Origin of the sequence: Nonomuraea diastatica (genome assembly GCF_004349015.1) — a bacterium.
Taxonomy (GTDB): domain Bacteria; phylum Actinomycetota; class Actinomycetes; order Streptosporangiales; family Streptosporangiaceae; genus Nonomuraea; species Nonomuraea diastatica.
Window position 1 is genome coordinate 1 of record NZ_SMKP01000057.1, and the last position, 53,234, is coordinate 53,234.

Here is a 53,234-nt window from a genome sequence, read left to right on the forward strand (position 1 = left end):
GGCCGGGCGATCAACCGAAGATCCGGCCCAATAAGGGAAAAGTCATCAAAGGTCAGGCGGTGGATCTCGCCGATCGTGCCCACCCCCGCCGCACCGAGCGCGGCACTTCCCGAGCCGAGCAGCGCGGGCGCCACGTAGGCCAGCACCCGGTCGGCCAGGCCCTGCCTGACGAACGAGCCGGCCAGCGTGGGGCCGCCTTCCAGGAACACCCCGACCACCTCGCGCGCGGCCAGCTCCCGCAGAAGGGCACGCAGGTCGAGGCCGTCCTCGTGGCGGGGCAGGCGCAGCAGGTCGGCTTTGAGGCCGGTGCGGGCGTCGTCGGCCACCGCGACGAGCGTGGGCGCCCGGTCGTCGAGCACCCTGGCGTGCTGAGGGGTGCGGCCCTCGGTGTCGATCACAACCCGCAACGGGGCACGGACGCCCCGGGCCGGACCGTCGCGACCGGCTCCGGGCGCCCGGGCGGTGAGGCTGGGATCGTCGGCCAGGACGGTGCCGATGCCGGCCACGATCGCGTCGGCGGCGGCGCGCATCCGGTGCACGTCGGCCCGCGCCTCGGGAGAGGTGATCCACTGGCTGGTGCCGTCTTCGGCGGCCGACCTGCCGTCGAGCGTCGCGGCGAACTTCCAGGTCACGTGGGAACGCCCGAGCCGCGCGTACGTGAGCCACTCCTCGTTGCCCCGCTCGGCCGCGCCGGCGAGCACCCCGGACATCACGGGCACCCCGTGCGCCCGCAGCCGCGCGGCCCCGCCCGCGGCCGTCGGGCTGGGGTCGGCCACCGCGATCACCACCCGCGCGATCCCCGCGTCGAGCAGCGCCCGGCTGCACGGGCCCGTCCTGCCGGTGTGGTCGCAGGGCTCGAGGGTCACGTAGGCGGTGCCGCCACGGGCCCGCTCTCCGGCCTGCGCCAGCGCGACGATCTCGGCGTGCGGCCCGCCGGCGTACGCGTGGAACCCCTCGCCCGCCACCTCGCCGGCCGCGTCGAGCACGACGCAGCCCACGACGGGATTGGGGCTGGTGGTGCCGCGCCCGTGCCCGGCCAGCTCGATGGCGCGCGCCATGTGCGCGGCGTCCTGCTCGGGAGTCTCCACCCGGGTCTCCTACTCGCCAGTAGCTCTTCGCCACGGCGGGCCCCGGGGGACGTGCGATGGTGCACCCGTGCACCAACGCAGGCGCCCGGCTGGGACACCGGACACCTCGCGCGCTTCCTCCCATCCGGACTTTAACCGTCGGTCCCGGAATTTCACCGGGTCAACCGGCCGATGGCATCGGCCGGGTCGCGGACTGTCACCGCCGGTTCGGAATTTCACCGACCCCGGAGCACGCTAGCTCTTCTCACCTACCAGTCTGCCATGCCCTGATCCGCGCGCGCGACCACCCTGGGCACAATGACCAACCGACCGCTTGGTCAACGCCTCAGGCTGCCATGATGCGATGCGCGCGTTTGGCCGCCAGGCTGTGGAGTGCGTGCCCGGGGACCAGCCCGATCCCGGTGTGCAGCGTCCGCAGCGTGGCGGTCGCCCACAGGTCGCCGACCGGCGTGGCGGGCAGCCCGTACAGCCGTCTCGCCCAGCGCGGCAGCGTGGCGAACGCCAGCAGCGTCAGCGCCGGCATCGCCGGCTTGAGCGGCGTGAGCAGCGCCGGGAGCGGAGCGTTGAGCGACAGGCGCAGCGGGTGGGCCGCCTCGGGGACGAAGCGCAGCCCCGGCCGCTCGGCGTCGATGTAGGCGCGCAGCTCCGCCACCGAGCCGGGCACCTCCTCCGCCGGCAACCCCACGACCTCGGCGGCCCGCCGCCACTCCGCGACGAACGTGTCGGCCTCGTCGTCCGTCAGCCGCACCCCCGCCCTGCGGGCGACCGACAGGTAGGAGTCGACCTCGCCGACGTGCACCCAGCGCAGCGCTTCGGGCTCGTCGAGGTGGAACGTGGTGCCGGTGTCGGGGTCGTGGGCGGTCAGCCTGGCATGGATCTTGCGTACGCGGCGGCCGGCACGCTCGACCTCCGCGCGGGTGCCGTACGTGCGCACGCGGACGAACTCGGTCGTGCGGACGAACCGCGACCAGGCTTCGTTCGGATCCATGAGCGCGGAGTTCTGCAGCACCCCGCGCATCGCCCGCGGATGCAGCCCCTGCATCAGCAGGGCGCGAATGCCGCCCACCAGTAGAATCGGCTCGCCCATCACCCGCCACGTCACCGAGCGGGGCCCGAAGATGCCATGGTCGCCCATAAGTGCATGGTTACCCAGACAACGGACACTTCATGTCACGAACCGGCGCGCTCGGCCGCCGCCCTGAGCGCGTCGACGGCGGCCATGGGGTCGGACGCGCCGAAGACGGCGCTGCCCGCCACGAACACGTCGGCGCCCGCCTCGGCGCAACGCTCGATGGTCTCGCCGGTCACCCCGCCGTCCACCTGCAGCCACACACGCCCGCCGTGCTTGTCGACGAGCTCGCGCGCCCGTCGCAGCTTCGGCAGCACCACGTCGAGGAACTTCTGCCCGCCGAACCCCGGCTCGACGGTCATCAGCAGCAGCATGTCGACCTCGCCCAGCAGGTCTTCGAACGGCTCGACCGCCGTGGCCGGGCTGAGCGCGAGGCCCGCCCTCGCCCCGAGCGCCCGGATCTCGCGCAGCGTGCGGACGGGGGCCCGCGCCGCCTCCGCGTGGATGGTGACGCTGCCGGCGCCCGCCTCCGCGTACGGCGGCGCCCAGCGGTCGGGCTCGGCGATCATGAGGTGGCAGTCGAGCGGCTTGTCGGTCGCCTTGCGCAGCGACTCGACCACCGGCAGGCCCAAGGTGAGGTTGGGCACGAAGTGGTAGTCCATCACGTCGACGTGCAGCCAGTCGGCGTTGGGCACGGCGGCGGCCTCGTCGGCGAGCCTGGCGAAGTCGGCGGCGAGGATGCTGGGCGAGATCTGTACGGCCATGATGCGCCAGTCTATTGAACGGCCCCCACCCGTCTCGCCGGGGACATCAGCCCGAGCCTGATGAACAACACCGGCGCTCCGAGCTGCACCCAGAGCGCCACCAGCGCGTACCCGGCATACAGGACGACGCCGGTCTGCGGCAGCAGCTCGCGCATCACGTAGAAGACGGCCGCGGCGACGAGCGTGCCGAGCAGCCAGCGGGCGACGCGCATGCCGGGCGGCCCGCCCGCGTCGAACCAGCCGATCCGGTGCATGATCGAGGCGCCCGCCAGCGTGCCCGCCAGCAGCCCGGCGAGGATGACGACCCGGTCGAGGTTCTCGGGGTCGATGGCGCCGGCCGGGCTCCACGCCGCGGGCGGCGACCAGCCGGCGTAGGGGGCGTTGATGAGCGCCCCCGCGCCGATCAGCGCCAACGACAGCGCCGCGGAGGCGGCCAGCTGCGCCCACAGCGCCTGCCGCCGCCACCACGCCGTAACGGGGCGTTCCAGCCTCATGACGAGCATCAGCACGACCACCCCGAGCAGCACCCCGGTCACGACGTCGGAGACGAAGTGCACGCCGAGGTAGACCCGGCTCAGGCACACCAGCCCGACGAGCCCGCCCGCCGCCCACCACGCCCGCGGCCCGCCCGACAGCGAGGCGAGCCGGCCCACGCCCGCCGTGCCGCTCTGGGCGTGCCCCGACGGCAGCCCGAACGCTCCCTCATGCGACAGCGGGCGGACGCGGGCGTCGATCCAGTATGGCCTCGGCTGGTGCCAGGCGAGCTTGGCGAGCGCGTTCGTGGCGCCCGCCAGCATCACCGTGAGCCCGAGGCGCAGGGCGAGCGCGGGGTTGACGCACCAGTAGAGCACGGGCAGGCACAGCAGGTAGAAGGTGTCGGTGCCGAGCGCCGACACCAGCTCCATCACCGGCAGGACCCACTCGGGCCACTGTTGCAGCCAGATGATCGGCCCGAGCTCCGCCAGGTGCAACTCGTCCAGGAGATCCATCCTGCCCATCGTGTCCCATCCGCGCGCCTTCCTGCCCTGCGCGCCGCTCCCGGCGGCGGGATTCGCGCCGTACCGGCTCGGTGAGCTGGGCGGACGGCGCGCGTAACGATCAGTGACGCTTACGCAGCAGGGCCAGGAACATGGCGTCGGTGCCGTGCCGGTGCGGCCAGAACTGGGCGTGCGGCCCCTCCCCCAGGCCTTCGACGCCCGGCAGGTAGGCTCGCGCGTCGAGTTGCTCGGCGTCCTTCCTGCGGGCCGTGACGTCGCCGACCACGACCCGGGTCTCGGCAAGATGGGGCGAGCAGGTCACGTACGCCACGACGCCCCCCGGACGCACGGCGTCGAGCGCCGTGCCGAGCAGCCGCCGCTGCAGCTTGCCCAGGTCGCCGATGCCGGCCGGATCGCGCCGCCAGCGCGCCTCAGGACGCCGCCGCAACGCGCCGAGCCCGGTGCAGGGCGCGTCGAGCATGACCCGGTCGAACGCGCCCTCCCGCCAGGCCGGCTCGGTGCCGTCGGCGGTGACCACGCAGGCGTCCCTGGTGGTCTGCCAGACCAGCCTCGCCCGGTGGTGCTGCAGGTCGGCGGCCAGCAGCCGGGCCCCACCCGGAAAGGCCACAGGCCCAGGACCGGCGACGGGCACTCCGGCGTCGAGCCCCGCCAGGTCTCCGTGGACGGCGATGGCGTCCAGCAGCCCGGCCTTGCCGCCGGGGCCCGCGCACAGGTCGAGCCAGCGCTCCTCGCCGTCGCCGTCGATCGGCACCCGGGTCAGGGCGAGCGCCACCAGCTGGCTGGCTTCGTCCTGCACGGCGGCGCGCGTCTCGCCGACCGCCGCGATCTGGCCGGGATCGCCCTCACGCAGGTAGGCGGCGTAGGGGGAGTAGCGGGCCGGCGCGGCGCCCGCCTTCTCCAGCTCCGCCATCGAGCTGCGCCCCGGCCGGGCGACCAGCGTCACCAGCGGGCGGGCGTTGTCGGCCTCGAGCAGCGCGGTCATCTCCTCAGGGCCGCCCAGCGCGTCGCGGAACGCGGAGACGATCCACCGGGGATGTCCGTGGGCGACGGCGAGGTGACCGACCGGGTCGGCGGCCGGATCGGGCGCGACAATGGGCAGCCACTCCTCGATCGTCCTGGACCCGATCTTGCGGAGCACCGCGTTGACGAACTTGGCCGCACCCGCGCCGATGCGCAGGCGTACGAGGTCGACCGTGGTGCCGACGGCCGCGTGCGGCGGCACGCGCATGCGCAGCAGCTGGTGCGCGCCGAGCCTGAGGGCATCGAGCACATCGGGGTCGGGCGCGCGGTCACTGCACGTCTCGATGATCGCTTCGTAGGTGCCGAGGCCGCGCAGGGTGCCGTAGGTGAGCTCGGTGGCCAGCGCCGCGTCACGCCCCCTGATCCCGCGCTCGCGCAGCAGGCGCGGCAGCAACAGGTTGGCGTACGCGTCGCGCTCGTCGACGGCGCGCACGACGTCGAAGGCCGCGTTGCGGGCCGGGTCGCGCGCCGGTTTCTGTTTCTGGGGCCTGCGCGTACGGTTGCCGCCGGCCCCCTGGTGCCCCCTGGTCGTCATGCCCTCAGACTTTCCGCGCGGCCTGGCCGGCACCCCACCGGGGCCGGTCGGGCAGGGTCACTTGAAGCTCTCTTCGCCTTCCGGGCGGACCCCTCGGGCCCACTCGACGGCCCCCATCAGCCGCTTGCCCTGCGGCTGCACGTCGCCGAGCTCCACCGCGTCGGTCGCGGTGCCCACCCGCACCGAGGTCTTCGACGCGGCGATCTCCCCCGGCCCGAGCGGCTCGCCGGCGAGCACCCGCACCGGGCCGAGCTTCACCCGCTGCCCCCTGAACTCGGTCCACGCGCCGGGGCCCGGGGTGCAGGCCCGGATCAGCCGGTCGATGTGCAGGGCGGGTCTGCCCCAGGCGACCTGGGCGTCGGCGACGGAGATCTTGGGCGCGACGCTCACGCCGTCGGCCGGCTGGGGCCGGGCCTCCAGGTCGCCGTCCTCGACACCGTCGAGGGTGGCGGCGAGCAGGCCCGCCCCCGAGACCGACAGGCGTTCCAGCAGGGCGCCGCTCGTGTCGGACGCCCGGATCTCCTCGGTGACCACGCCGTAGACGGGCCCGGCGTCGAGCTCCTTGACGATCTGGAACGTGCTCGCGCCGGTGATCTCGTCACCGTGCAGGATGGCGTGCTGGACGGGGGCGGCCCCGCGCCAGGCGGGCAGGATCGAGAAGTGCAGGTTGATCCAGCCGTGCCGGGGCACGTCGAGGGCGGACTGCGGAAGCAGCGCGCCGTAGGCGACCACCGGGCAGCAGTCGGGCTCGAGAGCGCGCAGCCGGTCGAGGAAGGCGGGATCGCCGGCCTTCTGCGGGCGCAGCACCTCGATGCCCGCCTCCTCGGCGAGCTCGGCCACCGGAGAGGGGTGGACCTTGCGGCCCCGGCCGGAATGGGCGTCGGGACGGGTGACGACCGCCACCACGTCGTGCCGGGGCGAGTCGATGAGGGTGCGCAGCGACGGCAGCGCCGTCGAAGGTGTGCCCGCGAAGACCAGTCGCATGCTCTCAGAGCGCCTTTCCGCCGGTGGGGTGCGGCGAGGCCTTGATCACGGGAGCGGACAACCCGCTCCACTCGGCCTCGCGCACGGCCTTCATGGCGAGCTTGCGCTGCTTGGGGTCCATGCGGTCGATGAACAGGATGCCGTCGAGGTGGTCGGTCTCGTGCTGGAAGCACCGGGCCATCAGGTCGGTGCCCTCAAGGACGACGGGCTCGCCGTGCATGGTGAAGCCTTTGGCCACGGCGCGGACGGCGCGCGGCGTCGGGAACGACAGGCCGGGGAAGGACAGGCAGCCCTCCTCGCCCTCCTCGTCGATCTCCGGGGACAGGTCGAGGTCGGGGTTGATCAGGTGGCCGAGCTGATCGTCGACGTAGTAGGTGAACACCCGCAGCCCGACGCCGATCTGCGGCGCCGCCAGGCCCGCGCCCGGAGCGTCCATCATCGTGTCGGTGAGGTCTTTGACCAGCTTGCGGAGCTCCTTGTCGAAGTCGACGACCGGGGCCGCCGGGGTGCGCAGCACCGGATCTCCGAACAGCCGGATCGACTGGATCGCCAAGGGGGTCACTCCGTTTCTCGAATGTGGATCAGCCCAGTTTAGTAGAGCATGTCACCTGCGAGAGGCCTCCCGCGCCGCCGCGGCCGGCGGCGGGCGGCTCACCTGCGCGGGGCCGTCGTGCGCGGGCCGTCGTGCGCCAGCGAGCGGGCCTTCATCGCGGCCTTGCGCGCCGCCTTGACCACGGCCTGGTCGTCGTGGGCGGTGGCGAGCATGTCGAGCACCGCGATCGTGTCGGGGTGACCGACCGCGGGCATCTCGCCGACCAGCTTGATCAGGTCTTCGCCGGGCTCGGGAGTGTCGAGCCGGCCGGCCGCGTGACCCGACAGGTGCATGAGCGCGGCCAGGGAGTCGACCGCGATCCAGGTGTGGTCGTCCGGGCTGAGCGCCGGCGCCTCGAGGTCGCGGATGTGCAACCACGAGGCGGCGTAGCGGCGCATCAGCGGATCGCCGAGCGCCTCCCTGACGGGCTGCTCGGCCTCCGGGCCGAGCTCTTCCAGGATCGCGCCCACCGCGCCGCGCTGGCCCGCCGTGCCGGAGGCGGCGATCTCGACCAGGGCGCGGGCGGCCGACTCGGGCGAGCGGCGCTCCAGCCACCCCGCGACGGCGCTCTGCGTGGCCACTCCCTTGACCAGCTCGGCGACCAGCTCGGCCGCGGACAGGTCGGCATACACCTCGACCTCGGCCGCGGTCGGCGCGTCGTGGCCCTCGCGCAGCAGGTCGCGGCGGATGGCCCAGACGCCGATCGGGGTGAGCGCGGTGCGGCCCGCGGCGGTCTGCTCGACGAGCCCGCAGTAGGTCAGCAGCGACAGCGCCTCCAGCAGCTCGGCGGGCAGCGCCGCGGCGAGCCTGCGCATCTCGACCGGGCCGGGCGCGCAGGCGACCTCGTGGGACTGGAGGATGCCGCGGGCGAGGTTGGCGGTGGCGACGCCCGAGCGCACGGAGTAGATCGTGGCGAGCATCTCGGCCAGGTGGCCGTCGACCACGGCCGAGCCCGTCAGGCCCTCGTCGGCGCGGTCGAGCACATCCATGACCACGCCGTCCCAGAACTCCAGCGTGGCCTCGACGGTGAGCTGCATCGACAGCGGCCCTCGCGAGGCCCGCCCGCCGAGGATCTGCAGCAGCCCGGTGTTGACGGCGACGATCCAGATCAGGCGCAGCCGGGAGGCCGGCACCCCGAGCTCCTCGGCCGCGGCCCGCGCGGCGGCCTCGTCGAGGTGCCCCTCCGCGGTCACCTGCCGGGTGCCCGTCCAGCTCGTGAGCCTGATGGCGTCGGCGACCAGCGGGACCGCGGGCACCGCCCTGGCCAGCTCGGCGTCGGGCGCCAGCAGGACCGGCGGGAACGTCAGCGCCTCATGCTCCACGGGAGTCTCCACAGGAGGCCGTGACGGCACGGCGGGCTGCTCATCGATCAGCTTGCGCAGCTCGGCGAGGTCGAAGACATTGTTGGCCACCCACGAAACTTACTGCACACGAGTCACATGAGCGTACTCAACGGATGGCCCGGGATCGCGCTTTGAACGCGGCCTTGCGGGCCGCCTTGGCGACCGTGCCGTCGGGTATGGAGCGTCCGAGCAGCTCGAGAACGTCGACGACGTCGGGGTGGTCGACCCGCCACATCTCCTCGATCATGTGGGCGGGCGGGCCGGAGGCGGCCATGTTCTCGGCGAACACCTCGAGGTCCTCCTCGGCCGCCGGCATCGCGAGCGCGAGCATGTCGACGCTGACCCAGAGCAGTTCCTCCTGGGTGAGCTGCGGCGCGGGCAGCCCCCTGGCGGCCAGCCAGTGGATGGCGTGCGGACGCAGCTCCTGGTCGTCGAGATAGTCGCGCACCTGCGGCTCCGCCTCGGGCCCGAGCCGGTCGACGATGGTGATCGCGATGCCGCGGGCCACGGCGGGCGCGCCGGAGGCTGCGCCCAGCAGCTCTGCCGCGGCCTCGCCGGCCTCCCTGCCGGTCAGCCAGCGGCTGATGTCGTCCTCGGCCAGCTCGGCGGGCACGCCTTCGAGCAGCCCTTCGATGAGGCCGCGGGCGTCGGCCTCGGCCAGGTCGGACGCCTGCGGGGCGTCGAGCCCCAGCGAGAGGTAGTGCTCGCGCAACCCCCACACCGCCAGCGGCGTGAGCTCCGCGGTGTCGCCGGTGACCTCGATCATGCCGTGCCAGGCCAGCCGGTCGAGCACGGCGCCGAGGTCGGCCCCGCCGTCGCCGGCGATCTCGTCGAGATAGTCGCCGATCACGGTGACGGGGACCCGCACCTGGAGCCGGTAGAGCATGTCGAACAGGTCGTAGAGGCCCCCGTCGAGCTCGGCCGAGCCGGTGACCGCCCCCCGCGTGCCCGGCTCCAGCATGCGGGCCACCGCCTGCGCCCACGCCTCCATCGGGTCGCCGCCGCTCTCCGGCAGCGGCTGCTCGGCCAGCATCGGCACCGCGGCGAGCCCGGCGCGCAGGTCGTCGGCGGAGGCCAGCCGGGCGGCCGGCAGCGGCGTGCAGCCAGGGCAGTCGCAGGGCGCCTCGCCCAGATCGGGCACTTCGCCGGACGGGATGGCGATCGACTGCTCGAGCGACTCGGGTCCGATGGAGCTGAAGAGGCTCTTGGCCATGCCGAAGTTGGCCGGGTCGGCGAGAGCCTCCGGCATGCGTGGCTCGATGTCGTCGAGCCTGCCGCGCATGAGCGCCGCCGTCTCCTCGCCGATCGCGCCGCGCTCGCTGAGGTAGGCCACCAGCGTGCGGGCCGCGGACACGGTCTCCCGCGCGCTCTCCGGCGGCGCGATGACCTTGCGCGGATAGATGGACAGCAGCAGCTCATCGAACGTCTCAGGGGTGAAGTCACCCAGCTCGTTGACGTTGAGGTAGTCGCTGGCGTAGTCGCAGAGCAGGCGGACCTCGTCCGCGTCCACTTCGACGTCCCGCGAGCGCCCCCAGGCACGCAGGTCGTCGATGGCCTGGTTCACCCATTCGATCGACACAGGGGCACGCTAACGGCTGGCCATGAGATGAGCGAATCGGGGAAACGGTTTAAATCAGGTCGAGCGGGTCGACACTCACCCTCACCACCTCCGGTGTCTTGCGCGCCGCGCGCACCCCGCTGGCGCCCTTGAGCGCGGCCGCCAGCGCGGCGCCGCCGGCCCGGCGTACCCGGATCATGGCGCGTTCCTGCCCCGGCTCGTCCACCGGCACGGGGCCGAGCACCTGGGCGTCGGGGGGCAGGCGTACCTCGTCGAGCATCTGCCTGACCGCGCTCGCCGCGCCCGTGAGCGTCGCCATCCGCACCGCAGGCGGGAAGCCGAGCTCGGCCCGCTCGCCGAGCTCACGCTCGGCGTGCGTGATGGGATCCCACCTGACCAGTGCCTGTACGGCGGACAGCGCGGCGTCCCCGAGCACGACCAGCTCGGAGGCGGGGCGGAGCAGGGCGGCGGCGTTCATCCAGCGGCGCACCGCCTCCTCGGCCGCCCTCAGGTCGGCCCTGCCGAGCAGCGCCCACCCGTCGAGCAGCACGGCCGCCGCGTACCCCCCTTCCGCCACGGGTTCGGCGCCGGGGGTGGCGACGACCAGCGCGCGAGTGGACGGCACGGTGGCCAGCACGCCGTCACGGCCCGACGTGCGCACCGGCACGGACGGGAAGACCCTGCCGAGCTCCTCCGCCGTACGCCTGGCCCCCGTGACGACGGCGCGCAGCCGGGGGCTTCCGCAGGACGGGCACCGCCAGCGCGCGTCCACCCGGCCGCACCAGCGGCAGTAGGGGGCGGCGTGACCGCCCCTGAGCGCCAGCGGACCATGACACAGCGGCCCACTCCCGCCCGCCCCGCGGGCTCCGGTCGCTCCAGCCCGGCCGGGCTCGCTCTCCTGACGGGCGGGGTGCTCACGGCGGGCGCCTGCGCCCGGCTGCGCGGCCTGGGGCGGGCCGCCGGGCCGGGACGGTGCGGTGAGCGGGCCGTCGGCGCCGAGCCACCCGGTCTGGGACGGCCCCCGATCCGAACCCGTCGCCTGTCCTGCCTGGGACCGCCCACCAGCCGGACCCGGACCACCAGGCTGGGACCGCCCGCTGACCGGGCCCGCGCCAGCAGGCGGCGCTCCCGGGGACGGCTCGGTGCGGGGGTCCGGGCCGCCGAGCCTGATCGCCCCCGCCATGGCCGAACCGGGGGACCTCTCACTCGACGACGGGAGCGCGGAGACGGCCGTCCTGGTGGGAGGCAGGACACACCGGGCAGGCGCACGGCAGTGCCGGCAGGCCAGGGCGGGCAGGTAGCCGCGTCTCGGCACCTGCACCAGCACCGGTCCCCTCTCCAATCCCTCCCGCAGGGCCCGCCAGGCGATGCTCGGCAGCCTGGCCTGCCGCGCCGCCTGGTCCCTGGCCAGCTCGGCGTCCTCACCCGCTGGGCGCACGCGGGGGGCCAGGCTCCTGATCGTCGTACGGGCGGCCACGATCGGCCTGGCCCAGCGGGAGGCGATAAGCTGCGTGGCCTCAGCGGTGCGCGCGTATCCGCCGATCAGCATCGCCGCGCCGGTCCTGTGCGCCCTGAGCCCGAGCACCTCCCGGGCATGCGGGTACGGGGCCAGGCGCTCGGCGTGCAGATCGTCGCCGTCGTCCCAGATGGCCACCAGGCCGAGATCGGCCACTGGGGCGAACATGGCGGCCCGGGTGCCGACAACGGCCCGCACCTGGCCTCTCAGCACCTTCAGCCACCGCCTGTACCGCTCCGCGGGACCCAGATCTGCCGTGAGCGCCACGTGCCTGCCAGGACCGAGCATCCGCTCGAATTCGGCGTCCGCCAGCGCCACGTCCTTGCCGTCGGGGACCACCAGGATCGCTCCCCTGCCACCGTCCAGCGTCGCCCGTACGGCCTCGGCCATCGGCCTCGCCCACCCGCGGGCGCCGGGCAGGGCCGACCACACGGCACGGGGCGCCCGCCCGCCGCGCAACGCGTCCAGGAAGGACGGTCCGGTGGGGTAGGTGTCCCAGGCGCTCTCCCCCTGCGACGCCTCCCCACCGTCGGCCCGCACCGCCTGCCGACCACATCCGTCCAGCTCTGCCTTCCCGCTGTCGGCCCGCACCGTCTGCTCGGCGCTTCCGGCCGTCCCGGCGCTCCTGGACTCCGCCGCCTGGCCGTCGCTCCCGCTCGGCGCCGCCTGTTCCGGCGACGGGTGCTCCGTCGCCGGGGACACCTGATCCGGCTGGGGCCGCTCCGCCGCACCAGCGGCCTCGACGGGCCGCTCCGCCGCACCGGCCGTCTCGCCGGGCTGCGGCGCCGCAGCGGTCGCTGCCCCAGGCTGAGGCCGCTCCCCCTCGCCGGGACAGGACGCGTTCGCCACGGTGACCGGATCATCGAGCCCGGGTCGAGTATCGGTAGTGGCGCGCGCGGCCGGGACAGGCGCATCGGGAGCCGGCCCCGGCAGGGCCGGCGTCTTGGGGATCTCCGACTCGACCTTGGCATGGCGCGGCGGGATGGCGAGGCGCAGCACGTCGGTCAAAGTGCCCGCGTACCGGTCGGCGACGGCACGGGCCAGCCCGGCGATCTCCGGCGTGAGCACACGCTCAGGAGAGACCACACGTTCGAGAGGCGTGAGCCGCCCTTCGTGCTCGCTCTCCTCGGCCCGTTCCAGCAGGAACCCGTCGACGAGCTTGCCCGCGAACCGCACCCTGACCCGCACGCCCGGCTCGGCCCTCTCGTGCATGGGAGCCGGGACCAGGTAGTCGAAAGAACGGTCGAGGTGCGGCAGCGGGCTGTCCACCACGATCCTCGCCACCGACCGCTCGGGAGCGGGCACGGGAGCGCCTTTGGCGTCCTTGGACGACGCTGGAGGCCGCACGGCGTCGAGCGGCAGGAGGGCGTCGTCGGAGTCGGTCACGCCCTACGTCTACCAGACCTCACCACCCGCGGCGTCCGCCGGCCGCACGCGGCACGAACGCCGGATGCCGCATCCCCGGACAGGGAATGCGGCATCCGATTCACAGATGACAGACCGTTCGCCCATAGGCCCGACCAGGCGTCACAACCCACCGCGTGACCGGAGCGCCGAGGGCCGGAGCCGTAGGCTCTCCCCCCGGCGCTCCCCCGAGCACCCCGGCCAGCTCTGCCCCGGGAACACGTGACGATCAGCACGCTCCAGGACCACCCGGCCGTACGCCGAACCGGCCCCTGGCCCTGCGGAGCCCGGGGTCGGCGCGTCACGTCATGGGGACCGGCGGCGTCCCGCGCCCCAAGACCGGCAGGCCGGGAGAGCGGGACGCCCGAAGCGGCGGGCTCACATGCCGGCGGCGGTGCGCAGGGCCTCGGCGCGGTCGGTGGACTCCCAGGAGAAGCCCTCACGGCCGAAGTGCCCGTAGGCGGCGGTCTCCGAGTAGATGGGCCGCAGCAGGTCGAGGTCGCGGATGAGGGCGGCCGGGCGCAGATCGAACACCTGGAGGACGGCCTCCTGGATCTTCTCCACGGCCACCTTCTCCGTGCCGAAGCACTCCACGAACAGCCCGACCGGCTTGGCCTTGCCGATCGCGTACGCCACCTGGACCTCGCACCGGTCGGCGAGCCCGGCGGCGACGACGTTCTTGGCGACCCAGCGCATCGCGTAGGCGGCCGAGCGGTCGACCTTGGACGGGTCCTTGCCGGAGAAGGCGCCGCCGCCGTGGCGGGCCATGCCGCCGTAGGTGTCAATGATGATCTTGCGCCCGGTGAGCCCGGCGTCGCCCATCGGGCCGCCGATCTCGAAGCGGCCGGTCGGGTTGACCAGCAGGCGGTAGCCCTCGGTGTCGAGGTCGAGCTCCGCGAGCACGGGGTCGACCACGTGCTCCTTGATGTCGGGCGTCAGCATCTCCTTGAGGTCGATCTCCGCGGCGTGCTGCGTCGAGACGACCACGGTGTCGAGCCGGATCGGGGTGTCGCCGTCGTATTCGATGGTGACCTGGGTCTTGCCGTCGGGCCGGAGGTAGGGGACCGTGCCGTTCTTGCGCACCTGGGACAGGCGCAGGGCGAGCCGGTGGGCCAGCGTGATCGGCAGGGGCATCAGCTCGGGGGTCTCACGGCAGGCATAGCCGAACATGAGGCCCTGGTCACCGGCGCCCTGGCGGTCGAGCTCGTCGCCGTCCTCGCCCTGGCGGTGCTCGTAGGCGGCGTCGACACCCTGGGCGATGTCGGGCGACTGCGCGCCGATGGACACCGACACACCGCACGAGGCGCCGTCGAAGCCCTTGTGGGAGGCGTCATAGCCGATCTCAAGGATCTTCTCCCGGATGACGCCAGGGATGTCGACGTAGGTCTCGGTGGTGACCTCGCCTGCGACATGGACCTGGCCGGTAGTGATCATCGTCTCGACGGCGACCCGGCTCTTCGGATCGTCTTTGAGCATGGTGTCGAGAATCGCGTCACTGATCTGGTCGGCGATCTTGTCCGGGTGGCCCTCGGTGACCGACTCGGAGGTGAACAGGCGACGTGACAACTCAGTGGCTCCTCATGCAGCGGCTGCTGACGTATGTGCGGCTCAGGGCCGAACGGGCGGACCTGGGCTTCGCCGAAGTCTAGCCCTACCCGGCGCCCGGCCGCGAAGCCGCACACCGCATGTCGGGCATCACAGGTCGGGCAGTGGATCCGGGGGAAGGGTCTCCGGCGCGAAGACTTCCGCGTCGGCGGCCTTGATCACCGCGGTGTACTCCTCATCGAACTCGAACGCCATCGAGCCCAGCTCGATTATCGGTCCAGGCTCGATGGGGCCCAGCCTGGTGTGCCTCGGAAAGGACGCGAACACCGCGACGGGCCGGTCGCTTCTGAGCGTCCTGGTGGCGAGCACCGAAATAGCCGCATCGGTGACCACGATGAGAAAATGTCCGCTCTCCGCCATTCCCACCGAGTGCGCGGGGAAGACGTAGTGGAGCTCCCCTTGGTCGCCGAGCAATGTCCTACAACGATCCCTGACAGCAGAACCCACCGGCATTCCATCCCCCCTTGCCCCAAGTATCCGCAGGCGTATGGGGGTGTCGCAACATGCCATTTGAAAATGGGTCTGGCACGTTTTGTATATTCTTCGCCGCTCACGTCCCCTATTGCAACCGTTAGTACGGTCCCCGTTCAGGTGAAACGGGCCGCGACGAGATCCCACACGACGTCGGCGAGATCCTCCTTGGGACCGAGCGGCACCTCGACCGGGTCGCCGCCCGCGACGAGCACGGTGGCCGCGTTGTCAGAGGTGCCGAACGCCCGGCCCTCGCCCACCTGATTGACGACCAGCAGGTCACAACCCTTGCGCGCGAGCTTGGCCTGCCCGTTGGCGAGCACGTCGTGCGTCTCGGCTGCGAAGCCCACGATCACCTCAGGGTGCGGCCTTCGCACCGCGCCACCCCCTGCGGCTTCCGGCCGGGCGGCACCGGACGCGACACCGGGGACCGTCTCACCATCGCACGCGACGCCACGCACCACTTCATCACCGGACGCGACACCATGGTCCGTCTCACCATCGGACGCGACCCCACCGGCCGGCTCGCCGGACGCGACAGCCGCCGGGTCAGTCGTACGAACCGGGCCCGGCACGCCCGCCGGACCAGCCACACCGACCGCGCCCGGCATGTCGGCCGGACTCGCACCAGCCGCCGAATCCTGAGCACCGTCCGGGCCTGAGACTCCAGCCGGGTGCGTGACGTTCTCCTTTGCCACGGCGCCCGCTGGATCGCCGACGCCCGCAGGGCCCGCTGGGTCGCCGACACCTGCAGGGCCTGCGGCTCCGGCCGCATCGGAGACGCGGGCCTGGCGACGGCGGCGGCCGAGCTCGGCGAGGATGTCGGGATTTTTCGTCAAGTGGATGGACTGCGGCTCGCCATCCGTCTTCTTGATCTTCTCGTCGTGCCGCGTCGCGGGCCGGAAGTCGGCCACGGCCGCCGCCATCACCACGACATCGGCGTCACCCGAGGCGGCCAGCACCGCATCGCGCAGCTCGGCCGTGGACTCCACCCGCACCACCGTGGCCCCGGCGGGATCGGGCAGCGTGACGTTGGCCGCGACGAGGGTCACCTCGGCCCCGCGGGCGACGGCCGTGCGGGCCAGGGCGTAGCCCTGCAGTCCCGACGAACGATTGCCGATGTAGCGAACGGGGTCGATCGCCTCGCGGGTGCCACCGGCGGACACGACGACCTTGCGCCCGGACAGGTCGCGCGGCCGGCCGCGCCGCACGCGCAGGCAGACCTGGAAGATCTCCGCCGGGTCGGGCAGCCGGCCGGGGCCGCTGTCGGCGCCGGTGAGCCGCCCGGCGGCCGGGTCGATCACGATCGAGCCTCGCTCGCGCAACGTCGTGACGTTGGCGCGGGTAGCGGGATGCTGCCACATCTCGGTGTGCATCGCGGGCGCGAACACGACCGGGCATCTCGCGGTCAGCAGAGTGTTGGTGAGCAGATCGCCCGCCAGCCCGTGCGCCGCCCTGGCGAGCACGTCGGCGGTCGCGGGCGCCACCACGATGAGGTCGGCCTGCTGGCCGATCCGCACGTGGGGCACCTCGTGAACGTCGTCCCACACCTCGGCGGTCACGGGGTTGCCGGACAGGGCGGCCCAGGTGGGCGCGCCCACGAACTTCAGGGCCTCGCGGGTCGGGACGACCCGCACCTCGTGCCCCGACTCGGTGAACAGGCGCAGCAGCTCACAAGCCTTGTACGCGGCGATGCCGCCGCTGACGCCCAGGACGACCTTCATCGAAGGGGTCAGACCGCGCCTTCGATGGGCTCGGCGTTGAGCAGGCCTTCGGAGACCTCGCGCAGCGCGATGGACAGCGGCTTCTCCTGAGCATGCGTCTCGACCAGCGGCCCGACGTATTCCAGCAGGCCCTCGCCGAGCTGGGAGTAGTAGGCGTTGATCTGGCGAGCGCGCTTGGCGCCCATGATCACCAGGGAGTATTTGCTGTCGACGATGTCGAGCAGCGCGTCGATCGGCGGGTTGGTGATGCCCTCCGCGGCCGGGATGGTGCCTGCCACGATTGTCAGACCTCTCGGTTGGTGGTTGTCGTGACCCCCTGAGGGTCAGTCATCAAGGCTATCAGCCGGCGGCACACGTCTTGGACACTCGTGTTCACCAGGGTGAGGTCGAACTCGGATTCGGCGGCCATCTCGATCCGTCCGGCCGCCAGACGGCGTGCGATGACGTCCTCGGGCTCGGTGCCGCGCCCGCGCAGCCGCTTCTCCAGCTCCTCCCAGCTGGGCGGGGCCAGAAAGACCAGCAGCGCCTCCGGCATGCTGCGCCGCACCTGCCTGGCGCCTTCGAGGTCGATCTCCAGCAGGGTCGGTACGCCCTCAGCCAGCTTCTTCAACATTGGCTCGCGCGGCGTGCCGTAGCGGTTGCCCGCGAACTCCGCCCATTCGAGCAGCTCACCGGCCGCCACGAGCCGGTCGAACTCGTCGCCGTCGACGAAGTAGTAGTGGACCCCATGCACCTCACCGGGCCGGGGCCTCCTGGTGGTCACCGAGACCGACAGCCACACTTCGGGGTGTGCCCGCCGGAGCTCGGCGACGACCGTGGACTTGCCGACGCCCGACGGCCCTGAAAGGACCGTCAGCCGTCTCTCGCTCAGGGGCAGGAAGCCGTCCTCCGCTCCCGATCCGACAGTCTCATGGGCACTGACGTCGCCGGACCAGGACCTGTCGGCCACTTCCTACCCCCCGTTGAACCTGCGCTTTCGTGTGGAACAGAGATTAGCTCTCGTTGCCACCGAACTCGCGCTCGAGGGAGGCCCTCTGGTTCGCGCCGAGGCCCCGCACGCGGCGGGACTCGGCGATGGCCAGCCGCTCCATGAGTTGCTTGGCGCGGACCTTGCCCACGCCTGGGAGCGATTCCAACAAAGCCGACACCTTCATCTTGCCGATGACGTCGTCGGTCTGCCCATCCTTGAGCACCTCAGCCAGAGAAACCGCGCCATGCTTAAGCCGGTTCTTGACCTCGGCACGCTCTTTACGGGCCTTGGCAGCCTTCTCCAGGGCTGCGGCGCGCTGCTCGGGGGTCAGGGGAGGAAGAGCCACGCCGGGTCACCTCGAATTTCTGTCGATGTACTCGGACGGGAAGGGAAACTAGCTGGTCATCGCCCCCTAAGCAACGTCAAGAGCACTTTCTCTCGCCACAAAATTCAGTTCATCACTGTCCGTGTTTGTAAAATCACATTGCGCTGATCAAATCGCCGCACTTCCCGCTCAGGGCGGCGGCGCGCGACGATGTCGCGAAACGCAATGAAGATCACATTTCAGCTGTCCAGCATTGTCCGAAATGCCGCCCGCACCTGGGCCGAAACCTTCCGGGCGATCAGTGTGCGACCGCTTCGGGAATGCCTTATGATCTTGGGAGCGGCACCGGACGGCAAGATCCATCTTGCCCGCTCAGCCATGATCCACCGACCCCATGGCGACGGGCGCACGGGCAGGCGCGGCGACCACCTCTGACTCGCGCCCGTCAACCCACACTCGTCGGCTCATGCCTGCGGCCCGGTCACCACCCCGCCGCACGGGACCGACGCGGTGTCCCGACGGCACGACGCCCAGCGCCCCGGCTCGACGGCTCGACGGCTCGACGGCTCGACGGCTCGACGGCTCGACGGCTCGACGGCACAGGATCCAGCGCCACGGATCCGACGCGGCGGCCATGACGGCACGGAATCCAGCACCACAGGCCCACCGCGACGGCACCGGCAGCTGCCCCCGGCTGGGGCCCCTGGTCACCAGGACGCGCGTGCCACCGCGCCGCACGCGCGGCCACGCCAGGGAGTAGCGGGCGTCAGGGAGTAGCGGACGTCAGCGCGCGGCGAATGCCAGGCCCCTGTCGCGCATTGGGCTTGGCGGGTGCGCGAACGTGCGGGGATGCGGGAACGCCGGGTGCGTGCCCTGCGGCGGCCACACCACGTGCTCCAGCCTGCCGGTACGCGGGCATCGGCATCGGTGCACCGTGACCGGCCACGGACGCGCACCCTCGGATACCGATTTACCACGGCCCAGGCCGGGCGCGTGTCCATGGGCGCCGGTTCGCCACGAGCCGGGGCAAGTGTGCGCTCGTCACGGCGAGTGCCACGTGAGCCTTCACGACCGGCCATGACGGACGGAGACCAGCGTCGGCGCGTGCGGGCAAGGCAGGCTTGCCGTAAAAGATGATGATCGTTACATGTCAGACGGAACGGCGGAGAGAGGCGGCGATGGCGGCGGCCGCGGCGCCCGGGTCCGGGGAGCCCGTGATGGGGCGGCCGATGACGAGCAGGTCGGCGCCGTCCGCGAGAGCCCGCTCGGGGGTGGCCACGCGCGCCTGGTCCTGCGTGGCGGCGCCCGTGGGGCGCACGCCCGGCGTGATCAGCCTGATCCTGTCCCCCACCTCCGCCCGCACCGCGGACACCTCGTGGGGCGAGCACACGAGCGCCGTCGCGCCCGCCTCGACCGACAGCGCTGCCAATCGGCGCACCGCGGCGTCGGCCGGGCCGGCGAGCCCGATGCGGTCGAGGTCGACCTCGGTCAAGGAGGTGAGAATCGTCACGGCGGCGATCTCGGTGTGCGGCGCCGCCTCCACGGCGGCCCTGATCATGGCGGGCCCGCCGGCGGCGTGCACGGTGAGGATCGCGGGACGCAGCCGGGCCACGGCGCTAGCGGCGCCGGCGACGGTGTTGGGGATGTCGTGCAGTTTGAGATCGAGGAACACCTGCACGCCGCTCGCCCCCTTGACGGAGGCGATCACGTCGGGGCCGTAACGCAGGTAGAGCTCCAGGCCCACCTTGACCGTGCTGACGTGCGGCGTCACGAGGGCCGCCCACCGGGCTGCGGTCTCCAGGTCGGGTGCGTCGAGGGCGACGGCGATCGGTGCGGGAGTCAAGACGTGCTCTCCTCAGGTGCTGGAGCGATTACGGGCGGGGGAAGGGGCGCTCTTCCGCGTCGGTCCCCAGAAGACGTCACGGCGCACTCTCTTCGGAGTCGACCAGCAGATGCCGGGGGGCGCTTCCCGGAGGGCGGTGCGCCAGGCCGACGGCGTCGGCGAGCCGCTGCAAGCCGCGCGCCCTCAGGAGGTCTTCGAGCTCGCGTTCGATGCGCAGGCAGGCGTACGGGTCGTGGAAGAGCGCCGTGCCGACCCCGACCACGCAGGCGCCCGCCAGGACGAGCTGGAAGGCGTCCCTGCCGCTCATCACGCCGCCCATACCGATCAGCGGGACTCCGGGCAGCGCGGCGTGGACCTGCCAGACGCAGCGTACGGCCAGCGGCAGGACGGCGGGCCCCGACAGCCCGCCGGTGACGGCGGCGAGCGAGGGCCGCAGCGCCTCGGTGTCGATGGCCATGCCGAGCGGGTTGTTGATCATGGACAGCGCGTCGGCCCCGGCGTCCACGCACGCGCGGGCGACGGAGACGATGTCGGCGACGTCGGGCGCGAGCTTGGCGACGACGGGAACGTCGTAGCGCATGATGGAGCGCACGGAGGCGATCACCTCGGCCGCCGCGCTGCCCTCGCGGGCGAAGACGCGGCCGCGGTCCTCCATGTTCGGGCAGGAGAGGTTGATCTCCAGCGCGGTGACCCCTGGCGCGTCGGCCAGCCTGCGGACCAGCTCGGAGTATTCGGCGACGGTGCCCCCGCCGATCGAGACGATGGTCCTGATGCCCCGCTGGGCCAGCCAGGGCAGCTCGCGCTCCAGGAACGCGTCGATGCCGGGGCCCTGCAGGCCGACGGAGTTGAGCATGCCCGAGGGTGTCTCGGCCATCCGTGGAGTCGGCCGGCCGGCGCGCGGCGCCATGGTGATCGAGCGGGTGGTCAGCGCGCCGAGCCGGTGCAGGTCGAAGAACTGGGCCAGCTCCCGCCCCGAGGACGCGCAGCCGGCCGCCGTGGTGATCGGGTTCGCCAGCTCCACATGCGCCAGAAAAGTCCGCATATCAACTGACATGTCGTGCTCCGCCTCCGGGGGCGCCCAGCGCGTCGAACGGGATGGTTCCCACATCCTCGAAACGCACCCGCTCCCCCCGGAACACCGGCCCTTCCGCGCACGCCCTGACCATTCTCGTCGCCCCGTCGTCGCCGATGACGGGGAGCACGCACGTCATGCACACCCCGATCCCGCAGGCCATCGACTCCTCGACCGCCACCTGCACCGGGATGTCGAACTCCATCGCCACCGCCGTCACCGCCCGCAGGGTTGCCATGGGCGCGCAGGCGTAGACGGCGTCGGCCCGTGTGTCGGCGATCACCGAGGGCAGCGCGTCGGTGACGGTGCCGCGCAGGCCGAGCGAGCCGTCCTGGGTGGTCAGCGTGGTCGTCTCGGCCATCCTGCGGGCCCGCATCGCCCCGAAGACCCGTTCGGCCTCTGCTCCCCCGATCACGAAGTCCACCCGGCAGCCCCGCGCCAGCAGCGCGTCGGCCAGGGGGAACAGCACGGCCGAGCCGTAGTCGGAACCCACCAGCACGCAGTGCGCGGGATCGCGCGGCAGCGGGAACGGCCGCCCGAGCGGCCCGACCAGGTCGAGCGTGTCACGGGCGCGCCGCTCGGCGAGCCAGGCGGTGCCGGGCCCGCCGGTGGTGAAGACCAGTTCGACCGTGCCGCCGTAGTCGGCCTTGACGTCGTGGATGAAGAACGCCCGGCGTGTCACCATCGAGGTGTAAGCCCCTCCGACCGCCACCGACACGAAGTGACCGGGGCGGTAGCGCTCGGCTATCCCCGGCGCCACCACCGTCAGCGCATGGTAGGCGTCGACGCGGCGCGTCGTCAGCACCGTGCCAGTCACCTGCACCGGAGTGCCGGCCAGTCGTCTTCACCTCCCGCCCCGGGGGTCGTACGGGGTCAGCCCGTGAGTGCCTGCGCGTGTTCCTGGAGTGACCGTACGCCCACATCGCCGCGCACGATCGCCTGGATGCCCGCCGCCGCCGCGGCGAGTCCCGCGACCGTGGTGATGCACGGGATGCCGCGCAGCACCGCGGCGGTGCGGATGTCGTAGCCGTCGAGCCGCGGGCCCGACTGCCCGGGGCTGCCGAAGGGCGTGTTGATGATCAGATCGACATCGCCGTCGAGAATGCACCGCACGCTCGTAGGCTCACCTCCGGGCCCCGTCCCCTCGCTGTGCTTTCGCACGATCTTGGCATGGACGCCGTTGCGCCGCAGCACCTCGGCGGTCCCTTCGGTGGCCAGGATCTCGAACCCGAGGTCCGCGAGCGCCTTCACAGGGAAGATCATCGCACGCTTGTCGCGGTTGGCCACGGACACGAACGCGCGTCCTTTGGTCGGCAGCTCACCGTAGGCGGCCGCCTGGGACTTCGCGAACGCCACGCCGAAGAACGCGTCGATGCCCATGACCTCGCCCGTGGAGCGCATCTCGGGCCCGAGCACGGTGTCGACGCCGCGGAAGCGGTTGAACGGCAGCACCGCCTCCTTGACCGCGATGGACGAGTCGAGCGGCAGCGTACCGCCGTCGCCGGTGGCGGGCAGCATGCCCTCCTCGCGCAGCGAGGCGATCGACGCGCCGAGCATCACCCGGGACGCCGCCTTGGCCAGCGGCGCCGCCGTGGCCTTGGACACGAACGGCACCGTGCGGCTGGCGCGCGGGTTGGCCTCCAGGACGTAGAGAACCCCGGCGGACATGGCGTACTGGACGTTCAGCAGCCCGCGCACCCCCACCCCGGAGGCGATGGCCTCGGTGGCGGCGCGGATGCGCTTGATGTCGTTGCTGCCGAGCGTGATGGGTGGCAGCGCGCACGCCGAGTCGCCGGAGTGGATTCCGGCCTCCTCGATGTGCTCCATGACGCCCCCGAGATAGAGCTCCTCGCCGTCGTAGAGGGCGTCGACGTCGATCTCGATGGATTCGTCGAGGAACTTGTCCACCAGCACCGGATGGCCGCCCTCCTGGGCCGCCATGTAGGTGGTCAGCGTCTCGTCGTCGTAGACGATGGCCATGCCGGCCCCGCCCAGCACGTAAGAGGGGCGCACCAGCACCGGATAGCCGATGTCCTCGGCGATCTCCAGCGCCTCCGAGACGGTCAGCGCCGTGCCGTGCTTGGGCGCGGGCAGGCGGGCCTCGGCCAGCACCCGCCCGAACGCGCCGCGCTCCTCGGCCAGGTGGATGGATTCCGGCGAGGTGCCGACCACGGGCACGCCCGCGTCCTTCAGCGCCTGCGCGAGCCCCAGCGGCGTCTGGCCGCCGAGCTGCACGATCACGCCCGCCACCGCCCCTGTCTGCTGCTCGGCGTGCACGACCTCCAGGACGTCCTCCAGGGTGAGCGGCTCGAAGTAGAGGCGGTCGGAGGTGTCGTAGTCGGTGGAGACGGTCTCGGGGTTGCAGTTGACCATGACGGTCTCGAACCCGGCCCGCGACAGCTCGAACGAGGCGTGCACGCACGCGTAGTCGAACTCGATGCCCTGCCCGATGCGGTTGGGCCCGGAGCCGAGGATGATGACCTTCTGCCGCTCGCCGGCGGGGACCTCGCTCTCCTCGTCGTAGGTGGAGTAGAGGTAGGGGGTCTTCGCGGCGAACTCGGCGGCGCACGTGTCGACGGTGTTGTAGACCGGCCGCAGCCCGAGGGCGTGCCGCAGGTCACGCACCCGCGCCTCGTCGATGCCGCGGATCTCGCCGATCTGCACGTCGCTGAACCCGTGGCGCTTGGCGCGTTCGAGCACCTCCACGGTCAGCTCGGTCGCCGCGGCGACCGCCGCGGCCTCCTCGTGCAGCAGGAAGAGCTGGTCGATGAACCACGGGTCGACGCGAGTGGCCTCGAACAGCTCGGCGGGCGTGGCGCCCGCCCTGATGGCCTCCTGCATGGTGCGCAACCGCCCATCGTGCGGCGTGCGGCACTCGGCCAGCAGCTCGTCCTTCGGCCGGAGATCGCCGCCCCAGGTGAAGGAGGAGTCTTTCTTCTCCAGCGACCGCAGCGCCTTCTGCAGCGCTTCGGGGAAGGAGCGGCCGATGGCCATGGCCTCGCCGACCGACTTCATGTGCGTGGTGAGCGTCTGGTCGGCGCCTCTGAACTTCTCGAACGCGAACCGCGGCACCTTCACCACGATGTAGTCGAGCGTCGGCTCGAAGGAGGCCGGGGTCTCCTTCGTGATGTCGTTGGGGATCTCGTCGAGGGTGTAGCCGATCGCCAGCTTGGCCGCGATCTTCGCGATCGGGAAGCCGGTGGCCTTGGAGGCCAGGGCGCTGGAGCGCGACACGCGCGGGTTCATCTCGATGACGATCATGCGGCCGGTGCGCGGGTCGACCGCGAATTGGATGTTGCAGCCGCCGGTGTCGACCCCGACCTCGCGGATGACGGCGATGGCGACGTCGCGCATGTTCTGGTATTCGCGGTCGGTCAGCGTCAGCGCGGGCGCGACCGTGACGCTGTCGCCGGTGTGGACGCCCATCGGGTCGATGTTCTCGATGGAGCAGACGATGACGACGTTGTCGGCCTTGTCGCGCATGACCTCGAGTTCGTACTCCTTCCAGCCGAGGATCGACTCCTCCAGGAGCACCTCGGTGGTCGGCGACGCGTCGAGCCCCGCGCCGGCGATGCGCCGCAGGTCTTCCTCGGTGTACGCGAACCCGGACCCGGCGCCGCCCATGGTGAACGACGGCCTGACCACCACCGGGTAACCGAGCTCACCTGCGGCGACCAGGCACTCGTCCATCGTGTGGCAGATGACCGACCCTGCCGACTCGGCGTTGAGACCGTGTTCGCGGGCGACCTTGGCGACGATCTCCTTGAACCGCTCGCGGTTCTCGCCCGCCTGGATCGCGTCGAAATCGGCGCCGATCAGCTCGATTTCATATTTGTCCAGGACGCCCGACTCGTGCAGCGCGACCGCCGTGTTGAGTGCCGTCTGCCCGCCCAGCGTCGGCAGCAGCGCGTCGGGGCGCTCCTTGACGATGATCTTCTCGACGAACTCGGGGGTGATGGGCTCGACGTACGTGGCGTCGGCGAACTCCGGGTCCGTCATGATCGTCGCGGGGTTGCTGTTGACCAGGACGACACGGAAACCCTCGTCCCGCAGCACCCGGCACGCCTGGGTGCCGGAGTAGTCGAACTCGCACGCCTGACCGATCACGATCGGGCCCGAGCCGATCACCAGGACCGACCTGATGTCCTCACGCTTGGGCATTCGCGGCCTCCCTCATCCGGCCGGGCATCAGGTCACGTGTCGGGCCGCGGAGCCCGCGGGGGGGTGAAACGTCTGTGGAGCTGGTGTAAGACCGCAAGGAGAGCATCCCTTTCTGGCGGGCGGTCGGCTGCGAAGCAGGAACCTCTATCCGCAAGGGTGAGAATCCTCCCCGTCTTTCACAGAGTCCTGCAGGGAGTCCTGCACGGCGTCCCGTGCAGAGGACGTGGCCAGGATCTCGCAGAACTCGTCGAAGAGGTAAGCCGCGTCATGGGGCCCCGCGGCGGCCTCGGGGTGATATTGCACGCTGAAGGCCGGCTGCTCCAGCAGGCGCAGGCCCTCCACACAGCGGTCGTTGAGGTTGACGTGGCTGACCTCGGCCCGCCCGTACGGCGTCTCGAACGGCCCGTCGAGCGGCGCCTCCACCGCGAACCCGTGGTTGTGCGCCGAGATCTCCACCTTCCCGGTGCGTACGTCCTGCACCGGCTGGTTGACGCCCCGGTGCCCGTAGCGCAGTTTGTACGTGGAAAGGCCCAGGGCCCGCCCGAAGAGCTGGTTGCCGAAGCAGATGCCGAAGAAGGGCACCCTGGCCTCCAGCACCTTCCGCAGCGCCGACACGTCGGCGGTGGCGGGGTCGCCGGGACCGTTGGAGAAGAACACGCCGTCCGGCTTCACCGCCATGATCTGCTCGTACGTGGCGGTCGCGGGCAGCACGTGCACCTCGCAGCCGCGCTCGGCCATCCGGTGCGGCGTCATGCCCTTGATGCCCAGGTCGACGGCCACCACCGTGAACTTCTTCGCCCCGGCCGCGGGCACGACGTAGGGCTCGGCCGTGGCCACCTGCGCGGCCAGGTCGGCGCCCTCCATGCCGGGCGAGCGGCGCACCCGCTCGACCAGCTCCTCGACGGGCTCGGACGGGCCGGTGAAGATGCCGGCGCGCATGGCGCCGCGCTCGCGCAGGTGGCGGGTGAGCGCGCGCGTGCCGGGAATGGCGATGCCGACGACGCCCTGCTCCTTGAGATAGGCGTCGAGCGATCGAGTGGCCCGCCAGCTGGAGACCACCCTGGACGGTTCGCGCACGACGTAGCCGGCCACCCAGACGCGGGACGACTCGGGATCGTCGTCGTTGACGCCGGTGTTGCCGATGTGGGGCGCCGTCATGGCGACGATCTGCCGGTGGTAGGACGGGTCCGTCAGCGTCTCCTGGTAGCCGGTCATGCCGGTGTTGAAGACCATCTCGCCGAACGTCTCGCCTTCGGCGCCGTACGGGGTTCCGTGGAAGACGCGGCCGTCTTCCAGAACGAGCACCGCCCCTCGGTGGGCTCCGCCCCCCGAGTGCCCCCCGAAGGGGGTGGAGCCGCTTCGCGGCACGTTGTTGTTCACGTCAGCAGGGCTGTCGTTCAAACCAGCTTCCCTTCGAGAACGGTCGGCCTGCCGCGCAGGAACGTGGCAACCACCCGGCCCGGCAGCGTCATGCCTTCGTAGGGCGTGTTCCTGCTCTTCGATGCGAAGGCGGAGGGATCCACCTTGGTGCGCGCAGACGGGTCGTACAGCATGATGTTGGCCGGCTCGCCCGCCTCGAGCGGACGGCCCTGACCGGACAGACGGCCGATGCGCGCCGGAAGCGCGGACATCCGCCGCGCGACGCCCGCCCAGTCGAGCAGCCCGGTCTCGACCATGGCCTCCTGGACGACGCTGAGCGCCGTCTCCAGGCCCACCATGCCCATGGCCGCCGCCGACCACTCGGTCTCCTTGTCCTCGACCGGGTGGGGCGCGTGGTCGGTGGCCACGATGTCGATCGTGCCGTCGGCCAGCGCGGCGCGCAGCGCCTCCACGTCGGCGCGGGTGCGCAGCGGCGGGTTGACCTTGTAGATCGGGTTGTAGGAGCCCACCGGCGACTCCTCGACCAGGTCGTCGGCGAGCAGGAGGTGGTGGGGGGTGACCTCGGCGGTGACGTTCCAGCCCTTGGACTTGGCCCAGCGGATGATCTCGACCGAGCCTGCCGTGGAGACGTGGCACACGTGCAGCCTGGAGCCCACGTGGGCGGCCAGCAGGCAGTCGCGGGCGATGATCGCCTCCTCGGCGACCGCCGGCCAGCCGGTCAGGCCGAGCCTGCCGGAGACGACGCCTTCGTTCATCTGGGCGCCGGAGGTGAGCCTGGGCTCCTGGGCGTGCTGGGCGACGACGCCGTCGAACGCCTTGACGTATTCGAGGGCGCGGCGCATGAGGACGGCGTCGTCGACGCACTTGCCATCGTCGGAGAAGACGCGCACGCGGGCGGCCGAGTCGGCCATCGCACCCAGCTCGGCCAGCTGCCTGCCCTCCAGGCCGACGGTGACCGCGCCGACGGGGTGCACGTCGCAGAGGGCGTGTTCGCGGCCCAGCCGCCACACCTGCTCGACCACGCCGGCGGTGTCGGCGACGGGCGAGGTGTTGGCCATGGCGTGCACGGCGGTGTAGCCGCCGCGGGCCGCCGACTGCGTGCCGGTCAGCACGGTCTCGGCGTCTTCCCGGCCCGGCTCGCGCAGGTGGGTGTGCAGGTCGACCAGCCCGGGGAGAGCGATCGTGCCTCCGCCGTCGATCGCCTCGGGCGCGTCCATTCCCGGCGCGACCTCCGCGATCACGCCGTCGGCGATCCGGATGGCGACGGGCTCACCGCCGAGGATCCTGACGTTCTTGATGATCATCATGCCTCCTTCGCCGGCACAAGGGGCAGGATGCCGTGCCCGTCGGTTCGTCCGCCGCGCTCACCGCTGTGCCCACAAGTTCGTTCGCTGTGCTCGCTCACGTGGTCTCTCCCCCGAGCAGCAGGTAAAGGACGGCCATGCGGATGGTCACGCCGTTGGCGACCTGCTCCACGATCGTCGAGCGCGCCGAGTCGGCCACCTCGGCGGCGATCTCCATGCCACGGTTCATCGGACCGGGGTGCATCACGATCGCGTCGTCCGGCATCTTGGCGAAGCGGTCGCGGTCGAGTCCGTAGCGGCGCGAGTATTCGCGCTCGCTCGGGAAGTAGGCGGCGTTCATCCGCTCCTTCTGCACCCGCAACATCATCACCACGTCGGACTTCGGCAACACCGCGTCGAGGTCGTAGGAGACCTCGCAGGGCCAGGTGCCGACGGAGACGGGCATCAGCGTGGGCGGCGCGACCAGCGTGACGTCGGCGCCGAGCGTGCCGAGCAGCAGCACGTTGGAGCGGGCGACCCGGCTGTGCAGCACGTCGCCGACGATCGTGATCTTGCGCCCTTCGAGCGCGCCCAGGCGTCGGCGCATGGAGAAGGCGTCGAGCAGCGCCTGCGTCGGGTGCTCGTGGGTGCCGTCGCCGGCGTTGACGACGCTGCCGTGCACCCAGTTGGCCAGGCGGTGGGGCGCCCCGGAGGCACTGTGGCGGATGACGACCGCGTCGGCCCCCATGGCCTCCAGGGTGAGCGCGGTGTCCTTGAGCGACTCGCCCTTGGACACGCTCGACCCCTTCGCCGAGAAGTTGATCACGTCGGCGGACAGCCGCTTGGCCGCCGCCTCGAACGAGATGCGCGTGCGGGTCGAGTCTTCGAAGAAGAGGTTGACCACCGTGCGCCCGCGCAGCGTGGGCAGCTTCTTGATGGAACGTTCCGAGACACTCGCCAGCTCCTCGGCGGTGTCGAGGATGAGCAGCGCGTCGTCCTTGGTGAGGTCTCCGGCGGAGATCAGATGCCGTTTCACCTGGCGCCCCCCTTGACCAGCACGACGGCGTCGCGGCCGTCGATCTCCTGCAGGTAGACCTTGACCTTCTCGCTCTTGGCGGTCGGCAGGTTCTTGCCGACGTAGTCGGCGCGGATGGGCAGCTCGCGGTGGCCGCGGTCGACCAGAGTGGCCAGCTGAACGGCGGTGGGCCGGCCGAGGTCGTTGAGCGCGTCGAGCGCGGCCCGCACGGTGCGGCCGGAGTAGAGCACGTCGTCGACGAGCACCACGACCTTGCCGTCGATGCCGTCGGGCGGCAGCTCGGTGTGGCCGAGGGGCCGGGCGGGCTTGAGCCGCAGATCGTCGCGGTACATCGTGATGTCGATCGAGCCGACGGGGATCTTGACGCCTTCGAACTGCTCGACACGGTCGCCGAGCCGGCGGGCCAGCGTCGCGCCGCGGGTCGGGATGCCGAGGAGGACGACGTCGTCGGCGCCCTTGGTCCGCTCGAGGATCTCGTGCGCGATCCTGGTCAGCGCCCGATGGATGTCGGGGGCCTCCAGCACGGCGCGGGAGTCGGACATGGCGAATCTCACCACCTTTCCCGCCTCACGGGACGGGTCTTAAAGGGTGTTGGTCGGGAGACAGAGTACCAGGGGCTACCAGCTACAACGCGAGCGCCCTGCCGGAACGCCGCGACGGCTCCCCTACAGGGGGTGACCGGCCAGGGCGGGCTCCGCCGTTCTCATCCGCGTCCCGCGATCGGGTAAAAGTCCCTCTTCTGCCGTGTCGGCCGGTTCCGCGCGGGCAGGTCACGGAGGGCTTGCCGGACGACCGTTCATGTCCGGCTTTTGGGGGGGATAGAGCGAAGATGACCTTTCATGTCGATTCGGAGGTCGGGCGGCTGCGCCAGGTCCTCCTCCACAAGCCCGACCTGGCGCTCAAGAGGCTGACCCCCACCACCAAGGACGCGTTCCTCTTCGACGACGTGCTGTGGGTCCAGCGCGCGATGGAGGAGCACGAAGAGTTCAGGCAGGTGCTGACCGGCCGCGGCATCAAGGTGTACGAGCTGGCCGACCTGCTGCGGGAGACCGTCGACATCCCCGAGGCGCGCAAGCACATCCTCGACGCGGTCATCGACGAGCGCTGGCTCGGCCCGGCCGCCATCGACGACATCCGCAACACCCTCGACGGCATGGACGCGGCCACGCTGCAGCTCTACCTGACAGGCGGCATCACCAAAGACGAGCTGGTCTCCATGGGCTGCGCCCCCAAGTCGGTCACCTTCCACACCACGACCGGCGACGACTACATCCTGCCGCCGCTGCCCAACCACCTCTTCACCCGCGACACGTCCTGCTGGATCTACGACGGCGTGTCGATCAACGCCATGCGCAAGAAGGCCCGGATGCGCGAGACGGTCAACATGGAGGCCGTCTACATGTTCCACCCGACGTTCGCCGGCGGCTTCGACCGGCCCGGCCAGGGCGGCTACCACTGCTGGATGCCCGGCCAGGCGGTGGCGCCCGCCACCCTCGAAGGCGGCGACGTACTGGTGATCGGCAACGGCGCGGTGCTGATCGGGATCAGCGAGCGCACCCGGGCGCAGGCGGTCGAGATGCTGGCGCAGCGACTGTTCAGAGCCGGCTCGGCGCGGAAGATCGTGGCGCTCGACATGCCGAAGGCGCGGGCGGTCATGCATCTCGACACCGTGATGACGATGCTGGACGTGGGGGTGTTCAGCAAGTACGCGGGCCTCGGGATGCTGCGCTCGTACACGATCGAGCCCGGCGAGACGCACAAGGAGCTCAAGGTCACCGACCACCCGCCCGAGGACATGCACAAGGCCATCGCCCGTGCCCTGGACCTGGACGACATCACGGTCCTCACGCCCACCCAGGACGTATACGCCGCGGAGCGGGAGCAGTGGGACGACGGCTGCAACGGGCTGGCGCTGGAGCCCGGCGTGGTGGTCGCCTACGAGCGCAACACCACCACGAACAACTTCCTGCGCGACAACGGCATCGAAGTGATCACCATCAGGGGCAGCGAGCTCGGCCGTGGCAGGGGCGGCCCCCGCTGCATGAGCTGCCCGCTCGAGCGGGACGCGGTCTAGGAGGCCTGATGCGGGTCATCGTCGCTCTGGGCGGCAATGCCGTGCTCAGACGCGGCCAGAAGGCGGACGCCGACGTCCAGCTGGCCAACGTGCGCACAGCCGTCAAGACGCTGGCCCGGCTGGCCGGCGAGCACGAGCTGGTCATCACCCACGGGAACGGCCCACAGATCGGCATGCTGGCTCTGGAGAGCGCCGCCGACCCCGACCTGACCCGGCCCTACCCGTTCGACACGCTGGTCGCGCAGACGCAGGGCATGATCGGCTACTGGATGCAGCAGACCCTGCAGAACGCGCTGCCGGGCCGGCAGGTCCTCGCCATGGTCACGCAGACGCTGGTGACGGCCGTCGACCCCGCCTTCGAGCAGCCGGCCAAGTTCGTCGGCCAGGTCTACGACCAGGAGGAGGCCGAGAAGCTGGCCGCGGAGAACGGCTGGACCGTCGCCCAGGACGGCCCCCACTGGCGGCGTGTCGTCCCCTCCCCCACGCCCCGGCGCATCGTCGAGACCCGGCTGATCCGCAAGATGATCCGCGAGGGCGTGGTCGTCGTCTGCGCGGGCGGCGGCGGCGTTCCCGTCGTCCGCGACGAGTCCGGCCGGCTGATCGGGGTCGAGGCGGTCGTGGACAAGGACCTCACAGCCGCGATGCTGGCCGAGTCGCTCGAATGCGACGCGTTCCTGATCCTCACCGACGTGCCTCGCGTGATGCGCGGCTTCGGCACGCCCCAGGAGTCGGAGATCGCCCACACCACGCCGCACGAGCTGCGGACCATGGAGTTCCCCGCCGGGTCGATGGGCCCGAAGGTGGACGCCGTGTGCCGATTCGTCGAGAACACCGGTGACATGGCCGCCATTGGGAAGCTTGACCAGGCCGAACGCATACTCGACGGCTCAGCGGGGACGATCGTCACGCCCAACGGCAGGTGGCCGCTGACGAGCACGCTGTAGGGGGTGTCGGATGACACTGGCCCAACGGCTCTTGCGTACCAAGCCGGCCGAACGCATCGTGGCCGAGGGTGGGCGGGGCGAGGGCGGTGAGCTGCGGCGCACGATGTCGCTGTGGCAGCTCACGCTGTTCAGCGTGGGCGCCACGCTGGGCACCGGCATCTTCGTGATCCTGGGGCAGGCGGTGCCCAAGGCGGGGCCCGCGGTGGTGCTGGCGTTCGTGCTGGCCGCTTTCACCGCGCTGCTCTCCGCCCTGTCGTACGCCGAGCTGGCCGGGACGATCCCGGTGTCCGGCTCGTCCTACTCCTACGCGTACGCGACGCTGGGCGAGCTGGTGGCCTGGGTCTGCGGCTGGTGCCTGATGCTGGAGTACGCCGTGTCCGTGGCGGCGGTGTCCGTGGGCTGGGGCGAATATCTGAACGCGTTCCTGCGGGCGATCGCCGGCTTCACCCTGCCCGACGCGATCACCCGCTCCCCCGGCCAGGACGGCGGCGTGGTCAACGTCACCGCGATCCTCATCGTGCTGCTGGCCACCTGGCTGCTGCTCCACGGAGCGTCCGAGAGCGCCAAGGCCAACGCGATCTTCGTACTGCTCAAGATCGCGGTGCTGCTGTTCTTCTGCGCGGTGGCGTTCACCGCGTTCAGGTCGGGCAACCTCTCCCCCCTCGCTCCGATGGGAGTGGCCGGCATCACCGCCGCCGCCTCCCAGGTCTTCTTCTCGTACATCGGCTTCGACGCCGCCTCGACCGCCGGCGAGGAGGCCAAGAACCCCAGGCGCGACCTGCCCCTGGCCATCGTCTTCTCCCTGGCCATCGTCACGATCGTCTACGTGCTCGTGGCCCTGGCCGCCGTCGGCGCGATGCCGTGGACGGAGTTCGATCCCGACAGCACCGAGGCCAGCCTGGCCTACATCGCCGACCTGGCCATGGGCGCCACCTGGCCCGGCCTGATCGTCTCCTTCGGCGCGGTCATCGCCATCGCGAGCGTCGTGCTCACCGTCATGTACGGCCAGACCCGCATCCTGTTCGCGATGTCCCGCGACGGGCTCATCCCCCGCATCTTCCAGAAGGTCAACCCGCGCCGCCAGGTGCCTGTCGCCAACACCCTCATCGTGGCCCTGTTCGTCTCGGTGCTGGCCGGGCTCGTGCCGCTGGGCCAGCTCGCGGAGGCGACCAGCATCGGCACGCTGTTCGCCTTCGCCATCGTGAACGTCGGCGTGCTCGTGCTCCGCTACCGCAGCCCCGGGTTGCCGCGCAGCTTCCGCGTACCGCTCTTCCCCGTCACGCCGATCCTCGGCGCGATCTTCTGTTTCCTCGTCATGGCGGGACTCGCCGGCGTCACCTGGCTGGCGTTCGCGCTGTGGATGCTAGTGGGTCTGACCTGCTACTTCCTCTACGGCTATGGCCACTCGCGGCTGAGTGCCGAGGTGGGCTGATTGTCTTCCCCGACAGGTCTTCGAGCCGGGCACCCGACTGACCGGCTCCACGAGGCTGACCTCCGGGGTCTCCAGCGAAGGAGGAGCCGATGAAGCTGGAGAAGGTGCTCGCCGGATATGTGCCGGGGCCGCGGGGCAGGGACGGGCTGGCGCTGGCCGTCCTGCTCAAGGAGCAGGCGCGCGGGCGCCTGACGGTGGCGAACGTGCAGCCGCCCGTCTGGACGCCGCCGGGGCCCGCCAGGGCCGAGGAGACCGCCTGGCGCACCTATCTCGCCGAGCAGGCGGCCTCGACGCTCGCGCAGGCCCGCGAGCTGGCCGGCGAGGACGCCGAGTATGTCAGGCACACCCACCGGAGCAGCGGGCGCGGCCTGGTGGAGCTGGCCCGCAAACGCGGCGCGGACGTCGTGGTGATCGGCTCGGCCCCGCGCGGCGGCAGGGGCCGCATCGCCCTGGGCAGCACGGCCGACCAGCTGCTGCACTCCTCCTCCGTCCCCGTCCTGCTCGCTCCCCGCGGCTACGGCGAACAGCCGCCCGCCGCCTTCGACCGCCTCACCGTCGCCTACCGGCGCGGCCCCGGCGCTGACGCGGCGGTCAAGGACGCGGCCAGGGCGGCCGCGCGGCTCGGCGTGTCCCTGCGGCTGGTCACGCTCGTGGTCAGCAGCGGCAGGCGGGCTGGGGTCGAGGAGGAGATGCTCGTACGCCTGCGGGACCAGGCCGCGGCCGACCTGCGCACGGCCGCGCGGGGACACCGGCGGAGGTTGTCGGTGGAGGCCGAGGTGCTGGAGGGCCGGAGCGTTCCCCAAGCGCTCGGCACGACCTCGTGGCTCGCCGGCGAGATGATCATATGCGCTTCGAGCGCCACCGGGCCACTCAGACGGGTCTTCCTCGGCGACACGTCCATAAAGATCGTCAAGGCCGCGACATGCCCGGTCATGGTGCTCACCCGCCAGACGTGAGTGGGCACGCTCCCTCGTCAAACTATGACGAAGTACTGGTACTAGTGGGACATCAGAGGCGTTTGTGGCGATTCCTAACGGACCGGATTCGGCATCTTTTTTCCAATCAGCTTGACCTGGGGCGTCCACCCCTTTACCGTCACTGTGCGTAACCGCACTGCGCGGCGTTACCGGGGTAAACCCAGGCCGTGGCTACCGATGGTGCCGAGCATGGCACCAGACCCCCCGGTGGCCGGGGCATACGCCGCAAGGGAGCACAATCTACTAAGAGCGATACATACGAGAGCCGGGGGGCCACACGATGCCGTCTGAGTACGCAAAGTCGCTGGGTGCACGACTCCGCGCCATCCGCACCCAGCAGGGCCTGTCCCTGCATGGAGTCGAAGAGAAGTCGCGTGGCAGGTGGAAGGCCGTGGTCGTGGGCTCTTATGAGCGCGGCGACCGAGCTGTGACCGTGCAGAAACTTGCCGAACTTGCCGACTTCTACGGGGTGCCCGTCTCCGAGTTGCTGCCGGGCGGCGCCGCCCCCAGCCCGCTCGGGCCGACACCCAAGCTTGTGATCGACCTGGAGCGCCTGGCCACCCTGCCGAAGGAGAAGGCGGGCGCGCTGGCCCGTTACGCCGCGACGATCCAGAGCCAGCGTGGCGACTACAACGGCAAGGTGCTGTCGATCCGCCAGGAGGATCTGCGCTCCCTCGCCGTGATCTACGACAAGTCGCCCAGCGAGCTGACCGAGGAGCTGATCAGCTGGGGCGTCCTCGACGCCGAGGCTCGCCGGGCCGTCGAGTCGTTCTGAGGTCGGCTCCTCAGGGATTGCTCGTTTTCGAGGTCACCCGCCTGAGGCCGAAGGGCTCGCCGTACGTCGGCGAGCCCTTCGGCCTTCCCACGGACCCCGCCCTCCCGCCGTTGACGTACCGCCTCTCACCAGCCGGAAATCCACCCAGCGGCGAGCCCCGCCGCGCCACGAGGCCACAGCCATCACACTCTCGTGTCCCACGCCGGCGCCGGACCTTGGACAAGCCCCACCGATCCTCGGCATCGTCCACCACGCGGAGTGGCCGCACGCCTTTCCGCGACCGTGAGGCGACCGGGGCCACGGGACGCCCTCGGCGGAGTCCGGGGTCGCGGGCATGCCGTAACGCTGCGACGGCCCCAGGTCCGATCCCCGGAAGGGCGCGGGCGATGCACCTGGAGGAGCCCGGCTGAGGCCATCGGGAAAGCCCCGGGAACGCGCGGAGGGCACGCGGAGGGCACGCGGAGGGATCGGCTGAGACCCCGGAAGGACCCGGTCGGCGCCGCCACCGGATGGGCCGGGGAAAGCCCTCTCGGAGCGTCAGCCCGCCAGCGGGACGTCCGCGGGGAGCTGGGGCTGGCTGGGGACGCCGAGCAGGTCTTCGATGGTGCAGACGAAGGTCTCCGCCTCGGCCAGGATCTCGTCGGCGTCGGCCGCGCTGATCCCGCGGACCATGCCCGCCTCCGCTGCGGCCCGCTTGGCGGCGCTCGCCGCGAAGTAGGCGGCCCACTCGGCCAGGTGCGGCTCCGCCTCGGGCAGCAGCTCCCACGCGCTGCGCAGGCGGCGCCTGCGGCCCTCCATGGGCCGCGGGCGGGCGGCCAGGATCGCCGCCGCCGCCCTGAGGGCGGCGAGGTGGGCGGCCACATATCGGGATGCCGGGGTGCGAGCGCCGTTCGCCTCCGCCAGGCAGGAACGTGAATCGGTCAGGTGCGCCCGAACCGCAGCCGACAGCCGGGGCCCGGGCGTTTCTCTAGGCCGTGGTGCCATCTTGCGCGCCTCCTTTGGAGTCGTGGGCGGGCGGCCGGCGTTCCGCCGGTGGAGTCAACACTCGCAGACGCCACTGACATTTCCGCCGGGCCGGCCGGACGAGGAGCTTCCCCTCTCCCCGTCCGGCCAGGACACGCCCGCTCGTCTCCGCCGACGACGAGGACGCGCCCTTCGCCCGTGGAGCCTGGCCGCGGGGATCGCTTGGGGAAGCGAACTGCCCGCGACCAGGCCCAGGTGACGCCGAGCCGCGAGCCTCACCGTCACTGGATCGAACATAATTTCGATCACGTTCGGTGTCAACCACATCCACGAACACAGGTTCGATGACCATGGACGAACCGGCTGGCTCGCCGCCGGACCGGCCAGGGAAACCGCGCGAGGAAAAACCGTACGACGAAGGCAGCCGCCGCCGCGCATGGGCACGCGGCGGCGGATTGGGGCCAGAGGGCGGCGAGGCGACGACCAGGAGGGCCAGGAGGCTGTCAGGAGGCCCTCAGGAGGCGGAAATCGCCCCTGAGGGACAGAGGGTCACGGCGCGCCGCACAGCCTCCTCCTGCCCGTCCGGCGGCGTCTGACGCAACAGCACCACCGTGCCTTCGTCCTCGCTCTGGTCGAACACCTCCGGCACCGTCAGCGCGCACATGCCGGCACCGATGCACACCGTGGTGTCTGCCTTGATCTCCATGATGACCTACCAAGTGACAGGGAGGCGGTGCACTCCATAGATGCTCATGTCCGAGCGCATCGGCACCTCCTCGGGCGTTACCGCCAAGCGTAGGGCAGGGAAGCGCCGCAGCAGCGCAGGGTAGGCGATGCGCATTTCCGCGCGGGCGAGCTGCTGGCCGAGGCACTGGTGGATGCCGTGTCCGAAGGTCATGTGACCGCCGGCGGGGCGGGTGACGTCGAGGTGCTCGCCGTCGGGGAAGCGGGAGGGATCGCGGTTGACGACGGGCAGGTGGACGCCGACCATCTCCCCCTCCTTGATGAGGTTGCCCGAGATCTCGACGTCCTCCGTCGCGAGCCTGAACGGGCCGAGGTGGATGATGGTCAGGTAACGCAGCAGCTCCTCGACGCCGTTGTCCACCACCGACGGGTCGTCGCGCATGGCGGCGAGCTGATCGGGGTTGGTGAGCAGCGCGTACGTCCCCAGCCCCAGCATGTTGGCGGTCGTCTCGTGCCCGGCCACCAGCAGCAGGAACGCCACCCCCGTGAGCTCCTCGTCGTCGAGCTCCCCGCTCTCGATGAGCCCGCTCAGCAGGTCGTCGGCCGGCTCCTTGCGCTTGCGCTGGATCAACCCGTGCAGGTAGGCCGAGACCCGCCCGAGCGCCGCCAGCACGTCGTCGGCCTTGGTCTCCAGGTTGACCAGGATCTTGGAGTCCTCCTGGAACTGCGCACGGTCGTCGTACGGCACCCCGAGCAGCTCACAGATCACCAGCGACGGGATGGGCAGCGCGAACGCCTGGACGAGGTCCACGGGGCCGCCGGCGGCCGCCATGTCGTCCAGGCAGGCGTTGGTGATCTCGGCGATCCTCGACTCGAGAGCCTTCATCCTGCGCACGGTGAACTGCCCGGTCAGCAGCTTGCGGTAGCGCGTGTGCTCGGGAGCGTCCATACGCAGGAACCACCCCCGCGGCACCCCGTACCCACGCTCCTTGACCAGTTCGAGCCTGGCGGGGATCGGCGAGTGCATCTTCTCCGGCCGGTTGCTGAAGCCCGGGTGGGCCAGCACCGCACGGGCCTCCGCGTAGCCGGTCACCAGCCAGCCGACGTGGCCGTCGGCGTACGTCATGCGGTGCATCGAAGCCTGCTGCCGCAGCTCCGCGACCTCCTCCGGCGGGTCGAACGGACGCTGCCTGGTCATGGGCAGGGTGAAGTCGGACATGTCTCTGCTCCTTTCCGAGCGACATCCCCATAAAACCTCATTCATTGCAAATTTTCAACCAGTGAAAACAATAAGAGCGTGCAGTATAGTTCCGGCATGGTGGGATTGCGGGAGCGCAAGAAGCAGCGCACGCGCCGGGCGCTGATCGAGTCGGCGCTCCAGCTGTTCGACGAGAAGGGTTTCGAGAAGACCACGCTGGCGGAGATCGCCGCTGGAGCCGAGGTGTCGACGCGCACGTTCTTCAGCTACTTCGCGAGCAAGGAGGACGTGGTCTTCTACGACACGCACGAGCGCATGGAGCTGGCGAAGTCCATGCTGGCCCGCGGAGAGCCAGGGAAGTCGCCGGCCGACCTGCTGGCAAGTCTCATCGACAACATTCTCGCCTGGATGAGCGCGCAGGAGGATCTCACTTTCGAGGACGCGGAGCTGCGGCTGCGGCTCGTCCTGACCGAACCGACGCTGCAGGCGCGGGCGCTGACGCTGTTGTTCGACACCCAGCTCGCGCTGGCACAGACGCTCCACGAGACGTACGCCGACGAGCTGAGCCTGATCGAGGCGGCGGCGGCGGTGGGCGCGCTGTTCGGGTCGGTGAAGCTGGCAGTGATCGCCAACCTGGAGAACAACCGGTCGCTGGAGGAGATCTGGGACACCGTCCGCCGGGCAGCCGACATCGCGCTGGCCGGGATGCGCTCGCTCGGCTAGCACCTCGCACGCGGCTTCTGAGAGGCTGTCCCCGCTGAGGCGGGAGAGGAGAGCGCATGGCGGAAAGCCGCCGACGGCGGCCCATCGATCTGGTCCTGCTGGCACTGGGGCCGGTCCTGGCGGCGGCGTACGCGGCCGCCAACCACGCGGCCATCCGGGTGGCGGTGCGGGCCCAGGTCACCGGCCCCGAGTGGGAGGGGGGCCCGGTCGGCGCCGGCGAGATGACGGCACTGGGCGCGGACACCTGGCGGCTGACCTGGTGGATCGCCCTGTTCGTGGGCGTCGTGGCGATCGCCTACGTCGTCATCGGCGTGCTGCTGCGGCGGCGTGGCCGGGGCCGCACGCTTCTCCTGGTGCTCTCGGGCGTCCTCATCGTCCCGTACGCGCTGGCGTTCCTCGTCGCGCTGATCAATCCCGTACACCTCCTGGCGGGCCTGTACGACTCGCCTGGCTTCGCCTCAGGGGTGCCGGGCTGGCAGGCGGGCACGGCGTTCATCGTGCTCGCGGCCGGGCTGGCGCAGACGGCCGGGCTGGCGATGGCGGCCTCAGCGGGCCGGCGCGTGGCCGGGGCCGGCGAGCGGAGCACCGCGTAGTCGCCCTGCCCACCCGGATCAGGCGCGCCTGAACTTGCCCCGCACATGCACCGGCACGCCCTTGCCGAGCATGCCGGGAAGCACCTCGGCCACGTTCATCGGCATGCGTACGCAGCCGTGCGAGGCCGGGTGGAGCGGCACGGACAGCGCCCCGTGGAAGGCGATGCCGCCGTTGAAGAAGATCGGGTTGTACAGCTCGCCCAGATAGGACTTGTGCCACCCGCTCGCGCGCCACGTCGTCCGGTAGTTGCCGGTCGGCGTCGTGGCCGAGCCGCAGAAACGCTGCTGCTTGCCCTGCCACATGGCCGTCTCGCAGTAGGCGATGCCGCTGCCGGACGACACGTGGGTGATGAGCTTGGCCTCGCCCTTGACGTACATGACCATGATCTGCCTGGTCAGGTCGACCTCGGCGCGGGTCGGCCTGCCGTTCCTGGCCAGGACCCTCGGGGGCCTCGGCGTCTCCAGCGCCTCCCAGGTGCGCCTGGCAACGGTGCTGGTCGGCTTGATGCCGTTGACCTTCTGGAACGCCCACACGGCCGCCAGCGTCGTGCCGCCGTACTTCCCGTCCACCTTGCCCGGGCGGTAACCCAGCTCGGTCAGGCGCTCCTGCATCCAGGTGACGGCCTCGCCCTTGGCGCCGAGCTTGAGCGTCTTGCGCGGCGCGGTGACCGTCGCGGCGGGGACGGCGGCGGCCGGCCCGCCCGCCGCCGCGGGTGTCGTGGTGGTCGTCGCCGGCGTCAGCACTGGTGACGACGCGTGCGCACGGTGCGGCGCCGGTGTGCCGCATCCCGAGACGATGACGGCGCCGGCCGTCAGGAGAGCAGCTACCCCGGGTAGCCGTCGAGCCCCCACCTGTACCACCTCTCACCATGGTAACGAACGGATCAGTGGACCTTACACCACTCACCATGAATCGGTAATCAAGCAGTCATCCTGTTTAGAGTGTGTCCATGTCTGAGAAGTTGCCGGCCAATGCCGTCATTGTGGAATCAGCGCTTCGCCGGCTCGGGGTGACCGGAGAGATCGTCGTTCTGCCGGAGAAGGCCCCCACCGCCGCGACCGCCGCCGCGCAGGTCGGGTGCGAGGTCGGGGCCATCGCCAACAGCCTGATCTTCGACGCTGACGGCGGCCCGCTGCTCGTGCTGACGAGCGGCGCGCACCGGGTCGACGTCGAACTGATCGCCCGCACGGCGGGTGTCCAGCGGGTACGCCGGGCGTCGCCGGAGTTCGTCAGGGCCGCCACCGGCCAGCCGATCGGCGGAGTCGCCCCGGTCGGGCATCCGGCGCCCGTACCGACTCTGGTGGACAACTGGCTGAGCAAGCACGAGGTGGTGTGGGCGGCCGGCGGGCATCCGCTGACCGTGTTCCCGACCACGTTCGACGAGTTGGTGCGGATCACCGGGGGCACCCCTGTGGACGTCGAGTAGGGTGCGACGGGTGATCGAGTTTCGCGGGGTGGGTCCCGCCGGGTTCGCCGAACGGCTGGAGACGGTGATCGGCATCTACACGGCCGCGATGAACCCGCCCGCGGACCAGATCACCGGCCGCAAGACCATCATGCGAAATCATGGGACATATCCCCATTTTCAGTGTTATTTCGCTGAATTGCGTGATTCATCCCCACAGCTACCCCCTTCGGAACCTCAAATCGTGGGTTTCGCGTACGGATTCCGGGGCGCGCCGGGGCAATGGTGGCATGACGTGGTTCTCCGGGCCCTGCGCGACGAGATGGGCCCGGAGGCCGCCAACGCGTGGCTGGGATTCGCGTTCGAGCTGGCCGAGATCCACGTCCACCCCGACTACCAAGGCAAGAGCATCGGCCGGGCCATGATCAGGACACTGTGCGCCGGCCGGCCGGAACGCTCGGCCGTCCTGTCCACGCACGACCAGCCGACGGCCGCCCGCCACCTCTACGCGAGCATGGGCTTCACCGATCTGCTGACGCGGTTCGTCTTTCCCGGCGGCCACGAGGAGTACGCGATCGCCGGCCGTCCCCTGCCCCTCCCCTGACCGTCACGCCGGACAACCGCGAACCTCTGCGAGCCGCCCCTCCCGCTTCCTGCACCGGCCTGCGGCACGCAGTCTCCGGCGAAAGGGAAAAACCTTGATGACGACGTGACCTGTGTGTTTACCGGGGATGGCCAAGGGCATCATCCATGACAGAAAGTAATCGACCCTTTACTTACCGGCTACCGTTTCCCGCCCGCCACCCGCCCGGTCCCCCTGCGGGCGGGTGGCGGGCCTTCCCCATGGTCCTCGCGACCGGCCCACGGCTCCGACCACGTGTCCGGCCCACCTCGCGCAGTGGCGGCTGCCCGCCTGGCGCCGTGCCAGCGGCCCCCCGCGCGGGTCGGCGGGCGTCTCCCCGGAAGCCGCCGGGCCCGGTCGGCGGCCCCGGTCGGCGGGTGGTGTGCCGCCGGCCGTGCCGTATCGGCGATGAAGGCCGCGCCGGGCGGAGAAGCCGCGTCAGATGGACAGCCGCACCCCGGACAACCTCTGGAACACCTCGCGCGTGGCACTGGAGCGGTTGAACGTGATGAAGTGGATCCCCGGCGCGCCCTCGTCGAGCAGCCGCTGGCACAGCTCGGCCCCGTGCTCGATGCCCAGCCGCCGCACCGCGGCGGGATCGTCCTTGACCGCCTCGAAGCGCGCCGCCAGCCGGGGCGGGAACGGCGCCCCGGACAACTGCTCCGAGCGCGCGATCGTGCTCATCTGCGTCACCGGCATGATGCACGGGATGATCGGCGTGTCGCACCCCTGGGCCGCCACCCGATCGCGCAGCCGCAGATAGTCGTCGGCCTCGAAGAACATCTGCGTGATCGCGTAGTCGGCACCCGCCCGGCACTTGCGGACGAAGTAATCGGTGTCGGACTCGATGGACGGCGAGCGCGGGTGCTTGTAGGGGAAGGCGGCCACGCCCACGCAGAAGTCGCCCGCCTGCCTGATCAGCCGCACCAGGTCTTCGGCGTAGAGCACGCCCTCGGGGTGCGGCACCCACTCGGCCGTCGGGTCGCCGGGGGGATCGCCCCGCACGGCCAGGATGTTGCGCACCCCGGCGTCGGCGAAGCGCCCCACGAGGTGGCGCAGCTCGCGGACGGAGTGGTTGACCGCCGTGAAGTGCGCCACGGGTGTGAGCGTGGTGTCGTGGGCGATGCGCTCCACGATGTCGACCGTGCGGTCGCGGGTGGAGCCGCCTGCGCCGTAGGTCACCGACACGAACGTCGGCCGCAACGACTCGAGCTCCCTGATCGCCCGCCACAACAACCGCTCGCCCTCGTCGGTCTTCGGCGGGAAGAACTCGAAGGAGAACGACCGCCCGCCGCCGGCGAGCATGTCGCGGACGGTGGGAACACGTTCGGGGAAGAGGGAAGGTCGACCAAGCGCCATGGGCACCAGGCTACAGTGACGCCGCGGGACCGGCAGCCCGAGAGGCACCTGGAGATCCGGACGCCCGCGCCCGGCCATTAGTCTCAGTGTCATGACCACTGACGCCGCCCGCATGGACGTCCTGCGCCCGCAGGTGGAGCGCTCCCTCGGAGAGTTCGTCGAACGGAGGCTGCCGGCCGGGGGCGATGCCGCCTTCGCCCCGTTGCGCGCGGCCGCCGACGCGTTGCTGTCCGGAGGCAAGCGGCTGCGCCCGGCGTTCTGCTACTGGGGCTGGCGCGGCGCGGGCGGCACCGACGTCCCCGAGATCTTCACCGCCGCCGCCTCGCTGGAGCTGCTGCAGGCCAGCGCGCTCGTCCACGACGACGTGATGGACAAGAGCGACCTGCGCAGGGGGATGCCGGCCGCGCACCGCCGCTTCGAGTCCATGCACGAGCAGTCCCGCTGGCAGGGGTCGGCGCAGCAGTTCGGCGAGGGGGCGGCGATCCTGCTCGGCAACCTGCTGCTCATATGGTCGGGAGAGATGTGGCGCACCAGCGGCCTCCCGCCCGCGTCCCTGGAGGCGGCCCAGCCGGTGCACGACCACATGCGCACCGAGCTGATGTGCGGCCAGTACCTCGACCTGCTGGAGCAGGCCAACGGGGAGAACACGTTCGAGTCGGCGCTGCGGGTGGCACTGTACAAGAGCGGCAAATACTCGGTGGAGCAGCCGCTCAGGCTCGGGCTGGTGCTCGCCGGCGAGAAGCGCGCGCCGTGGATGGACGACCTGTGCACCGGCTACGGCACCCGCGTGGGCATCGCCTTCCAGCTCAGGGACGACATCCTCGGCGTGTTCGGCGACCCGGCGCAGACGGGCAAGCCCGCGGGCGACGACCTGCGCGAGGGCAAGCGGACGATGCTCGTGGCCCGCACGCTGGCGGCCGCGTCCCCCGGGGACGCGCAGACCGTCCGGCGGCTGCTCGGCGACCCCGACCTGGACGAGTCCGGGGTGGCGACGCTGCGGGAGATCATCGCCGGCACCGGGGCGTTGCGGGAGTGCGAGGACCTGATCGGCGACTATTTGGGCGAGGCGCTGTCCGCCCTCGACAAGTCGCCGGTGACGGCCGAGGCCCGCTCCGCCCTGACCGAGCTCGCCATCGCCGCCACGTCCCGCAAGACCTGACGCGGCGCGCACCCAAGGGGTGCCGGGCGGGGCGCGGGCGGATCACGCCGGGATCTGCCGCGCGCAAACCCGCCGTACGAGGTCCGCGGCCGGTGGGAGGCGCCCGGACGGGGGCGCCTCCGCACGGCGTGACGGATCGGTCAGGGGGCCGACAGGCGTTTGGCGAACTCGGCCGCCGCCGCCCCCGGATCGTCCGCGTCGGTGATCGCGCGTACGACGACCACCCGGCCGGCACCGTACGACATGACCTCGTCGAGATTGGCGAGGTCGATGCCGCCTATCCCGAACCACGGCCGCGAGGCGCCGAGCGCTGCCGCGTGCCTGAGCAGCGGCGGTCCGGGCGCCGGGCGGCCGGGTTTGGTCGGGGTGGACCAGATGGGGCCGCAGCAGAAGTAGTCGACGCCCTGCTCCACGGCCGCGGCGGACGCCTCGGCAGCGGAGTGGGTGGACCGTCCGATGACGATGTCGTCGCCGAGTATCTCTCGCGCGACCGTCACAGGAAGGTCGTCCTGCCCCAGGTGGAGCACGTCGGGCCGGGCGGCGTAGGCGATGTCCGCCCGGTCGTTGACGGCCAGGAGTTTGCCGTGCCGGTCGCAGGCGTCGCGGAAGATCTCGAGGAGCGCGAGTTCTTCGCGGGCCTCCAAGCCCTTCTCCCGCAGCTGGATGATGTCCACGCCGCCGGCCAGCACGGAGTCGAGGAACTCTGCCAGGTCGCCGCGGTCGCGGCGGCCGTCGGTGCAGAGATAGAGGCGGGCCTCAGAAAGCGAGGGCTTGGGCACGCCGCTTGACCTCTGTGTGACGGCCGGCCCGGATCGCCTCGATGGGCGACCCCGGCAGGGACTCGTCCGGGGTGAAGAGCCAGCGCAGCGACTCGACGTCGTCGTAGCCGGCGTCCTGCAACACGGTCAGGGTGCCGGGCAGGCCCTTCATCACGTCTTTTCCGTCGAGGAACACCGCGGGCACCTGAGGCCCGCCGCTGCCCCTGCGTACGCCGAGCAGCTTGTGGTCCTTGAGGAGTTGCTTGGCCCGCCCCAGCGGAAGGTCGAGGCGTGAGGCCACTTCGGGGAGAGTGAGCCACTCGTCCACGAGCTGCTCGGTCTCCCGGTCGATCTGTGCAACAGAAAGTGTCACGAAACCACAACTACCACATGGCGCGCTTGCTCAAACAACACAATCTCGTAGGGACACTTCGGGATCTACCAGGCGTTTGGCATCGAGGTGTTGGCCTGAGGCGATGATTCTGCGGCCCTGTACGAGGTCTCGCGGCCGATCGACGGCGAGCACCGCGGCGAGGGCGTCCTCGGCGGTGAGCCAGACGGCCGACCATTTTCCCTCCTGACCCGCCTCGACGTCGCCGCGGTAGAGGAGGCGTTCGCCGGCGGGGTGGTGACCGGCGTACTGCACCATGTGCCCGAACTGCTCCGACCAGAAGTAGGGCACGGGATCGTAGACGGCGTCCTCGCCGAGCAGCGTCGCGGCGGCGACCTCGGGTGCGTTGAGCGCGGAGTCCCAGTGTTCGACGCGGAGCCGGGTCCGCCAGCGGCGCGACCACCAGGCGGCGCAGTCGCCGACGGCGACGACGCCGGGCAGCGAGGCGCGCAAATGCTCGTCGGTGACGACGCCGTTGTGCAGGTCGATGTCGGCGTCGGCGAGCCACTCGACGGCGGGGCGCACGCCGATGCCGGTGACGACCACGTGGGCGTCGACGAACGCGCCGCCCACCAGGCGCACGCCACCCTCGTCCACGGAGTCGACCATGGCGCCGAGCCGCAGGTCGATGCCGGTGTACCAGTGCTCGGTGCGCGCGCCGATCTCGGCGCCGACGGCGGTGGCGAGCGGCGCGGGGCCGGCCTCGATCACCGTCACCGCGCACCCCGCCCGGCGTGCGGCGGTGGCGACCTCGGCGCCGATCCAGCCGGCTCCTATGATCGCGACGCGGGCGCCGGGGACGAGCATGGCCCTGAGCTCGTGGGCGTCGTCGAGGGTGCGCAGCACGTGCTGGGGGCCGTCGCCGGGCAGCCTGATCGGGTCGGCTCCGGTGGCAATGACCAGGCCGTCGTAGCCCAGCTCGCCCTCGGTCGTCCCCACGACCCCCGCGCGCAGCGACTTGGCGCTGACGCCGGGCCAGAACTCGACGCCGAGCGCGGCCAGGTCGGCGCCGACGTAGCTGTCGTCGGCCTCTCCTGACAACACGGCCTTGGACAGGGGCGGGCGGTCGTAGGGGTGATGGCGTTCCCTGCCGACCATGGTGACGCGGCCGGTGAAGCCCCGTGCGCGCAGCGCCTCCACGGTGCGCAGACCGGCCAGTCCTGCTCCGACGACGACGACGTGGTTCACGCTGATGACCATAACGGGGGCCGTGTCCGGGCGTGACACCGAGGCCGTAGGCTGGTGAGGGAAAGACGCGCGGGAGTCCGGCCGTTACCGGGCTGAGAGGAAGGCTTGACCGGGCCTTCGACCGCAAGACACCTGATCCGGGTCATGCCGGCGAAGGGAGCGCATGTGGACGTGATCGTAGGCGGCGGGATCGTCGGGCTGTCGGTCGCCTGGCGGCTGGCCCGCTCCGGCCGGCCGGTCACCGTGGCCGACCCGGCTCCCGCCTCGGGTGCCTCCCACGCGGCCGCGGGGATGCTGGCGCCGGTCAGCGAGGTGACCTACACCGAGGCGCCGCTGCTGCGGCTGGGGATGGCCGCGCTGCGCCGCTGGCCGTCCTTCGCCGCCGAGCTGGCCGAGGACGCCGGGCTCCCCGGGGCGGTCGCACTCGATTTCCGTACGAACGGGACACTCGACGTCGCGTTCGGCGCCGACGACCTGGCGGCGCTGGACGAGCTTGCCGCGTTCATGGAGAAGCTGCAGCTGCCGGTCGAGCGGCTGACCGGGCGCGAGTGCCGGCGCCTCGAGCCCATGCTGGCCCCCGCCGTGCGCGGCGGCCTGCTGGCTCCCGGCGACGCCTGGGTCGATCCGCGCCGCGTGACGGCGGCGCTGCTCGCCGCCCTCGACCGGCTGCGCGTCCCGCTGGTGCGGGCGCGCGTGAGCGAGCTCCTGCGTGACGACGGCAAGGTCGCGGGGGTACGCCTCGCGCCACCCGACGTCCCGGCCCCCGCCTTGGCCGATGGCGGCGTGCCGCGGCGGCTGCGGGCCGAACGGGTGATCCTGGCGGCCGGGGCGTGGAGCGCCGGGCTCGCCGGGGTGCCGGTGCGGCCGGTCAAGGGGCAGATCATTCGGTTGAGCTCCGCCCAGCCCCTGCTCGGCCGGTGCGTACGCGGCACCGTGCACGGCTCGTCCGTCTACCTGGTCCCCAGGGGCGACGGTGAGCTGGTCGTCGGCGCCACCCAGGAGGAGATGGGGTTCGACACCAGGGTGACGGCCGGCGGGCTCTACGAGCTGCTGCGTGACGCCAGAGAGCTGGTGCCGGGCGTCACCGAGCTGGAGGTGGCCGACGTGGTGGCCGGGCTGCGGCCCGGGACGCCGGACAACCTGCCCGTCATCGGCCCGAGCGGCACGCCCGGGCTCACGCTGGCCACCGGGCACCATCGGGGCGGCGTGCTGCTGGCCCCGTTGACGACGGCCATCCTGCTGGGCGAAGAGGACGAGCTGGCGGCGTTGTGCTCGCCAGGAAGGTTTCAGGAAATTTCATGATTGTGATGATCAATGGGACCGCGCACGAGGTGATCGACGGCACGACCGTGGCGCAGGCCGTGAGCACGTTGACCGCGGCCACCACCGGAGTGGCCGTGGCCGTGAACGACGAGGTGGTCACGCGCAGCGCCTGGGAGACGACGGCGCTCAGCGACAGCGACCGCGTGGAGGTTCTGACGGCGGTGCAAGGTGGATGATCTGATCGTCGCCGGGGAGAAGTTCTCATCCCGGCTCATCATGGGCACCGGCGGTGCCCCCTCGCTCGAGGTGCTCGACCAGGCGCTGGCCGCGTCCCGCACCGAGATGACCACGGTCGCCATGCGGCGGCTCGACCCGGACGCCCGCGGCTCCGTCCTCGACGTGCTGCGCAGGCGGGACATCAAGGTGCTCCCCAACACCGCGGGCTGCTTCACCGCGGGCGAGGCCGTGCTGACGGCGCGGCTGGCCAGGGAGGCGCTCGGCACGCCCTGGGTCAAGCTGGAGGTCATCGCCGACGAGCGCACGCTGCTGCCCGACCCGATCGAGACGTTCGACGCGGCCGAGCGGCTGGTGGCCGACGGGTTCGTGGTGCTGCCGTACATCGGCGACGATCCGGCGCTGGCGCGGCGCCTGGAGCAGGCGGGCTGCGCGGCCGTCATGCCGCTGGGCGCGCCGATAGGCTCCGGGCTGGGCATCCGCAACCCGCACAACATCGAGCTGATCGTGGAGGCCGCGTCCGTGCCGGTCATCCTCGACGCGGGCATCGGCACGGCCAGCGACGCCGCGCTGGCGATGGAGCTGGGCTGCGACGCCGTCCTGCTGGCCACGGCGGTCACCCGGGCGCAGCGGCCCGACCTCATGGCCACGGCCATGAGGGAGGCCGTGACGGCCGGGCGCCTGGCCCGCCAGGCGGGGCGCATCCCCCGCCGCCGCTACGCCGAAGCCTCCTCCCCGACAACCCCGTAAGCCCTCACCCACGGCGACCGCGCGCGGACGGCGCCCGCGGTCGCCGGAGCACCATCGCCCGAGACCGCCGCACGTGAGCCACCGCCGGGGAGCCGGGCCGGCCGCGGGACGACACGCCCGGAGCGCTGCGGTGGAGGGATGGTTCGCCTCTGCGTCTCCTGGCTCACGTGGCTCGCGGCGCCGGAACCCGGGGGCGCGGGCGCGCGGCCGACCGGTAAGGGGGTGACGCCGTTGAGGCTATGTCCGCTTCTCCCGGACGAAGGACGGACGAACGAGAACGTCTCCGCATCGGTTTCGGGCGGCCGGGCCCTGTCAGTGGCAAAACGCCCGTAAACTCAGCGGGGTGGACACGACGACTGCGGACCCCCTGGTCGGGCGGCTCCTCGATGGGCGCTATCGCATCGAGAGCCGGATCGCCCGGGGCGGTATGGCGACCGTCTACCTCGCGCTGGACATCCGGCTCGACCGGACGGTCGCGCTGAAGGTCATGCACCGCTCACTCGCCGAGGACCCGGCGTTCGTACGGAGGTTCATCGGCGAGGCCAAGTCGGTGGCCAGTCTCTCCCACCCCAACATAGTGCACGTTTTCGACCAGGGCACCGACACCGACGTCGTCTACCTGTCGATGGAATACGTGCCCGGCCGGACGTTGCGCGACATCCTGCGCGACCGCGGCCGGCTGCCGGCCCGCGAGGCGCTCGAGATCATGATCCCGGTGCTGGCCGCGCTCGGCGCGGCCCACCAGGCGGGCCTGGTCCACCGCGACGTGAAGCCGGAAAACGTCCTCATGACCGACGACGGCCGGGTCAAGGTCGTCGACTTCGGCCTGGCCAGGGCCATCGAGGCGACCAACCAGACCCGCACCGGCGTGATGATCGGCACGATCGGCTACATGTCACCCGAGCAGGTCACCACGGGCGGCGCCGACGTGCGCAGCGACGTCTACGCCGCCGGCATCATGCTGTTCGAGCTGGTGACCGGGCAGCAACCGTATGACGGCGAGACGCCGATGTCGGTGGCCTACCGGCACGTCCACGACACCGTGCCGGCGCCGTCGTCGTTCGTCCACGACGTGCCGCCACTGATCGACACGCTGGTGGCGCACGCGACGGCCCGCGAGCCGGGCGACCGCCCCGCCGACGCCACCGCGATGCTGGTGGCGGCCGTCGACGCGCACCGTATGTTGCCGCGGGTGACCGGCCGGCCCGTGAGCGGCCCGGTGTCGCCGCACACCCACCGGCAGGGCACCGGCTCCGCCGCGCGGTCCCACCCGCAGGCCGCTCCTGGGCACACGCTGATCCAGCCGCGGGCGGAGGCGCCGCCACGGCGCGCGTTCCGGCCCAACTGGTTCCTGGTGACGCTGGCCGCCGTGATGGCGGTCGCGGTGGGGCTGACCGGCTGGTACTTCTCCCAGTCCGACCCCGTCATCGTCCCCGACCTGGTCGGGAAGGACATGGCGATCGCCGAGAAGAACGCCGCCGCGCTCGGCCTCGTGGTCCGCAAGGCCGACGGCAGGCACGACGAGAAGGTGGCCGCCGGCTTGGTCCTGCGTACCGAGCCGGCGGCCGAGACCGAGCTCGACAACGGTGACACGATCACGCTGGTGCCCTCGCTCGGGCCCAAGCGCGTCATCGTGCCCAACGTGGCCGGCATGACCGATAACGACGCCCGCGTGGCCCTCGCCGACGCGGGGCTGACCGTCGACTCGGTCAAGCGCCTGGCCAGCCAGGAAGTCGAGCGCGACAAGGTGATCCGCACCTCGCCGCAGGTCGGCGAGAAGGTGAAGGAGGGCACCAAGGTCGACATCTTCGTCAGCGCCGGGCTGGTCATGCCCGACGTGGGCGGCATGCCGAAGGACGAGGCCGCCGGCCATCTCAGCGGGCAGGGCTTCCAGGTGCAGGTCAACGAGGTCGACGACGACGCCGAGCCGTGCACGGTCATCGCCCAGGAGCCCAAGGCGAAGGCAGAGGTCGACAAGGGCGCCCAGGTCATGATCACGGTGGCGCGGTGCCAGACGGACTTCTGGGACTGGTTCGGCGGCCGCGACGGCGAGGCCCGCGACGACCGGCATTTCAGCGTGGTGCCGGGGGTGCTCGGCAAGGAGATCAGGGACGCCAAGAACGAGTTACAGGCGCTCGGCTTCCAGGTACGGGTGCAGCGGCTGGTCAACGCCGGCGTGGTGAAATACCAGCGGCCGCTGCCCAACAGCGAACGCCCGTCGGGGAGCACGGTCTACCTCTGGCAGTGAGTGCGCTGAGTCCGCCGCGTCCCACCGGCCCCGGCGCGCCGGGAGCGGTCAGGACAGGTGGCCGTGGAGGCGGACTCTCGCCAGACCGCCGTCCGGGTAGATGTCGACCCTGACGTGGGTGACCGGGCCGGGGTGGCGGAGCCTGAAGCGGTGCGGGGTGTCGGGCTGGAGTCTGCTCCTGGGCAACAACTCGACCTCGCGCTCCCCGTCGATCCCGGTGAGCGCGACCGCGCCGGGCGCGTTGAACAGCAGGTTCGTGGTGTCGATCTCGGCCAGCTTGACGACGCCACGGCCGGCCAGCCGGATCACCAGCCAGTCGTTGCCCTCGTCCCGGCGGCGCGCGGTCTCCCAGCCCTCCGCCTGGTGGCGGGCCAGGCCGGGAGCGATGACGTTGTTGGGGACGGAGTAGAAGTCGTTGGAGCAGGCGGTGACCAGGCCGCCGTTCGCCAGGGCGGCCAGGTCGAGGCCGAGGCCGTCGTAGACGGACAGGTCGGGGCGGGCTTCGCCGTGCACGCGCAGGCGCGCGACGCCCCCGTCGGGGTGGATGTTCAGGCGGACGTGCGTGTAGCGGGTCTCGTCGGCGACCTGGAAGTGGTGTTCGGCGTCGCCTTCCAGCCCGGCCTTCGGCACGATCTCGGTCCATGGGGCGGCCGGCAGGTCGTCCGGGGACGGATGGCCGTCGACGGCGGCGGCCTCGACGGAGGCGTACGGCGGGTAGTTGCCCTTGAACCAGGCCGTGTCGATCACCACGGCGCGGATGACGCCGGGGACCCCCAGACGGACGACGGCCCAGTCGTGGCCGGGCTCGCGCCTGCGCCGGGTCTCCCACCCGTCGTACACCTGCCCCTTGTTGCCGAAGGTCTCCGCCTGGAAGCCCGGCCGGCGCGGCCTGATCAGGCTCTCCTTCTCGGCGAACGATTCGTCGCTCGCCGCCACCACGGAGCCGCCGAGGGTGCGCAGGGCGAGGTCGGGCAGGTGCAGGCTGGTCGGGTTCAGGCCGGGCGGGGTGTCGGAGTGTGACATCTACCGCTCTCCCAGCAGGAGCCGTCCGCAGGGCTCTCCGTCCACCGGCCTGCCGCGCAGCCAGGTGGTCAGGACGGCCCCCTTGAGGGTGCGGCCGTGGTAGGGGGTGACGGGGTTCCTGTGGTGCAGGAGGGTGGCGTCGACCAGGCCGGTGGGCACCGGGTCGAAGGCGACCAGGTCGGCATCATTGCCCGGCTTGATGCCTCCCTTTCCGGATATTTCCGCCATTGAGGCGGGATTGGCCGACATCCAGCGGACCACGTCCGCCAGCCCGAACCCCCTGCGCGACGCCTCCGTCCAGACCGCGCGCAGCCCGAGCTGGAGCGAGGCGATGCCGCCCCAGGCGGCGGCGAAGTCGGGCGCCTTCAGCTCGGCGGGCGACGGCGAGTGGTCGGACACGACGCAGCTCAGCACGCCCCTCCTCAGGCCGTCCCACAGCAGGTCGCGGTTGGCCTCCGAGCGGATGGGCGGGCAGCATTTGTACGCGGTCTCCCCCTCGGGCACCTGCTCGGCGGCCAGCGTCAGGTAGTGCGGGCAGGTCTCCGCCGTGACGGCCGCGCCGCGGGCCCGGGCCTCCTCCAGGACGTCCAGGCAGGCGGCGCTGGAGACGTGCAGGATGTGCGCCCTGGCCCCGGTCTCCCCGGCCAGCCGGACGACCTGCTCGACGGCGCTGCGCTCCGCCTTGTCCGGCCGCGAGTCCAGGAACTCCCGGTACGTCGGGCCGGACGGCTCGCCGAGCAGCGCCGGATCCTCGGCGTGCACCACCATCACCCCGCCGAGCCCGGCGACCTCCTCCAGAGCCCGCCGCGCCTCGGAGCCGCTGAGCGGCGGGAACTCCTCCACGCCCGACGGCGACATGAAGCACTTGAAGCCGTGGACACCGCGCTCGCGCAGCGGCGCCAGCTCCTTGACGTTGCCCGGCACGGCCCCGCCCCAGAACCCGACGTCCACCTGGCACTGGCCGGCGGCGGCACGCAGCTTGGCCTCGAAGGCCCCGACGTTCACGGTGGGCGGGAGCGAGTTGAGCGGCATGTCCAGGATCGTGGTGACGCCTCCGGCGGCGGCCGCCCGGGTCGCCGAGGCGAACCCCTCCCAGTGCGCGCGTCCCGGCTCGTTGACGTGCACGTGCGTGTCGACCAGGCCGGGGAGCAGGGCCAGGTCGCGCAGGTCGATGTCCTCGGCCGCATCGAGCGGTGCCGCGTGGTCGTACAGGGCGACGATCTTCTCCCCGCGCACGGCCACCGCGGCGGCCCGCTCGCCCTCGGGGGTGACGGTCCTGCGGGATCGTACGACGAGGTCGAACGCGGTCATCCGGCGCCTCCCTGGAGATGGTCGGCGGCGAGCCGGGCGGCGAGGCGTTCGAGCAGCGGGCCCGCCTCGGCCATGCAGCGGTCCTGGTCGGGCTCCAGGTCGGTCAGGGCGTAGGCGGCCTCGATGCCCGCCGCCTTCAGCTCGGCGTCGGAGAGGGTACGGCGGCCGCAGACGGCGACAACGGGGACCCCCGCCCTGGCCGCGGCCTGGGCCACGCCGATCGGCGCCTTGCCGCGCAACGACTGCTCGTCCAGCGACCCCTCGCCCGTGATCACCAGCCGCGCGTTCCCGGCCAGCGCGCCGAACCCGAGCAGGCCGAGCAGGTAGTCGATGCCGGGCCGCAGCTCCGCGTGCAGGAACGCCAGCGCGGCTGGTGATCACGGGCGAGGGGTCGCTGGACGAGCAGTCGTTGCGCGGC

The 53,234-nt window shown here is 71.6% G+C and carries 49 protein-coding genes and 2 riboswitches; of the genes, 14 read left to right on the forward strand and 35 right to left on the reverse strand.

From position 1 onward, the window contains the following. From ribD to pyrR, 24 genes are all read right to left on the reverse strand, one after another. Positions 1–1,088, reverse strand: a 1,088-nt coding sequence (gene ribD / locus E1294_RS20775) for a bifunctional diaminohydroxyphosphoribosylaminopyrimidine deaminase/5-amino-6-(5-phosphoribosylamino)uracil reductase RibD (protein WP_132510539.1), incomplete at its 3' end; no start/stop codon positions are given. Positions 1,089–1,194: 106 nt separating this feature from the next. Beyond that, positions 1,195–1,325, reverse strand: a riboswitch (FMN riboswitch). 88 nt (positions 1,326–1,413) lie between these two features. Continuing rightward, on the reverse strand, positions 1,414–2,223 hold the full coding sequence (locus E1294_RS20780; RefSeq protein ID WP_132510541.1) for an oxygenase MpaB family protein: 810 nt from the start codon (positions 2,221–2,223) through the stop codon (positions 1,414–1,416). Between the two features lie 35 nt (positions 2,224–2,258). Beyond that, positions 2,259–2,921: a ribulose-phosphate 3-epimerase gene (gene rpe / locus E1294_RS20785; RefSeq protein WP_132510543.1), complete on the reverse strand. Its 663-nt coding sequence runs from the start codon at positions 2,919–2,921 to the stop codon at positions 2,259–2,261. An 11-nt stretch (positions 2,922–2,932) separates the two neighbouring features. Beyond that, positions 2,933–3,910 carry a phosphatase PAP2 family protein gene (locus E1294_RS20790; RefSeq protein ID WP_165977396.1) on the reverse strand — a complete coding sequence of 326 codons (978 nt, stop codon included), beginning with the start codon at positions 3,908–3,910 and terminating at the stop codon, positions 2,933–2,935. A 109-nt stretch (positions 3,911–4,019) separates the two neighbouring features. Further along, positions 4,020–5,474, reverse strand: a complete 1,455-nt coding sequence (locus E1294_RS20795) for an RsmB/NOP family class I SAM-dependent RNA methyltransferase (protein WP_132510547.1) — start codon at positions 5,472–5,474, stop codon at positions 4,020–4,022. A gap of 57 nt (positions 5,475–5,531) precedes the next feature. Next, positions 5,532–6,458, reverse strand: a complete 927-nt coding sequence (gene fmt, locus E1294_RS20800; RefSeq protein ID WP_132510549.1) for a methionyl-tRNA formyltransferase — start codon at positions 6,456–6,458, stop codon at positions 5,532–5,534. Between the two features lie 4 nt (positions 6,459–6,462). Continuing rightward, positions 6,463–7,011, reverse strand: coding sequence for a peptide deformylase (gene def / locus E1294_RS20805; protein WP_132510551.1), 549 nt, complete (start codon positions 7,009–7,011; stop codon positions 6,463–6,465). A gap of 98 nt (positions 7,012–7,109) precedes the next feature. After that, positions 7,110–8,462 (reverse strand): hypothetical protein, encoded by a 1,353-nt coding sequence (locus tag E1294_RS20810; protein WP_132510553.1) that lies wholly within the window; start codon positions 8,460–8,462, stop codon positions 7,110–7,112. 37 nt (positions 8,463–8,499) lie between these two features. Continuing rightward, positions 8,500–9,972 (reverse strand): hypothetical protein, encoded by a 1,473-nt coding sequence (locus E1294_RS20815; protein WP_132510555.1) that lies wholly within the window; start codon positions 9,970–9,972, stop codon positions 8,500–8,502. 49 nt (positions 9,973–10,021) lie between these two features. Further along, complete coding sequence (locus E1294_RS20820; RefSeq protein WP_132510557.1) at positions 10,022–12,853, reverse strand: primosomal protein N'; 2,832 nt, start codon at positions 12,851–12,853, stop codon at positions 10,022–10,024. Between the two features lie 396 nt (positions 12,854–13,249). Continuing rightward, complete coding sequence (gene metK, locus E1294_RS20825) at positions 13,250–14,437, reverse strand: methionine adenosyltransferase (protein ID WP_132510559.1); 1,188 nt, start codon at positions 14,435–14,437, stop codon at positions 13,250–13,252. Between the two features lie 129 nt (positions 14,438–14,566). Then, positions 14,567–14,890: a hypothetical protein gene (locus E1294_RS20830; RefSeq protein WP_132510561.1), complete on the reverse strand. Its 324-nt coding sequence runs from the start codon at positions 14,888–14,890 to the stop codon at positions 14,567–14,569. A gap of 173 nt (positions 14,891–15,063) precedes the next feature. Beyond that, positions 15,064–16,671: a bifunctional phosphopantothenoylcysteine decarboxylase/phosphopantothenate--cysteine ligase CoaBC gene (gene coaBC, locus E1294_RS55925; RefSeq protein ID WP_246083153.1), complete on the reverse strand. Its 1,608-nt coding sequence runs from the start codon at positions 16,669–16,671 to the stop codon at positions 15,064–15,066. A gap of 8 nt (positions 16,672–16,679) precedes the next feature. Further along, complete coding sequence (rpoZ, locus tag E1294_RS20845; protein ID WP_132510563.1) at positions 16,680–16,949, reverse strand: DNA-directed RNA polymerase subunit omega; 270 nt, start codon at positions 16,947–16,949, stop codon at positions 16,680–16,682. A 5-nt stretch (positions 16,950–16,954) separates the two neighbouring features. Beyond that, positions 16,955–17,548 carry a guanylate kinase gene (gmk, locus tag E1294_RS20850; protein ID WP_220447842.1) on the reverse strand — a complete coding sequence of 198 codons (594 nt, stop codon included), beginning with the start codon at positions 17,546–17,548 and terminating at the stop codon, positions 16,955–16,957. Between the two features lie 115 nt (positions 17,549–17,663). Beyond that, on the reverse strand, positions 17,664–17,987 hold the full coding sequence (mihF, locus tag E1294_RS20855; protein ID WP_020541698.1) for an integration host factor, actinobacterial type: 324 nt from the start codon (positions 17,985–17,987) through the stop codon (positions 17,664–17,666). 1,129 nt (positions 17,988–19,116) lie between these two features. Further along, the gene (gene pyrF, locus E1294_RS20865; RefSeq protein ID WP_132510569.1) at positions 19,117–19,809 is read right to left on the reverse strand and encodes an orotidine-5'-phosphate decarboxylase; all 693 of its coding nucleotides are present in this window, start codon (positions 19,807–19,809) and stop codon (positions 19,117–19,119) included. A 76-nt stretch (positions 19,810–19,885) separates the two neighbouring features. Next, entirely contained in the window at positions 19,886–20,863 is a 978-nt protein-coding gene (locus E1294_RS20870; RefSeq protein WP_132510571.1) for a dihydroorotate dehydrogenase, read from the reverse strand. Next, positions 20,853–21,704, reverse strand: a complete 852-nt coding sequence (locus E1294_RS20875) for a dihydroorotate dehydrogenase electron transfer subunit (RefSeq protein WP_246083154.1) — start codon at positions 21,702–21,704, stop codon at positions 20,853–20,855. The genes E1294_RS20870 and E1294_RS20875 overlap by 11 nt, the downstream gene beginning before the upstream one ends. A gap of 50 nt (positions 21,705–21,754) precedes the next feature. After that, on the reverse strand, positions 21,755–25,042 hold the full coding sequence (gene carB, locus E1294_RS20880) for a carbamoyl-phosphate synthase large subunit (RefSeq protein ID WP_132510575.1): 3,288 nt from the start codon (positions 25,040–25,042) through the stop codon (positions 21,755–21,757). 144 nt (positions 25,043–25,186) lie between these two features. Then, positions 25,187–26,347, reverse strand: coding sequence for a glutamine-hydrolyzing carbamoyl-phosphate synthase small subunit (carA, locus tag E1294_RS20885; RefSeq protein ID WP_220447841.1), 1,161 nt, complete (start codon positions 26,345–26,347; stop codon positions 25,187–25,189). 92 nt (positions 26,348–26,439) lie between these two features. Continuing rightward, entirely contained in the window at positions 26,440–27,729 is a 1,290-nt protein-coding gene (locus E1294_RS20890; RefSeq protein ID WP_132510577.1) for a dihydroorotase, read from the reverse strand. 94 nt (positions 27,730–27,823) lie between these two features. After that, positions 27,824–28,741, reverse strand: a complete 918-nt coding sequence (locus E1294_RS20895) for an aspartate carbamoyltransferase catalytic subunit (RefSeq protein WP_132510579.1) — start codon at positions 28,739–28,741, stop codon at positions 27,824–27,826. After that, a complete protein-coding gene (pyrR, locus tag E1294_RS20900) occupies positions 28,738–29,283 on the reverse strand; it encodes a bifunctional pyr operon transcriptional regulator/uracil phosphoribosyltransferase PyrR (protein ID WP_132510581.1) in 546 nt (181 codons plus the stop codon). The genes E1294_RS20895 and pyrR overlap by 4 nt, the downstream gene beginning before the upstream one ends. Positions 29,284–29,570: 287 nt before the next feature. Here pyrR and E1294_RS20905 point away from each other — a divergent pair, with 287 nt between their 5' ends. From E1294_RS20905 to bldD, 5 genes are all read left to right on the forward strand, one after another. Next, complete coding sequence (locus tag E1294_RS20905; RefSeq protein WP_132510583.1) at positions 29,571–30,815, forward strand: arginine deiminase; 1,245 nt, start codon at positions 29,571–29,573, stop codon at positions 30,813–30,815. 8 nt (positions 30,816–30,823) lie between these two features. Continuing rightward, positions 30,824–31,759, forward strand: a complete 936-nt coding sequence (gene arcC, locus E1294_RS20910) for a carbamate kinase (protein ID WP_132510585.1) — start codon at positions 30,824–30,826, stop codon at positions 31,757–31,759. Positions 31,760–31,769: 10 nt separating this feature from the next. Continuing rightward, entirely contained in the window at positions 31,770–33,191 is a 1,422-nt protein-coding gene (locus E1294_RS20915; RefSeq protein ID WP_132510587.1) for an amino acid permease, read from the forward strand. An 89-nt stretch (positions 33,192–33,280) separates the two neighbouring features. After that, positions 33,281–34,147, forward strand: a complete 867-nt coding sequence (locus E1294_RS20920; protein WP_132510589.1) for a universal stress protein — start codon at positions 33,281–33,283, stop codon at positions 34,145–34,147. A gap of 301 nt (positions 34,148–34,448) precedes the next feature. Next, positions 34,449–34,943, forward strand: a complete 495-nt coding sequence (gene bldD, locus E1294_RS20925; protein WP_026214021.1) for a transcriptional regulator BldD — start codon at positions 34,449–34,451, stop codon at positions 34,941–34,943. 537 nt (positions 34,944–35,480) lie between these two features. On the opposite strand, the gene E1294_RS20930 is transcribed toward bldD, so the two are convergent. From E1294_RS20930 to E1294_RS20940, 3 genes are all read right to left on the reverse strand, one after another. Next, a complete protein-coding gene (locus E1294_RS20930; RefSeq protein ID WP_132510591.1) occupies positions 35,481–35,927 on the reverse strand; it encodes an SAV_6107 family HEPN domain-containing protein in 447 nt (148 codons plus the stop codon). A 493-nt stretch (positions 35,928–36,420) separates the two neighbouring features. Beyond that, the gene (locus tag E1294_RS20935) at positions 36,421–36,612 is read right to left on the reverse strand and encodes a ferredoxin (protein ID WP_132510593.1); all 192 of its coding nucleotides are present in this window, start codon (positions 36,610–36,612) and stop codon (positions 36,421–36,423) included. A 6-nt stretch (positions 36,613–36,618) separates the two neighbouring features. Beyond that, positions 36,619–37,809: a cytochrome P450 gene (locus E1294_RS20940; RefSeq protein ID WP_132510595.1), complete on the reverse strand. Its 1,191-nt coding sequence runs from the start codon at positions 37,807–37,809 to the stop codon at positions 36,619–36,621. Between the two features lie 96 nt (positions 37,810–37,905). On the opposite strand from E1294_RS20940, the gene E1294_RS20945 reads away from it, so the two are divergent. Then, positions 37,906–38,511 (forward strand): TetR/AcrR family transcriptional regulator, encoded by a 606-nt coding sequence (locus tag E1294_RS20945; protein ID WP_132510597.1) that lies wholly within the window; start codon positions 37,906–37,908, stop codon positions 38,509–38,511. Positions 38,512–38,567: 56 nt separating this feature from the next. Next, the gene (locus E1294_RS20950) at positions 38,568–39,104 is read left to right on the forward strand and encodes a hypothetical protein (protein ID WP_132510599.1); all 537 of its coding nucleotides are present in this window, start codon (positions 38,568–38,570) and stop codon (positions 39,102–39,104) included. 18 nt (positions 39,105–39,122) lie between these two features. Here E1294_RS20950 and E1294_RS20955 read toward each other — a convergent pair whose 3' ends face one another. Continuing rightward, on the reverse strand, positions 39,123–39,848 hold the full coding sequence (locus E1294_RS20955) for a L,D-transpeptidase family protein (protein ID WP_246083156.1): 726 nt from the start codon (positions 39,846–39,848) through the stop codon (positions 39,123–39,125). A gap of 206 nt (positions 39,849–40,054) precedes the next feature. On the opposite strand from E1294_RS20955, the gene E1294_RS20960 reads away from it, so the two are divergent. Together E1294_RS20960 and E1294_RS20965 are read left to right on the forward strand one after the other, a co-directional pair. Next, positions 40,055–40,531 (forward strand): YbaK/EbsC family protein, encoded by a 477-nt coding sequence (locus E1294_RS20960; RefSeq protein ID WP_132510603.1) that lies wholly within the window; start codon positions 40,055–40,057, stop codon positions 40,529–40,531. 274 nt (positions 40,532–40,805) lie between these two features. Next, a complete protein-coding gene (locus E1294_RS20965; RefSeq protein WP_342775066.1) occupies positions 40,806–41,114 on the forward strand; it encodes a GNAT family N-acetyltransferase in 309 nt (102 codons plus the stop codon). Between the two features lie 456 nt (positions 41,115–41,570). Here E1294_RS20965 and metF read toward each other — a convergent pair whose 3' ends face one another. Beyond that, complete coding sequence (gene metF / locus E1294_RS20970) at positions 41,571–42,491, reverse strand: methylenetetrahydrofolate reductase [NAD(P)H] (protein ID WP_132510607.1); 921 nt, start codon at positions 42,489–42,491, stop codon at positions 41,571–41,573. Between the two features lie 91 nt (positions 42,492–42,582). Here metF and E1294_RS20975 point away from each other — a divergent pair, with 91 nt between their 5' ends. After that, on the forward strand, positions 42,583–43,650 hold the full coding sequence (locus E1294_RS20975) for a polyprenyl synthetase family protein (protein WP_165977398.1): 1,068 nt from the start codon (positions 42,583–42,585) through the stop codon (positions 43,648–43,650). Positions 43,651–43,790: 140 nt separating this feature from the next. Here the strand turns inward: E1294_RS20975 and thiE are convergent, their stop codons facing one another. The 3 genes from thiE to E1294_RS20990 are packed head-to-tail and all read right to left on the reverse strand — an operon-like array spanning position 43,791 to position 45,987. Next, entirely contained in the window at positions 43,791–44,429 is a 639-nt protein-coding gene (gene thiE / locus E1294_RS20980; protein ID WP_132510609.1) for a thiamine phosphate synthase, read from the reverse strand. Continuing rightward, complete coding sequence (locus E1294_RS20985) at positions 44,407–44,781, reverse strand: Rv2175c family DNA-binding protein (protein ID WP_132510611.1); 375 nt, start codon at positions 44,779–44,781, stop codon at positions 44,407–44,409. The genes thiE and E1294_RS20985 overlap by 23 nt, the downstream gene beginning before the upstream one ends. Positions 44,782–44,811: 30 nt before the next feature. Continuing rightward, complete coding sequence (locus E1294_RS20990) at positions 44,812–45,987, reverse strand: NAD(P)/FAD-dependent oxidoreductase (protein WP_246083157.1); 1,176 nt, start codon at positions 45,985–45,987, stop codon at positions 44,812–44,814. 59 nt (positions 45,988–46,046) lie between these two features. Continuing rightward, positions 46,047–46,163: riboswitch (TPP riboswitch) on the forward strand. Here E1294_RS20990 and thiO point away from each other — a divergent pair. The 4 genes from thiO (at position 46,153) to pknB (ending at position 50,482) form a co-directional block, all read left to right on the forward strand. Further along, a complete protein-coding gene (thiO, locus tag E1294_RS20995; protein ID WP_132510615.1) occupies positions 46,153–47,289 on the forward strand; it encodes a glycine oxidase ThiO in 1,137 nt (378 codons plus the stop codon). (Overlaps the previous riboswitch by 11 nt.) A 5-nt stretch (positions 47,290–47,294) precedes the next feature. Continuing rightward, positions 47,295–47,486: a sulfur carrier protein ThiS gene (thiS, locus tag E1294_RS21000; protein WP_425465215.1), complete on the forward strand. Its 192-nt coding sequence runs from the start codon at positions 47,295–47,297 to the stop codon at positions 47,484–47,486. Beyond that, on the forward strand, positions 47,479–48,234 hold the full coding sequence (locus E1294_RS21005) for a thiazole synthase (RefSeq protein ID WP_132510619.1): 756 nt from the start codon (positions 47,479–47,481) through the stop codon (positions 48,232–48,234). Before thiS ends, E1294_RS21005 begins: the two co-directional genes overlap by 8 nt. A 343-nt stretch (positions 48,235–48,577) precedes the next feature. Next, complete coding sequence (gene pknB / locus E1294_RS21010) at positions 48,578–50,482, forward strand: Stk1 family PASTA domain-containing Ser/Thr kinase (protein ID WP_132510621.1); 1,905 nt, start codon at positions 48,578–48,580, stop codon at positions 50,480–50,482. Positions 50,483–50,530: 48 nt separating this feature from the next. On the opposite strand, the gene alc is transcribed toward pknB, so the two are convergent. Genes alc through E1294_RS21025 form a run of 3 tightly spaced genes read right to left on the reverse strand, consistent with a single transcriptional unit; the run spans position 50,531 to position 53,181 of the window. Next, entirely contained in the window at positions 50,531–51,505 is a 975-nt protein-coding gene (gene alc, locus E1294_RS21015; protein ID WP_132510623.1) for an allantoicase, read from the reverse strand. Next, positions 51,506–52,816 (reverse strand): allantoinase AllB, encoded by a 1,311-nt coding sequence (gene allB / locus E1294_RS21020; RefSeq protein WP_132510625.1) that lies wholly within the window; start codon positions 52,814–52,816, stop codon positions 51,506–51,508. Next, complete coding sequence (locus E1294_RS21025; protein WP_342775067.1) at positions 52,813–53,181, reverse strand: glycerate kinase; 369 nt, start codon at positions 53,179–53,181, stop codon at positions 52,813–52,815. Before E1294_RS21025 ends, allB begins: the two co-directional genes overlap by 4 nt. Between the last annotated feature and the right edge of the window lie 53 nt (positions 53,182–53,234).

Coding starts and splice junctions, on each gene's coding strand:
- fmt (WP_132510549.1), bottom strand. CDS start 6,458: ATGCGACTGGTCTTCGCGGGCACACCTTCGACGGCGCTGCCGTCGCTG.
- E1294_RS20870 (WP_132510571.1), bottom strand. CDS start 20,863: ATGTCAGTTGATATGCGGACTTTTCTGGCGCATGTGGAGCTGGCGAAC.
- E1294_RS20795 (WP_132510547.1), bottom strand. CDS start 5,474: ATGACGACCAGGGGGCACCAGGGGGCCGGCGGCAACCGTACGCGCAGG.
- allB (WP_132510625.1), bottom strand. CDS start 52,816: ATGACCGCGTTCGACCTCGTCGTACGATCCCGCAGGACCGTCACCCCC.
- E1294_RS20790 (WP_165977396.1), bottom strand. CDS start 3,910: ATGGATCTCCTGGACGAGTTGCACCTGGCGGAGCTCGGGCCGATCATC.
- E1294_RS20920 (WP_132510589.1), top strand. CDS start 33,281: ATGAAGCTGGAGAAGGTGCTCGCCGGATATGTGCCGGGGCCGCGGGGC.
- E1294_RS20975 (WP_165977398.1), top strand. CDS start 42,583: ATGACCACTGACGCCGCCCGCATGGACGTCCTGCGCCCGCAGGTGGAG.
- E1294_RS20935 (WP_132510593.1), bottom strand. CDS start 36,612: ATGGAGATCAAGGCAGACACCACGGTGTGCATCGGTGCCGGCATGTGC.
- E1294_RS20930 (WP_132510591.1), bottom strand. CDS start 35,927: ATGGCACCACGGCCTAGAGAAACGCCCGGGCCCCGGCTGTCGGCTGCG.
- E1294_RS20950 (WP_132510599.1), top strand. CDS start 38,568: ATGGCGGAAAGCCGCCGACGGCGGCCCATCGATCTGGTCCTGCTGGCA.
- E1294_RS20960 (WP_132510603.1), top strand. CDS start 40,055: ATGTCTGAGAAGTTGCCGGCCAATGCCGTCATTGTGGAATCAGCGCTT.
- coaBC (WP_246083153.1), bottom strand. CDS start 16,671: ATGAAGGTCGTCCTGGGCGTCAGCGGCGGCATCGCCGCGTACAAGGCT.
- E1294_RS20780 (WP_132510541.1), bottom strand. CDS start 2,223: ATGGGCGACCATGGCATCTTCGGGCCCCGCTCGGTGACGTGGCGGGTG.
- metF (WP_132510607.1), bottom strand. CDS start 42,491: ATGGCGCTTGGTCGACCTTCCCTCTTCCCCGAACGTGTTCCCACCGTC.
- pyrR (WP_132510581.1), bottom strand. CDS start 29,283: ATGTCCGACTCCCGCGCCGTGCTGGAGGCCCCCGACATCCATCGGGCG.
- bldD (WP_026214021.1), top strand. CDS start 34,449: ATGCCGTCTGAGTACGCAAAGTCGCTGGGTGCACGACTCCGCGCCATC.
- rpe (WP_132510543.1), bottom strand. CDS start 2,921: ATGGCCGTACAGATCTCGCCCAGCATCCTCGCCGCCGACTTCGCCAGG.
- carB (WP_132510575.1), bottom strand. CDS start 25,042: ATGCCCAAGCGTGAGGACATCAGGTCGGTCCTGGTGATCGGCTCGGGC.
- E1294_RS20905 (WP_132510583.1), top strand. CDS start 29,571: ATGACCTTTCATGTCGATTCGGAGGTCGGGCGGCTGCGCCAGGTCCTC.
- arcC (WP_132510585.1), top strand. CDS start 30,824: ATGCGGGTCATCGTCGCTCTGGGCGGCAATGCCGTGCTCAGACGCGGC.
- E1294_RS20890 (WP_132510577.1), bottom strand. CDS start 27,729: ATGATGATCATCAAGAACGTCAGGATCCTCGGCGGTGAGCCCGTCGCC.
- E1294_RS20940 (WP_132510595.1), bottom strand. CDS start 37,809: ATGTCCGACTTCACCCTGCCCATGACCAGGCAGCGTCCGTTCGACCCG.
- E1294_RS20945 (WP_132510597.1), top strand. CDS start 37,906: ATGGTGGGATTGCGGGAGCGCAAGAAGCAGCGCACGCGCCGGGCGCTG.
- thiS (WP_425465215.1), top strand. CDS start 47,295: ATGATCAATGGGACCGCGCACGAGGTGATCGACGGCACGACCGTGGCG.
- alc (WP_132510623.1), bottom strand. CDS start 51,505: ATGTCACACTCCGACACCCCGCCCGGCCTGAACCCGACCAGCCTGCAC.
- E1294_RS20915 (WP_132510587.1), top strand. CDS start 31,770: ATGACACTGGCCCAACGGCTCTTGCGTACCAAGCCGGCCGAACGCATC.